Source organism: Vibrio rhodolitus (assembly GCF_003350325.1).
Taxonomy (GTDB): Bacteria; Pseudomonadota; Gammaproteobacteria; order Enterobacterales; family Vibrionaceae; genus Vibrio; species Vibrio rhodolitus.
On record NZ_QLYZ01000011.1, the window covers coordinates 1 to 57,671 of the forward strand.

Consider the following 57,671-nt stretch of genomic DNA (forward strand, 5'->3'; position numbering starts at 1 on the left):
CGTTGGCAGAGAGGGTGAACGGCATTTTGAAAATGGAATATCTCTTGCGAAAGCCTAAAGATGTAGCTCAAGCAAGAAAAATGGTCGCTGAGTCAGTAGAAATCTATAATCAGATGAGGCCTCATACAGCGCTAAAATACAAAACGCCCGATGAAGTACACCGAGCGTTTTAACTAAAAAGTGTCAACCCATATCAGGACGGGTCACTAAAAACTATTGGGTTAGCTCCAAACGAATCAAGACCTCTTCGGTAACATCGACGTATTCGCTATAACCTACGATGGTACAAATCTCTTTCTCTAGGTTTCTTGCTTGGTGCATGCTGATATTGCTTAGCTCTTCGAGATCTTTGCGCAGCAGCGCGGTGATCGGGTCAAAGATCGGGCTTGAACAGATGCGTATCGCGTGAAACTCCCCCATGTTCTGACACTTCTTAATAAAATCGATGCGCTCTTTTAATGACTCAAAATCGGAGCAAAGTTTTATTTCCAACGTTTGTAAACGCGTACCAAATTTAATCGCAGAGATATACAGCTCTTGAGCTTGAGTGCCAGCGCCATCAATTCGCTTCATCGGTGCGGCGAGTAGGGTTGTGGTACGCCCTTTGTAAACCGTATCGAGTGAAAACCGGTTATTGTGCCCAAGTTTGGCAAATAGACCTAGGTAACTTGGTAGCGGGTATTTCACCCCGATCACTTTAGGTTTGAGACTGTTGCCTTTTTTCTCGACGAATAGTGGTGTGCTGACCATTTTATCGAGCAAAATATTATGGAGGTTTTCTAACATCTCATGGCTTGGTAAGGTCTCTTGCTTGGCGATCAGTTTGCTTTGGTTGTGCTCGATTAACTTACCAAAAAACGCCATGGTTTTGAGTGTTTTGACATTGTCGTCAATCACGAGTTGAACGCGCTTACCCCCTGGGCTGATACGGATGACTTTATACGGTACCTTATCCAAGGGCAGAGATTTATCATATAGCTGAAGTTCACTGAAGTTCACGCTGCAAAGGTCGCCAGCTTTCAGTTCGATAGGCGAGCTAAGCGCGATATACAGCCCATGCTTAGAAATATCGAGAGTGACGCCAGAGGCTTGTTGTCCTTCTGCGGTTAAAAACAGTGGCGAGCGAAACTGGTAGCGCGGTTCTTTACGGCGGTTTTGCGCATCAAAGTAAAGGCTGATTGGAACGTGTGAGCAGTTGCGTTTATGGCGAAAACGATTGAGCTCTGATGATTTCAACCTTGGTTTTTCTGTTAGTAGGTAATCTTTGGCTGAGCGAACATCGGAAATCTCTTGCAGCATAGCAAAGTGGGTTAAGCCTTCAGTTAGCGCCATCGATTCTTGTGGTAAATCGTGAAACAGCTCGCGCTCTTCTCCAGATAGTTCAAATACCGATACGCGAAAAACCTTCCAGCTCTCTTTGCGCGCCCCAACATGCCAGAATAATTGACGTAGATCCCGATTGGCTTCAGGGATCATCATTGAGAAAAACAATTCTTTGTCGGCGTGAAGATGCTTGAATGAGTAAAGAACGCTATTACTGCCACGTACACCGGGCTTGGTAAATTGCTCCATTCGCTCTGGGCTAAAGAGATTGGACAGCGTTAATTGATTGCGTTCGTCATTCCAGTATTGCCATATAGACTGGTTGTTCTCGGTCATTAGAACCAGTTTGAGTTCATTACCGCTGAAAAATATCGGTAAGCAGCAGGTGTGCTTAAGGTAGTTATGCTCGTATCCTCGCGAACGCGCGCGGATCACTTTGTCTTGGTTGTCATGACGAGCGCGCTGGGCATCATTGTGCAGGCAGTGCGCCATAATGTTGTCGATCAGAGGCACGTCATCGACTTTGATTACTCGCAGAAAACTGACCGCATCGTTTTCAAATGATTCATCGATACCAACGATGCGATAGCTGACAAGCTGCTCTATACCTGGGATCTTGTGGTTTCTCGCTAGCTCAACAAATTGGATATTGATGATCTCGCCAAGCTTATAATCAAACGCAGAAGGGACTTTGAACTTACCGCCTGAAGGGGAGATATCGACTGTTGTACCGTGGACGACTTGATCTTTAGACAGGTGGATGACAATTTGAGTTGAAAGCTTGAGACGATTCTCTTTACGCTTTAGATCAAACCCCATCACGATAGGTTCGGCATTAAAAGAGAGGGAACTGTTTTTAAGATCAGAGCCTTGTGGTTTGCCTTTTTGGTTCATTACCTTAAAGCTGTTGCGGGTGTTATTGAGCGCTTCAAACACGCCTTCGGTGTACCCATCAAACTTACGGACATATTTGTGATAAATATTGAACGCCACATCATCCAGCCAGTGGGTAATACCATCCAACTCGTACTCGCGACAATCGCCTTTGACCCGACCACGTAAATCGATTGAACGATAGCATGGCGTCATTAGGCGCTTGAGCTCCATTTTTACCAAGATTTTTACCGACGGCTGATCGCCATCCGTTATCTTGGATAGTAGGAGTTCAAAGTCTTCCGTCTTATAGACCGGAATGAGCTTTTCTACGATTGAGAGTATTTCACTTTGCTGCATGCTTTTTATTGTATCTGTCCCTGTACTCAGGCTATCGGCCTTGATTAATCGATCTTTAGTGATATGTTACGGCGAATCAAGCCAATAACGATGCTTATCACTATTCAGCGTCACAAAATTCAATTGAGGTCACATGGCAAAAGCAAAACGCGCATATGTTTGTAATGATTGCGGCGCTGATTTTCCACGCTGGCAGGGGCAATGTAGCGCCTGCGGGGCATGGAACACTATCAGTGAAGTTCGCCTAGCTGCATCACCCGCAGCGGCGCGCAATGAGCGCTTAACCGGTTATGCGGGAAGCAGCACTGAAAGCCAAGTTCAAACGCTTGCCGAAATTGACCTGCAAGAAGTGCCGCGTTTTACCAGTGGTTTCAAAGAGCTCGATCGCGTGCTCGGCGGCGGTGTGGTGCCTGGAGCCGCAATCCTTATTGGTGGTAGTCCGGGTGCGGGTAAGTCGACCCTATTGCTACAAACTATGTGCTTTCTCTCATCGCAAATGCCGACTCTGTACGTCACTGGTGAAGAGTCGCTACAGCAAGTGGCGATGCGTGCATCTCGTTTAGGGCTGCCGAAAGACAATCTGAAAATGTTGTCAGAGACCAACGTAGATCGCATTTGCCAAATTGCTGAAAAAGAGCAGCCAAAGATCATGGTGATTGACTCGATTCAAGTAATGCACGTGTCTGATGTGCAATCTTCGCCGGGAAGTGTGGCGCAAGTTCGTGAATCGGCAACCGCGCTGACCCGTTATGCTAAGCAGAATAACGTGGCAGTCTTTATTGTTGGTCACGTAACTAAAGATGGCACTTTGGCGGGTCCAAAGGTGCTTGAGCACATTATTGACTGTTCTGTGCTACTCGATGGTGGCACGGATAGCCGTTTTAGAACCCTACGTAGTCATAAAAACCGTTTTGGCGCAGTCAATGAGCTGGGCGTATTTGCTATGACCGGACAAGGCTTGCGTGAGGTGAGTAACCCATCAGCGATTTTCCTTTCGCGTGGTGATGAAGAAACATCAGGCAGCTCAGTTATGGTGGTGTGGGAAGGTACGCGTCCACTGTTAGTTGAGATTCAAGCGCTGGTGGATTATTCACAATTGGCTAATCCACGCCGTGTCGCAGTGGGTTTAGAACAAAACCGTTTGTCATTGCTACTAGCGGTATTGCACAAGCACGGCGGTCTGCAGATGTCAGATCAAGATGTGTTTGTGAATGTGGTGGGCGGCGTGAAGGTCACCGAAACCAGTGCTGATTTGGCGTTAGTGATGGCGCTGCTCTCTAGCTTTAGAGATCGTCCTCTACCTAAAGATGTGGTGGTGTTTGGCGAAGTTGGCTTGGCGGGTGAGATTCGTCCGGTGCCAAGTGGGCAAGAGCGATTAAATGAAGCCTTTAAGCATGGCTTTAAGAAAGCCATCGTGCCTGCTGCCAATATGCCCAAAGGTGGCATTGAAGGAATGCAAATCCACGGCGTGAAAAAACTATCAGAGGCGCTAGATGCGTTTGATGAGCTGTAACTTGCTTCTAAGTTGGGCGTTCACAAAGGATGAATAGTGAAAAACTGGGATTTTCCTCCGCAAAATACTACACTTGGCTATTATTTTGGGGTAGATTCGCCCGCTAAATATTTTTTATACATAGCCGCACGCAAGGGTATCAGTCTTGACAGAATGTGATATACTCTGCGCGCACTTTATACCTTATTAACAGAGTAAGACAATGACTGATTTATCAAAATACAGAAACATTGGTATTTTTGCTCACGTAGACGCGGGTAAAACTACCTCTACAGAGCGTATCCTTAAGCTAACTGGTAAAATCCACAAGATCGGTGACACTCACGACGGTTCAACTACTACTGACTTCATGGAGCAGGAAGCTGAACGTGGTATCACAATCCAGTCTGCAGCTACTACTTGTTTCTGGAACGATCACCGCCTAAACATCATCGATACTCCTGGACACGTTGACTTCACAATCGAAGTTTACCGTTCTCTAAAAGTACTTGACGGTGGTATCGGTGTATTCTGTGGTTCAGGTGGTGTTGAGCCTCAGTCTGAAACTAACTGGCGTTACGCGGACGAGTCTCACGTATCTCGTCTAATCTTCGTTAACAAACTAGACCGTATGGGTGCTGACTTCTTCAAAGTTGTTGACCAAGTACAAAACGTTCTAGGTGCTACTCCACTAGTTATGACTCTACCAATCGGTATCGAAGATGACTTCTGTGGTGTTGTTGACGTACTAAGCCAAAAAGCTTACGTATGGGATGACTCAGGTCTTCCAGAGAACTACGAAGTTCAAGATATCCCAGCTGATCTAGTAGACCAAGCTGCTGAATACCGTGAAATGCTAATCGAAACTGCTGTTGAGCAAGACGATGAGCTAATGATGGCTTACATGGAAGGTGAAGAGCCTTCTCTAGAAGACATTAAGCGTTGTATCCGTAAAGGTACACGTGACCTAGCATTCTTCCCAACTTACTGTGGTTCAGCGTACAAGAACAAAGGTATCCAACTTATTCTTGACGCAGTAGTTGATTACCTACCTTCTCCAACAGAAGTAGATCCTCAACCACTAACTAACCCAGAAACTGGTGAGCCAACTGGCGAAGTTGCAACTGTATCTGCAGATGAGCCACTAAAAGCGCTTGCGTTCAAGATCATGGACGACCGCTTTGGTGCACTAACGTTCATCCGTATCTACGCTGGTAAGATGAAGAAGGGTGACACTATCCTTAACTCAGCTACTGGTAAAACTGAGCGTATCGGCCGTATGGTTGAGATGCACGCGAACGAGCGTAACGAGATCGATTCAGCACAAGCTGGTGACATCATCGCAGTTGTTGGTATGAAGAACGTGAAGACTGGTCACACTCTATGTGATCCTAAGCACGAAGTTACTCTTGAGCCAATGATCTTCCCAGAACCAGTAATCTCTATCGCTGTTAAGCCTAAAGATAAAAACGGTTCTGAGAAAATGGGTATCGCTATCGGTAAGATGGTTTCTGAAGACCCATCATTCCAAGTTGAAACTGACGAAGATTCAGGCGAAACCATCCTTAAAGGTATGGGCGAACTTCACCTAGACATCAAAGTTGACATCCTGAAGCGTACTTACGGCGTTGAGCTAGAAGTAGGTGCTCCACAGGTAGCTTACCGTGAAACTATCACTCAAGCAGTTGAAGATAGCTACACGCATAAGAAACAGTCTGGTGGTTCAGGTCAGTTCGGTAAGATCGACTACCGCATCCGTCCAGGGGAACAAGGTTCAGGCTTCAAGTTCACTTCAACAGTTGTTGGTGGTAACGTTCCTAAAGAATTCTGGCCTGCAGTTGAGAAAGGTTTTGCTAGCATGATGGACCACGGTGTTCTAGCTGGCTTCCCAACTCTAGACGTAGAAGTTGAACTATTCGACGGTGGCTTCCACGCAGTTGACTCTTCAGCTATCGCTTACGAAATCGCTGCTAAAGGCGCATTCCGTCAGTCTATGCCTAAAGCTGGCGCGCAACTTCTTGAGCCAATCATGAAAGTTGACGTGTTCACTCCAGAAGACCACGTTGGTGACGTAATCGGTGACCTTAACCGTCGTCGCGGTATGATCAAAGATCAACAAGCTGGTACTACTGGCGTACGTATCAAGGGTGATGTACCTCTATCAGAAATGTTTGGTTACATCGGTACTCTACGTACTATGACTTCTGGCCGTGGTCAGTTCTCTATGGAATTCTCTCACTACAACCCATGTCCAAACAACGTGGCGGAGCAAGTGATTGCAGAAGTTAAAGAGCGTAACGCTAAGAAGTAATTCTTAAGTTAATAGCTTGAATAGAAAGCCTCGCTGATGCGAGGCTTTTTTTTGTCCATTTTTCCATTGAACCTGTTAGTCAGGTTTGCGCATCAAGCTTGTTCAGGTAATGGCACCTGACTGGTGTTTTCCGCGACTTCTTTTTTCAGCCATTGGGTAAAGGTTTGTACGCGCTCTCGCCGCGCTGATTCTGTTGCCGTGCAGAGATGAAAACGAATACCGGGTGATAGTGGCAGATCAAACGGTTTGACTAATAAGCCGCGTTCAATAAAGTCTGCCGTAATGCAGTCGCTAGCAAGACACGCGCCGTGTCCTGCAATGACCGCGCTCATCGCCATATCAAAAGTGCCAACTTCCATCCATTGCACCGCTTGTTTATCGATGGTGACCCCAGCCTGTTTAAACCAGTTGTTCCACTGAATGCTGCAACTGTCAAAATGAATCAGCCAGCAATCAAGCATCTGGCTTGGCTCCGTGAATTGTTCCGCTTTGGCAAGTTCAGGTGAACAATATGGATAGATCGCTTCTTCCAGCAGCACTTCCTGTTCAATGCCATCGGTTTTTTCAAATTGCTCCCCCTGCCAAATCGCTACATCGATTTCACCATGCTGAATATCAAGTGATTCACAGGTCGTAATAATACGAATCGGGATCCCAGGGTGATCGAGCGAAAACTTCCACAATCGAGGTAATAACCAACGCGAGGCAAAAGAGGGCGGCGCACTGACTTTTAATAGCCCTTCCAGCGGTTCATTTTGGATTTTATTCAGCGCGAGAATAATGTGCTCAAAACCGAGTGAGACATGACTGAGTAAGGTCTCACCTTTGGCGGTTAGTGCCATATTTCGCCCTCGGCGCACAAACAGTTTACAGCCTAGATCGTGTTCTAAGCGGCGTATGGTTTGGCTGACTGCTGCTTGGCTGACGCATAACTCATCGGCAGCTTTACTGTAGCTTTGAAAGCGAGCTGCGGCTTCAAAGTAGCGCAGGGCAGATAAATGGCGTAATCGTTTATCCATAAGCTCTTGTTATATCTCGTGTAAGAAATGGTGGTTGGTCAAAATATCATCAGATTTACATAATAGTCAGCACAGAAAGGAAGCAATAGGAGAGGCGAGATGTTACTTGCGTTACATTGGAATTTTCAGATTGAGTTTAAATTATTCAAAATGGACAAGAAGTTCTGCTTTGGTCGCACGTTATCGACGCAAAAGGTGGAATCTGTTGCTGATTTACCACCGCACTTGCAAAAGGACTTAGGTATAACGGACTGCTACCAAGCGAAACCCAGTTACCAGCGATACCTGTAGGCAGAGATAAGCTTAAGTTATGCTGCTGGTTAAAGGATAAATCGGCAGCAAGAAAAAGGGCGCGTAATGCGCCCTTAAGATAACAAAGAAAGTTATTATTCTTCCCAAACCACCAATTTCCCTTTTGGCCAATTGGCGCCAACATCATGGTATTTCTTCTCTAACACGTGACGCTTTATTTTGAGTGTTGGCGTAAGAATGCCATTTTCAATGCTCCATGGGTCTTTGATCATTAGTACCCCTTTGATCTGCTCATGGGATTCAAGCTCTTGATTCATGCGCTTAACGACGCGCTCACTGGTACGTTCATAACGCTCGCGATCAAAGTTTGGAAAGTCATGGGGCACGACTAGAAGAACTGGTGCTGGTAAACCAGAGCCTATCAAACACATCATTTCGACGCGGCTGTATTCAAACAGTTTCTTCTCAATCGGTACCGGCGCAACGAACTTACCTTTGGCGGTTTTAAAGGTGTCTTTCTTACGCCCTTGAATGGTGAGGTAGCCTTCTGAGTCTAAGAAGCCGATGTCACCTGTGTGCAACCAGCCCTCATCATCAAAGGTTTCTTGTGTTGCTTCATCATTTTTGTAGTAGCCAGAGAATAAGCCCTTACCGCGCACCATGATCTCTTCATCGGCAGCGATTTTAAGTTCAATCCCTGGTCCGGCATTACCCACGCTGCCAATCTTATCGGCGCGGAATGGGTAGTTAAGTGTGCTGTAAGCAAATGACTCTGTCATGCCCCAAGCTTCGGTAATATTGAGCCCAACACTGTGATACCACTCAAGTAGAGCTGGAGAGACAGGCGCTGAACCACAACCCAATACGCGAGCTTGATCCAGACCCAGACCATCCGCTAGCTTCTTCTTAATTAATGAATTCACGAATGGGATCTTGAGTAAGAAATTAAGCTTTTTCTGTGGCAGTTTATCTTGGATACGCTGCTGGAAGAGCGTCCACAGGCGCGGTACCGAAATAAATAGAGTCGGGCGCTGCATTTTGACATCTTCGATAAAGGTATCGAGAGATTCAGGAAACGCAGTTTGTACGCCACCCATAATTGATGAACCAAAGATATAGACGCGTTCAGTGATATGGGCAAGCGGAAGATAAGAGAACAAACGATCTTGTTCTTCAATACCAATATGATTAATCAGTTGCTGGGCTGACCAAGAGAATGCGCCGTAGGTGAGCATTGCGCCTTTAGGTAAACCTGATGTCCCTGAGGTATAGACAATCGACATCAGCTTGTCATCGTAATGAATAGGACGCTCTTCGCTTGGGGAGGCATCCTTTATTAACTGCTCGAACTGATGTTGGCAGTTATTTGGTGCACTATCATAAGCAAGACTGATGGTGATGATATCATCCAATTTATCGATGATTTGCTCGGTCGCAGTCGCATCATCCAACTTACCGCCAATTAACACCTTGCTGCCACTGTGAGTGACACAGTGTTCAATCGTCTCGGCACCAGCTGTCGGGAAGACCGGAACGCTGACATAGTCACCCAGCATCATGGCGATATCACAAATAAACCACTCTGCGCAGTTTTTCGAGATAAGGGCGACCTTGTCCCCCGGTTGGACACCCAAACCGCGCAACGCCGTGACTAGACGTAGCGCTTTATCGGCAACTTCCGCATAGGTGTACTCAACGAATTGGCGATTAATGATCTGCTTAAGGTAGATTTCGTTAGGGCGCTCAGCTGCCCATTTTAAAATCATCTCATTTGGTGGTGGTAAGGTGCATCCTTTTATTTTCAACTCATGCGGCTGATTCATTGGTTAACTCCCTGTTATTAGTGACACTCCTTGTGTTTGATACTCACCATATAGTAGAGAGCGAACCGTATGTGCAACGTTATCAAACGCAAAAGAGAAATTATTTTGTTAACACAATGTTAACTTTAGCATGTTGCCATACTCCTTGGGAAGGTTATCGCTCGCAAGATTGGTTTAATTCGTTTGACGAAATGAGAGTGGACTAACGCCAGTTTCTCGTTTGAAGACTTTACAGAAGTATGAGGCATCGTTGAACCCACATCGCGTGGCAATGTTCGATACACTTTGCTGCTTGTTTTGCTTCAGAAGCTGTTTTGCGCGATCCAATCTGGCGCTAAGAACAAAAGTGCGAAAGTGGGTACCAAAAGTACGGTAAAACAGACGGGAAAAGTGTGAGGTTGAGTAGCCAAGTATGGCAGCTAGTTGATCTTCGCGTAATGATTTATCGAGGTTTTGTTTAATGATTTCCGGAATGTGTTCCAGCTCTATGGTGTTGTTTGAGGTGTAAGAAACGGATGCTTGAGAGGAATAGCATAAACGTAAGGTCATAATTAAGTGCTCAAAAATTTTTTCCCGTTCAGAGCTGAGGAAGAACGCAGCATTGCTATTTATTTCTGTTACCGTTGGCTTCTCTTTTCCATGTAACACAATGATTTTCTTACGTAGGTGGTGGCAAATTGAAATTGCTTGCTGCATAAGCCTGTCATTGTCTGCCTGCCAACAGAAGATAAATAAGTGATGTTTTGGCGAGGCGAGTTTAGCAAGATCGTCGTGATCGGAGCTGATCTGAAACTGCTGATCGAGTTTGCCATAGAGATGCGGTTGCAAATCTAACAGGCTGCCACCTAAATTGCATATTCGATTCTTTGTTTGCTTCATACACGCAATTTTTCATTATAAGTATTAGGTAATTGTAGAACTATTCATGCATTTTTCTAGTTCTAAGGTATGAATATAATTGGCTGTTATAAGTAGTAATATAAAAAATATATATAATTTTTTTGTGGTGTTTAATTGCTGTTGAATTTGTAAGTTTATGTTTTATAAATGTAAAGGTGCTAAAGCCATACTTTTTAATATGATAATACAGTTGCTATGCATATTGATAAAACACTTCTTAGTACCTAGTTTTACTATGAAATTGATGCAATGGATCAATTTAAAAAGCGATATTAAAGGAGAGAGTGATGTTTTTGACTAAATACATTCAAATTCGTGAAGACCTACGAAATTTTTGCCACAAAGAGGATGGTGTTACCGCGATTGAATACGCTCTGGTAGCTGTGGCAATTGCAGGTATTGTAGCCGTGGTATTTTCAGGTGATACAGGTTCATTGCAAAAAGCGCTAAGTGACGCAATGACCAAAATATCAACACAAATAAACGGATAGCACTTAATAGAAGTAGGTATAAGTACTTGAATGATATTAATAATATTAGTGCTTTTTATATTAAGTTTTTTGGTCTGTTTTTATGACTGGAATTTTAGAAGAATACCTAACGTCATAATAATATTAATATTTCTATTAGCAGTGATTAAATTATTAGTGAGTGGTGATTTCTCAAATTTCTTTTGGTTGGCAATTTTAGTTCCGATACTTTTTCTGGTATGGAAAGTTGGAATTTGGGGAGCAGGAGACAGTAAACTTCTGCTCGCCTTCTTCCCAATGATCAACGCCCAATACTATGTAGCGACGTTGTGTTTTATTGGGTTGCTTGGTTTTATTACCACGCTCGTTTTCTTGGTTTATAAAACCGTAAATAAAAAGATTAAATTTAATACTGTGCCTTACGGTATTCCGATTGCGTTGAGCTGCTTTTTAACCTCAATCGCCTCTTTTTGAGGAGGTAAGATGAACTTAAGAATTCTTATTCCCGTTGCGCTGATCTCTATCGGTATTGGTGTGTACGGTCTGTCTGAACAGATTTTCCAAAAAAACAATGTACCTGAAGCGGCATCTCAAGTGGTTAATCAAGAGAGTCGGGTGTCAGTCTACAAGGTGATAAAACCGATAGGGCAAGGTGTACTGATAACCAAAACTCACCTAGCGGTTGAAAGGTTGCCTGAGAATGAAGCGCTTCAGCTTGGAATTGACCCAGAGCAACCGCTTAGCTTGAGCGCAGGAAGCGTCGCTAACCAAGCATTGGAGGCGGGCGACATCATTAGTCCAGCGATGATCCTCACCCCAAATGAAGCTGGCTATATTGATGCCGTTATTGAGCCCAATCGAGTGCCTTACGCTATTTTGGTGAATGAAACGGATATTATCGGTGGACTCATCACTCATGGCAGTATCGTTGATGTTGTCGCGCTTTCTTCTGAAGAACAAAACCTCGCCAATGAAGAAACGGTAACAGACTATCAAACGGTTTCAGTCTCGCCAATTTTGATGGCGGTAAAGGTACTTAAAGTAAGCCAGGAAACGACTCAAGAGAGTCGTAGTGAGTCGCAGAGCAATCATGTGACGTTGATTTTGCAACTGACTCAAAAGCAGGTCGCGAAACTAGCGATTGCGAAAAACATTACCCAACTTGAAGTACATAAATCTTTAGGGGAGCAAGAGGCTTCAGCTCTACAAGCGAACTCTGGCGATGTTTTACCTGACTACCGTGCAATAGTGGAATTTAGAGCGGACAAGGTAACGGTTAAATAACAACAAAAATAGATGGAGGAGACATGGTAAAAGGATATCAAATATTGTTATGCCTTCTATTGGTCCCCATTAGTTTGGTCACGAATGCGGCAAGAATTGAAAACTTGTCCGAAGGTGATGCTCGTGCGATTCAAACTGAAGTGGAGATTGGCTCGGTTTTTATTTCGGATCCTGAAGTAGCAGATTATCAGGTGATTGAGAAAAATAAAGTCGTGTTCTTTGGTCGTTCGATTGGCAATGCTTCTTTTATGGTTTTTGACAAAGAAGGTAAGACGCTTGTGTCACGCAAGTTAGTCGTAAACAAAAGCCTAGTCCATATCCAGCAACAGATTCAGCTCAAGTATCCAGATAGTGATGTTTCAATCTACAACTTAGGTGATCAGGCAGTGCTCAGTGGTACGGTTTCTTCTGATGAAATCCGAGAGCAGATTTACCGACTGGCGGGCGAGTTACTGGGTAAGGATGCGGAAATCACTAACGTGAACTGGGATTTGGGTGAGCAGGTCTATGAAATGCAGTTTATGCGCCGTTATCGATTCCAAGGCTTGGTCAACAATATCGACGTAGTCAGCACCAAACAAGTTAATGTCAAACTGACTATTGCAGAAGTGACACATAGCTTTCTAGAGGAGTTTGGGATTCAAATTGGTACTACTGCTCCGGGGGTATTTATCGATCAGTTAACCAGTTTCAGTGCCAGTGACATTATATCGGTTATTACTGCCATCGGTGACGACAATGTAGGGCAGATTTTAGCTGAGCCGAATTTGTCTGTGATTTCTGGTGAAACTGCCAGTTTTCTTGCGGGGGGTGAAATTCCGGTGGTCACCGTGATTGATGGCTCTACCGACGTTGAGTATCGAGAGTACGGGGTAAGACTGGAGTTGATGGCAAAAGTACTCAGTGACCAACGGATCAAGCTGTCTATGCTGCCGGAAGTGAGTGCGTTAGACAATCAATATGAGAATGACAATTACGATTTACCAGCGCTGAAAACTCGCCGCGCTCGCACTACAGTCGAGCTTGGCGATGGTCAGAGCTTTATTCTCGGCGGCTTACTGAGCACCGAAGACCGGGAGACTTTGCGTCGCATTCCCTATATTGGTGATATTCCTGTCTTAGGCGCTTTATTTCGAAATACCGCCACAGAGAGAACTAAAACCGAGTTGGTCATTGTTGCCACGGTAAACCTGGTGCAACCGATCCATCCTTCACAAGTGCAAATTCCTACCATGCACAAAACCTCTAATCTTGAGCGCTTTTTTAATGTTGGTCAGGGGTATCCCAAAGCGGCAGAAACCTCAGTTAATGAGGTGTTGGCGACAGGAGGGTTCAAACAATGAAGAGCACAACAAGCAAAACCTTAATTGTGGCAGCTTTGGCGTGGCTTACCGTTGGATGTGCCGAAACCATCAAAGAGCGTGAAGGGGCGACGTTGCAGATGGTGCCAGTGACGCATACCTACCACCTCACCATAAAGCAAAATAAGCATCAGCAAGCATGGCAACAATTGAATCAATACGTTGAGCAAAATTGGCAAGCGATTGCCAATCAACCAGTGCAGGTCACTTGGATGTCAACATCAGGGAAGCGAATGGCAGACAAATTGACTAAGGAGTTAAAAAAGCGCGGCATTAGCTCAGAAATGGTGAGAGTAGAGAAAGGAGAGCAACAGCAACACTTTGATTTGTCAGTTGCGACAACCAGCTACAAAGTTGTCTCTGAAGTTTGTGATTACATGCAAATCGGTCAATTTGGGGCGTATCGAGAAGGGTGCTATCCAGAGAACCTTCGTTGGCAAAGCATGGTACATCCAGAAAAAATGTTGTTGTCGGGCAATGAAAAATAGGGGGCGGGATTATGTTTGATTTAGTCGATATTCTGAAAAATCGTGATGGCGACCCGTCTCAAGAGGCTCGTAACATTGAGTCGGTTGCCTTTTTTCAATCGGAAAAGTGTAAAGCCTTAGTGGCAGAAGCTTATCGCTTTGAAGGTCTTGAACAACCAGCCTTTTTCCCTTTAGCTGATGATAGCATTGCCGAACACACGCGTTCAGAGACCGTGGAAGTGATCATCTTAGAGCTCAATACCAGTAAAAATGTCGTCAAAGATGCGGAGAAGTTGAGTCATCAGCTACCCAATAGTGCTTCAGTGGTTGTGATTGGTAGTGAAGATTGCATCTCTACCATTCGTAAACTGAAGTCTATGGGGATCTATTATCTGTTTTGGCCAATCAATAAAAACGAGCTGATTGAGTTTGTCATGAGTGTGCATGACAACCGACAAGGCAACCGTGGCTTGAGTAAAAAGCGCCGGGCGAAACAGGTCACTTTTGTTGGCTGCAAAGGCGGTGTGGGCACAACCATGCTGTGTGCCGAGACCAGTTACATTTTGTCTGGCAAACGCAACTCTACCTGCGTGGTCGTGGATAACTGCTATCAAGGTGGTAACCTCGATATTATGATGGGGATAGAGAAGTTTCAGAAACGCGAAATCCGATCAGGTTCTCTCACCGCCAATCTGGATTTTACCTCCTCTCAAAGCCTGCTTAGCAAGCAGGGAAAAAACTTGTCCGTACTCGCGCTGACTTCAGAAGATATTACCAGTGCTGACCTTAAAGATTATACCCAGAACGTCACCGCGTTTATTTCCGAAGATGCTAACTTTGTCTTAGAAGATCTGTCCGCAACAGCGGAGCTGGTCTTTTCTAGTAAGGATCTGGTTAATATTTCTGATTGCGTCATCTTGGTTGTTTCACCGACGATTTCATCGTTAAGAGAAGCGGCGCGATTGCATCGGGAAATCAAACTGGAAGCCGAGACAAAAGGAAGCCCACTTCGGGTGATTGTTGTATTGAATTACTCGATTCCGGAAAGCTGCGCAACGGTGAGCAAAGCAGAAGTGGAAGAGTTTCTTCAGCGCCCGATAGATGTGGTGATGCCGTTTGTGAAAAAGCTCGATGCCAAAATTCTAGATAAGCAACGAATCGGCGATTTGCGGGGCAAAGCGAGTAAGTCCCTGCACAATCTCGCTGCACTTATTTTTGGCGAAGAAGCGACTAATGGCTCAGTGTTCCCATTTAAGTGGGGGTCGTAGGCTATGCATGGTGCAAAGGAAATTTATCGCGATTTGCGGGGCAAGATCTTTGATGCAATTGATCCTGAAGTGATTAACCGCCTCAATGCACAGCAGTTATCTGAGCAGTTGTCACAAGCTCTCTCTATGCTTATCGACAAAGAGCAATTACCCGTCCCAGCGGTATTACGCAATGATTTTGTGCGCAATCTTGTTGATGAGTTACAAGGCTTGGGACCACTACAAGCGTTGATGGATGATGAGGACGTGACCGATATTATGATTAATGGTCATGAAAACGTCTTCATCGAAAAACACGGCTTGGTAGAACCGAGTTCGGTCAGTTTTGTCGATGCCGCACAACTGTTGGATATCGCCAAACGAATCGCGGGCAGAGTAGGTCGCCGAGTTGATGAATCCCAGCCTATGTGTGATGCCCGCTTGGCGGATGGTAGCCGAGTCAATATTGTCATTCCACCCATCGCTATTGATGGCACCTCGATTTCGATTCGGAAATTCAAAAAACAAGCCATCGACTTAAGCCAATTGGTTGAGTTTGGTGCTATGAGCACGGAAATGGCGCAGTTGATGATGATTGCCTCTCGCTGTCGATTGAATGTGCTTATTTCTGGTGGTACGGGCTCTGGTAAAACCACGATGCTAAATGCACTTTCACAATTTATCTCCGAGAAAGAACGCATTGTGACCATTGAGGATGCCGCGGAGCTGCGTTTACAGCAACCCCATGTCGTACGTCTTGAAACTCGAACCGCAGGGATTGAGCATACTGGTGCGGTGCATCAAAGAGACTTGGTGATCAATGCGCTGCGTATGCGTCCTGATCGAATTATTGTTGGTGAGTGTCGCGGCGGTGAGGCATTTGAAATGCTGCAGGCGATGAATACCGGGCATGATGGTTCGATGTCGACTTTGCATGCCAATTCTCCGCGCGATGCTTTAGCTAGGGTAGAAGCCATGGTGATGATGGCAACCAACAATTTGCCGCTTGAAGCGATCAGAAGAACGATTGTCAGTGCGGTTGACATCATTATCCAAATTAGCCGTTTGCATGATGGTAGCCGCAAGGTGATGAGCATCACTGAGGTGGTGGGACTAGAAGGCGATAGTGTGGTTTTAGAGGAGATTTTCCGCTTCCAACCCGAGATATCGGAAGAGAATATTCGCCACGTTCGCGGCAATTTCGTAACGGCAGGATTGATGAAACGCTCTGTGCTGGTGGAGAAAGCTCGCTTCTTTGGCTTAGAGTCTCAGCTCGACTCTCTGTTTAGAATGGGGAGTGTGCAATGACGTATTTGGTACTTATTGGCTTGGGAGTTATCGCGATTCTCTTAGCGATTATGTCACCAAAGAAAAAACATACCTATTTAGAAGAGTTTAATCGCACCGTCTTGGTAAGCAATATGGCGAGTGAAACCGGACAAGCGGTGGATTTAAAGTCGCTATCTGATCGGACTTGGCAACAAGTGATTGGTGAAAAGTGGAGCAACTTACATAAACAAATCGGGCGCTTCTCTTACATCAAAATGGCATTGTTTGTCGTGGTGGTGTTCTTTGTTGCGGTTGAGATTAATCAGCGATTTTTCCGTGGCAATGTCTATCTCGTCGCCGCAATTCTGGAAATATGTGCGTTGTTCGTCGCGTATAACTGGCTACAAAAACGCGAAAAAGAGATGTTTGAAGAGTCGTTTCCAGACGCGCTTAATATGCTTTCTAGCGCCGTCTCCTCGGGTGAGAGCATCATGCATGCGATCATGTACGTTGGTAAGTCGCTCGATGGTGACGTAGGCAGCGAGTTCAAGTTGATGGGAGAACGCTTACAGCTGGGTGAGAGTGCAGACGAAGTCTTACGTAAATCATGCCGCCGTTTTCCATATCCCTCTTTTCACTTTTTCGTGATCACCTTACGCGCCAACATGCACCGTGGGGGGCAATTAAAAGATGTGATCAATCGCCTTAATCGTTTGATGTTTGATGCAAGGGCAATTGAGAAGAAGAAATACGCCCTCACTTCTGAAGCGCGGATGTCAGCCAAAATTGTTGCCGCGATTCCCTTTGTTTTCTTATTGATTATGCAGACACTAAGTCCTGCAAATTACGAATTTGTCATGTTTAATGAGCAAGGACGTCCCGTGCTTTACTACCTCTTAACTAGTGAAGCGCTCGGTATTTTCATTATCTGGATGTTAATGAGAGGGGTACGCTGATGGAAGCATTGGGTGTGGCGATTCAATCAAGCAGTATTATTGTCCCCGTTCTGATGATGCTGGTGTTTTTTGGTGTGTTTGCCCTGTTCTATAGCATCTACTTAAAGGCTGCGAGACAGAATCAACTGAGTCGTTTTGGTCTGCAATATAGCAAAAAGCAGCAAGCGCAGAGCCTAGTCGAAAAATTTAATCTAGCGATGGGCAAGGTGCTTTCTCTTTCTGAAACCGATATTCACGAAAAGATGGTCGCAGCGGGCATTTATGATGTTAAGTATGTGAAGTGGTTATTTCCGATCAAATATGGCGCGCTGTTGCTTGGTGGGCTTTTACTCGCTTTTTACGCTTACCAAGTGCAGCTATCGTTCAACAAACTGATGTTTTATTCCTGTATTTGGCTTGTGCTGTGCTTGCTCGCTCCCGATTGGTATTTGACTTGGCGACGTAAAAGTTTACAGCGCAAGTTATCTGATCGCCTGCCTTACTTACTTGATCTTATGGGTGTATGTGTACAGACCGGTATGACGATTGAAGCTTCAATGGGCTATCTCGCGAAAGAGATGGTGGGGTTTGATAAAGATATTGCCTATATGCTCAATAAAACCAATGAGAGAGCTAAGTTAGTCGGCTTAGAGCGCTCGTTAGAAGAGCTCTACGCTCGCGTTCCCACCCCAGAAATACGCAGCTTTGTGATGACACTGACACAGAGTCTGCAATACGGCTCTTCAATTTATACCGTATTAACCACCTTGGCGGTTGATATTCGCAATATTCAAATGCTTGGGCTTGAAGAGAAGATAGGTAAGTTGTCGGCGAAAATGTCGATTCCATTGATTCTATTGATCATGTTGCCGATTGTGATTCTGATTACTGCTCCGGGCATTATGCGTTTGATGGCGAGTTAATAAAGAGGGATGAAAATGATTAAGAAATGGATGTTTTGCACACTATTGCTGGCATTTTTGCAAGGCTGTATGAGTTCCTCAAAATCGATCGAGCAGCAAGCCAGCAATGCGAGTTTCAATGCTAAGGAAACCGTCATCAAAGAGACTGGCGATAACGACAAGTTGATTAGTTTTTATAAAGAGTCGTTAAAGCAAGGGGAAGATGAGCGAGTGCGCGTCAAATTGGTTGAAGCCTATATGCAAGCCGATGACTTGGATTCTGCATCTTTTCATTACGGTAGCTTATCAAATAATTCCCAATTTTCGCCACAAGGCTTGTACTTAAAAGCCCGTATTGAGTTTGCTAAAGGAAATGCAGACCAAGCGATTTCAGCGGGGCTAGAAGCGTTAGAAGCTAGATCACCATACCCAGAGGTTGAGAACTTGCTTGGTATGGCTTACGCATCAAAACACGACATCAATAATGCGTGGCGGTATTTTTATTTAGCTCGTAAGCACTTTTTCGACGATGTGACGATCAAAAATAACCTCGCGGTGATTGATCTTATGTTGCAAGACTATCAACTCGCTATTTCTCGCTTAGAGCCAATTTACCTCTCTGGCAATCATGATGCCACCATCGTAGCAAACCTTGCACTAGCGTACGCCAAAACCGAACAATTTGATGCATTTAAAGGGTTATATCGCACTCGCTATTCGCCTAGAGAAATAGAAGATCTCTACATTGGTTTGCGTCTTGTGTCGGTAGCGAAGCCCGATGCTCTTCTCGCCTCAAACAGAGAAAACGAACTGAATAAGGCGATGAGTTCGCCATAGGAGGGAGTATGCACAAGAAAAAGCACAAGGGGGTTGTCACTATCGAGTTCGCTCTCGGCTTTTTTGCTTTCTGGTTGATGATTGCCGCTTGGGCTGAGTTGAGCTTTATGTCTTATGTCTCTGCGGTCAACGATTTAGCGATATCTGAAGCCTCACGAGCGGCGAAGAAAGATACCCAAAACTATATTGATTCATTTTATGCCCAGTTAGAGGACAGTAATAGTGTGTGGAGTGGGTTAGTCGATAAGAGCAAATTCCGAGCTTCAGTACGCTATGTTGCTGATATGGATGCGCTTGAATTGATTGATGCTGCGTGCTTACCCGCCGAGGGAGAGCAAACTGCTGAGTGCGGTGTGGCTGATGATTCAGCCATTGCGATTTACTACATCAGCTATGACTTTAACAGTATCTTTGGTTATTTCATTGACGAGGAAACCATCTTCGGACGTGAGGTGATAGTGGTGCAAGAATATGAAAGAGATCAATTCAATATCTAAACAAGCTGGGACCTTCACGATTGAGTTTGCTTTGGTTGGTTTGTTGCTTGGCACCATGTTTCTTTTTACGGCAGATGTGGTGGTGAAGCTCTCGATGAAAGGAAAATTAGATCGTATGTCCTATTCGGCGACCAGTTTACTCAAAGAGCGTACACAGCTTTACAGTGAAGATTACTTAACCACGGCGGCTGATGCTGATGCAATATTTAACGTGATTCAGGGCTCAATAGAGCGAACGACCGCTTCTTATCAAGCATCACGCTTTGGAATGGTTATAGAAGAACAAACTTACGCAGCAGATTCATCACCAAATGCGTTAAAAACGATTCGTCGTGGTGATCAGCAGTGCCAACTCGATCAGACGCTAGGTCAATTACGAAATAGCCTTGCTGTTGTTACCTCATGGGGACGTCAAGCAACGCTATATCGAGTCACTTTATGTTATGCGACCGACAATATGGTGGAACATGTTTTAGATTCAGGTTTTAGCATGGTGTCATCAAGCTCGGTTGTGATAGGCAGGTAAGTTATGAAATCCTCTCTCTCTAAACAAAGTGGTCACGCAGCAATACTATTTACCTTGATGGTGCCTGGTGTTTTCGGTCTGTTTACGCTCGCAACGGATGGGGCAAAAATGTTGCAGGAAAAAGCGCGCCTGCATGATGGCTTGGAAGCTGCGAGCCTTGCGGTTGCCGCGCGTAATGATGACAACGTAGACGATGGTTCTGGGCATGGCAGCGCTGTTAATCAGGCAATTGCGAAGGCGTATATATCGCAATATATGACCGACATGAATAGCGTGGATAACTTGAGTATCCAAAAGCTCAGTTGTGAGCAGATCCCAGATTGCGTCGCAGGGCTTTCGCAAGGTGAGCCGCGATTTTTTGAATATCGAGTTAATGCAACCACGGCACATGATGGTTTGTTTGCTGGCGATTTAGGGGCGTACGATGGCAACTACCAAATATCTGGTCAGTCAAATGCACGTAAGTTCCAAAATAGTGCGGTGGATGTTGTGTTTGTTTCCGACTTTTCGGGATCGATGGACAACAGTTGGTCCGGTGGTTCTAAGAAAAAGTACCTCGACTTAATTGATGTGATTAAGTCAGTAACGGATGAGCTGCAGAAGTTTAATGATCTTGTTAATGCTGATGATAATAGTGTCGCATTTGTTGGTTTTAATAACTTTGTTCGTTTAGTCAATGGCGATGGCAAAGGGAAAACCTGTTTTGTCAGTCAGTACGAATATAATAAGAAAGGTAATTTGGGTTATCAGAAAACCGTCAACCGTGTTTTTAGTGAAAAAACGGGTTGTGAGACAAGTGGAACCTACAGCGCCAATTTTGAAGATATTCTACCCACCACCAATTTTTCCTCTTTCAATACCAAGATTGCCAAATTTACGCCCAATGGCTACACCTCATCATCTCAAGGTTTGATTCGCGGAGCCCAACTTGCCAATAAAGGTACCAACCCTCGTCGTTTAATTATTGTGCTTTCAGATGGGGTCGATGCGGGGTCTACGAGCGGGAAAACCAACAAGAGTATTGCGGAAACACTTTATGGTAACGGCTATCAAATGTGCGACAAAATACGCGAGCATCTAGATGGTTTAACGGCAAGCAATGGCGATCCGGTCACTTCACGTATTTCTGTGATTGGTTTCGATTACGATGTCAGTAGCAACAAAGGACTACAAACTTGTGCAGGCTCTGACAACGTCTTTAAAGCGCAGAACAAAAATGAAATTTTGAACAAAATCCTTGAACTGATCAGTGAAGAAATAGGGCATTTAAAATAAATAAGGAGAAAGTCATATGCGTGGATCTCAACTTACTGTGGCACTTGCATTGCTGAGTGGGGCTTTCTCATCGGCTTGGGCAAGTGACAGTCAAGAAATCATTCGCTATTGCGCTAAACCAGATCTGAACTACCAGCAAGACATTGTATTTGGGACAGCGACCGAGGTAGATATGCTGCAAGGTCCTTTTCTACTTTTGCAGCGAGACAGTAGTTATCAATTAACCGAACAGATGATTACTCAAGAGTTACTAAAAGCGGGGATCGATCCTGACTGTGCTGAGTACCTAATGTCAAAAAGTAATACCGTTAACTACCAAGCAGGCGAATTGGTTGCAAGAGTCTACTTTGCGTTTGATAAATCGAGCTTAACCAAAGAATCACAGTATGTGTTAGATACCATGGTGGAAAAGCTTGGGACGCAAGGGCATCGATTGTTGTTGGAAGGGCATACCGATCATGTTGGTAGTCAGAGTTATAACTTCGCTCTGGGATTGCGAAGAGCGGACAGTGTTAATGATTACTTAGTTGCTAAACAGATGCCAGCAGACTCGCTAACAACGGTATCCAAAGGCGAGATGGTACCAATTCAAACTAACGCAACCGCGCAAGGTCGTAAAGCCAATCGACGAGTGGATATCGTGGCTGATAAATAAATGTTGCAGTGAAACTCAAAAACCGCGTTTTCGCGGTTTTTGAGTTTGAGGCTTAGCCCAGCATGCCCATGGCAAGACCTGCGAGGATAAAGGTGACCACCATCCAGATGATTGGCAGTTTCAGTTGCTTCATCAAATAGAAACCAACTAACACCAAAGCAACATCCAGTGGATTAAACACCGCGCTGGTAAACACTGGCTGGTAAAGGGCAGAAACCAGTAAGCCAACTACCGCAGCGTTAACGCCACTTACCGCGCCGGCGACTTGAGGTTTTTGAGCCAATGATTGCCAGTTTTTCAGTACGCCAAGTAGCAATAAAAAGCCCGGAAGAAATACCGCAATTGTTGCCACTAATGCCCCTGTAATCGGCGAGTTTGGTTGCAGTTCATAACCAATGTAGGTGGCAAATGTGAACATTGGTCCCGGCACAGCTTGTGCGGCGGCGTAACCAGTTAAGAAAGCATCTTGGCTAAGTTGATCACCAACGATGTTTTGCAGCAGTGGCAGTACCACGTGACCACCACCAAATACTAAGCTACCAGCTTGGAAAAAGTCGTTAAATAGCCCAAGAGTTGGTGCCAAGTGAGCAATCAAAGGCATGCCAAACAGGATCACCGCAAACAGCGCGAGGGGCAAAATGCTTGGTGTAAAGGGCTTCGGCTCTGCTGGCGTTTCCCCTTTAAGGTATTTAGCTCCAATTAAGGCAGCAATCATCAAGACCACCATTTGTGTAGCAATACTTGGCATGGTCAGCAGTGCGATCGCGGTGATCAAACACAAGCTGACGGAAAGGGTATTTTTGCAGAAGTTTTTGTACATGCCCCATGTGGCGTCAGCAACAACGACAACAGCTAGCAATTTGAGTCCATGGACAATGCTTTGAAACGCCGTTGTTTCTGTTAACTGGCTAGAAACCACCGCCAGTAGCACCATGATCAACACCGAGGGTAAGGTGAAACCAATAAAGGCAGCACATGCGCCCGCTAATCCACCGCGCTTATACCCTAGAGCAAAGCCAACTTGACTCGAGCCTGGACCAGGCAGAAATTGGCTTAAAGCAACAATTTGCGCGTATTCACTATCATCTAGCCACTTAAGTTTCTCAACAAAGGTTTGGCGGAAATAGCCAATGTGGGCAGCAGGTCCACCAAAGCTTATCCAACCAAGCCAGAAAAAGGTTTTAAAAATTGAGAGCATCTGAGAGGTATCCTTCTAATTTCATTACTGCTCGTTACTGCACCTAGAGTAAAAAAAATAGTAAGATGACTCAAATTGATAGTTTTAATTCTATATATGAATGAAATGGGATTTGCATGGCAAACAGTGAAGATCTGCAATGGCGTAACATCGATTTAAATTTGTTAGTGACGTTTTCTTATTTGTACCGCTACCGTAGTGTCAGCATTGCGGCAGACAAAAGCTTTGTTAGTCAGTCTGCCATGAGTCACAGTTTAGGGCGTCTGCGCCAGTTATTCGATGATCCATTGTTTGTGCGCAAAGGGCACAAAATGGAGCCAACTGAACATGCCCACCACATTGCGCCGACGGTAAGTCAGCTGCTTGATTCGATCACCCATAATTTGCTGACTAAGGCTCATTTCTCGCCGAGTAACTACACTGGCGTATGCCGTATTGGGTTGACCGATTATGCCGAGTTTATTTTTGCTCCGGCGATCTATGACCAAATTCGTCAGCAAGCGCCCAGCGCGCAAATCAGTTTTATTAATGTTAACCGCAGTAATTATGTTCAACTGACTGAGCAAGATAAGCTGGATGTGGTGATTGGCAGTATGCCAGTGCTTGATGATGAGTTTGAAAGCCAATATCTCTATACCGAAAAACATGTCTGCTTAGCGGATGCCAAAGCTTTAGGGCTCGCTGATAAGCTAACTCTGGAAGTTTTTGCAGGTATCGAACAGGCGTTAGTCAGCCCTGATGGCAGTTTAGCCACTCAGGTAGATAAGAAGCTAGCCGAGCACGGTTTATCTCGCCATGTCACTGTCGCTTCGCGCAACTTTCTCACGGTAAGGAGCTTGCTTAAGCAGCGCCGCTTAATTGCAATTGTTCCGGAAAAAATGGCGCAAGCACAAGGCTTTGATGACAGCTTAACCACGTTTACACCGCCTGTTGCCGTGGCGGATTTTGATATTGCGATGTTGTGGCACTCTAGCCGAGCCAGTGAAGAGAAAAATATTTGGTTACGCAGCTTGGTTGAGCAGGTTATTGTTGGCGAGAAAGATTGAATAAGCGCTACCAAGGTGATGGTAGCGCTGCATAGAATTTGATTTAGCGCTTGGCTTTAAAAGAGCGCACTACTTTCAATGAAGAAAAGGCGATGATGCAGTAGGCGAGCAGCTCGGTGCCTTCTTCGGCAATATTTTTCACATCACGTACGTAATGCTCTTGCATAACTCCTTTCCAGAAGTCACCCATGCCAAATAGGCGCGAATAAACGAGCAATAGAATCACGCCAAGGATCAGCATGTTCATGTACGAGCTGTTAAGCACGACCGCAATTTGATCTAAAGTTTGTTTGCCATTACGCCAAGCGTAGCTGATCGCCGCTAGGGTGACAGCAACGGCTGGATATACCCAGAAACCATGCAGGATGTAATCAAATAGCGCATCGTTTTCGCGGATTAACATCACTAAGAAGAAGCTGCCAAACAGAGCCGCCGCATGTTTTAGCTTTGGTTGCAGTTTGATTAAGTAGAAAAAGGAGACGCTTGAGATCAGCAACATGATTTGCTCAAGGCTTTCAGTTAGCGACAGTTCGCCAAGCTTATTACCGAGAATCACATAGTCAACTCGCATCGCTACGTTAACCAGAAGGCAGATAGCGATGCCGATCAGCGCCATTAAACTGCGCTTGAGAATGATTTCAGAGGTTGAGCGGTGGAGTGAAAACTCATGTCCTAGTGTTTTTTCTTCGGTATAGGTAGTCGTTTTCATAGCAGCATTCGATAAGTGGAACAAGATTGGGCAGTTTATTGCTTACTAAACTATCAATTGTCAGAATCGTGTCATGAATCGAACGCTGTGCAATTAACAAATTGTGCCTAGTTTACTATCCATCTGAATTCCCACCGCTTTATTGTAAGCCGAGCTCTTAAGTCAGTTGATAGCGTGTCCAAACTTTACTGCGCCAGCGTCTTGCCATGATGATGCCGCGGAACCATTCATCCATAGCGATCGCCATCCAAGCGCCAAATACCCCGTAGCCCCAATGAACACCGAGTAAATAGCTGAACACCACACCTAATCCCCACATGCTGATAATGCCCATTTTGACCGGGAACTTAATATCGCCCGCTGCTTTAAGCGCTGAGATAAAGATAAGGTTAAAGACGCGACCTGCTTCAAGCAAAATAGAGCCAGCGATTAAACTTGCGGTTAGGGAAGCGATTTCGGCTTGGTCGGTAAACAGCGGAATAATCGTGTCGCTGAGCATAAACGTTGTGATAGTGACGATGTTGGTAACAATAAAGCCGACCACAAAGTATTTCTGTACACGAACTAAGATAGCGTCAATTAAACCGCGACCAATAAAGTAACCGGCTTGAATTTGGCTACCTTGACCCACCGCCAGCGCAAACGCAAACGAGATACGAGCAATATTCTGCGCATAGGTAAACGCCGCCAGAGAGGCTGTCCCCATTTGCACCACAAAATAGATGATGGTGAGCTGGGCGAGGTTATAAGAGAGCATTTCGCCCGCGTTCATCATGCCAATGCGGACAATGCGTTGATAGATCACTTTAGGGATTTGACGCCACTGGGCAAAAGGCAGTTCAATGCCACTGCGGCGCAGTTTAACGCACAGCATTAGCGTGCTCAGTACTTGGCTGCTTACCGTCGCAATGGCCACCCCTTGTACGCCGTACACCGGCAAGCCAAAAGGTTGATACAGGGCAATATAGTTACCCATGATATTGATAATACCGGCAATCAGGTTAATGACCATTGGTGAACGAGAAAAACCATGGCTACGCAAAATGGTGGTCAGTACGATTCCCATGGTGACGTTAAATGTCATTGAGCCGCTGATCAGCAGATATTCTTGAGCGTAGTTTTGTACTTGCAGTTCTAGGCCATAATAAGGCAGCAAGTAATACGCGGCAGTTACGGCAAATACACTTAAACCAATCCCGACAATGGCAGACATGACCATGCTGGCAATCGCCACTTGCGCGGCATCTTGGTGACGTTCAGAGCCATTGTACTGCGCAATTAAGATCCCTGTGCCGCTGCTCACCATCGAAGAAATAATGATCAAAAAGAACGAGATTTGGGTGATCACCCCTACTGCTGACACAGCTTTATCCGAATAGGCACTAAGCATAAATACATCGCTGGTATTTAGCGCTGTACGCAACATAATTTCGATAAATAAAGGCCAAGTAAGCGCGAGAATACTCATGCGCTTATCAATTGCATTAGGTAGTGACGACATCGGAAGTGCTCAGCAGAAAAGGACAATAACCCCAAAAAAGGTGGGCTATTATATCGATGAAATTTTGAGCGTATAGAGTTTTTCTTATTTAATGATAAAACGACCGCCTAGAAGGTCGGCGGTCGTGTTTGAATCAGGCTTGGTAAGCGTTAAGAAGCAAATCGATTTGCTTGCGTTTTTCTTCACACACTCCGGCAAGATTACCGTATTTTGGTGCCGCGCGGTCGTTTTCTCGTGGATGATGCCAGCCAATGGTGTGCTCGATAAACTGCTGGGCAAAATGTTCCGATACCTCTAGGCAGCCAGCCAGCACTGTATCGACATAGGTTTGCACAATAGGGCTAAGTGAGCAGGGGGGTAGCGCTTGCTCGGTAACATAGATCCAGATCTGCGCGCTCTCAGATAACGCTTCCTCACAGCCAATATCAGCAAGGTTGATGCTAATACGTTGATAGCCGCGCTCACGGCGATCAAATTCGATAAGCTGCGCATCATCGACTTGCAGTAAGACGCCGTTCACCAATCCTTTGCCTTTGGTGACCACCAATGGTGCCAATACATAGCTGTCATCAACCTTGCCCCAGTAGCGACAAAAGCCATGCACCACGGCTGGGATCGCGGTCGAAGTTTGCCCAGTTAGTTTTCTTGAAGCGGAGTTCATTAGGCTGCCGTAACCGAAAATATATTGCGTCATGCTGCTACCATGATAAGAGACTGAAATGTCATCTTAGCTAGTTTCTACCACCGACCAAAGAGCAATCTGTTTAGACTTAGTGTTATGGGTTATAAGTCTATTTGAATTTTATGAGTCACTTTGACTTATTATCAATGAGGTTATAATGACATGGTTTGCTTGTAAGTTGTTGAAAATAAGCTGTATTTTTTCTGGTATGGATGATGCATTAACAGGGTGGCTATTATTTTAGGAGTTCTCTTGTGCTCAACATTACCGATAAGCGGGTTGAAGAAAAAATACCTGCAGCGTTACGACTTGGTTTTCGTCCATTTTTCTTTCTCGTTGCTTTGTATGCACTGATCGCTATCCCTGTGTGGGTATGGATGTTTCATTCTGGACAGCCTCAAGCGTTGCAAGTGCCAGCACTTTGGTGGCATGTGCATGAGATGCTATTTGGTTTTTCGATGGCAATTGTCGTCGGCTTCGTGTTGACCGCAGTGCAAAACTGGACTGGAATCAACGGTACGAAAAGTTATCGCCTTTTAGCCATTGTGGTGCTCTGGTTGACACCTCGCTTGCTGCTTTGGACGTCAGCACCACTTTGGCTAATCTCAATCATTGATGCGTTATTTTTAGCTTTTGCCGCGTTTGAAGTTGCTTGGCGTGTGCTGAGGGCAAAAGGGTATCGCAACCTCTTTTTTGTTCCGTTGTTTGTTTTAGCGATTGTGGCTAACTTTGCCAGTTATGCGTGTGTCAAAGGTATGCCGCCATTTGCTGCCTCAGCGGTTTGGCAAGCGATGCTGTGGTGGTTTACGTTACTGCTCTCAGTAATGGGTGGTCGAGTTATCCCGTTTTTCACTGCCAGAAGATTTAACTTTGTTAAACCTCAGCCTCAGCTTTGGCTTGAGTGGCTGGCGAATTTACCGCTAGTTGCGTTGTTTGTGCTGAGCTTTTTCCCACTAGTTATGGCTCAGTTGGGGGCGTATTTGATGGTATTGGCTGGTGGCGCGCAGTTGATAAGAGTGTTGCGCTGGCAGCCTTGGAAGACACTGAGCGAACCATTGGTTTGGTCACTGCACGCCGCTTACCTATGTATCCCGTTGAGTCTGTTAGCGCGTGGCTTATGGCAAGATGTGTTTGCCGCCCACAATATGATCCACCTCTTTGCGATTGGTGGCTTAAGCGGGCTGATTCTTGCCATGATCGCGCGAGTGACTATGGGGCATACCGGCAGGGCGATTTATCAAGGTCCCAATATGGCGTTGGCTTTTCTCAGTTTATTAGCGGCAGCACTGGTCAGGAGCTTTGGGGTTGCCATGTTCCCTGCGCATATGTTGGTGATGATTGATATCAGTGGCGCGTTGTGGGCGCTCGCTTTTGCGCTGTTTATTGCCAAGTTTGGTTATATGCTATTAACTCCGCGAGTAGACGGTCACCTAGGTTAATAACCTAATAAAAAAGGCTGCAATTGCAGCCTTTTCAATTTTTTATCACAACGCAAACCAAGAGCCTCGCGTTAAAATCTGACTTTTTTGGCAATAACTCAGTATATTAGAAATCGTTCCAATATAATAAGAACGTAGGTTTTAATGCATACTGGAAGAATGTTAAGCCGAGAATCAATAAGATTACACCTACAACACTCGCCAAGAAATCAAGTTCTAATTTTTTCAATAATAACGCTGGTGAAAACCAAACTACTGCTATTGCTGTTATTACGAACATAACACCACGACCAATAGTTAAAATTATTTCTAGTAACTTCATGATTAACTTAAGAATGTGAAAAAATAAATTAAACCATACATAGCATTTGGTATTTTCAAAAGTCACTTTTTTAAAATTTTTTTGATATAAATTCAAAAACTTAAAAATTAATTTTGCGAGAGATATATTGTTAATAAATAAGGCTGCAATAGCAGCCTTTTCAATACCGTAAAAATAGCACCCCATAAACCAAACTTCTTGGATCGATGACCAAGCCTTTCTAATCCGATTTATAGCTTGCCTAGGTTAAAGTCTTTTTGGAAGTAGAGGACTTTTTGTAGGTAGCGGCGCGCTTCACCTTTCGGGTGTTTGGTAGTCAAGGTGTCATACACCTGTTTTGGGGTTGAGTTATTCAGTTTAACCATTGCGCGTTTACGGTCGCTACTATCAAAGGCGGATAACACGCCGCCAGTGCCGCCGTTGTATGCTGAAATCATACTAAAGTGCATCGAGGTCGGGTCTTTTACTTCACGTAGGTAGCGGTTTTTCAGGATGTAGAAATACGCCGCGCCCGTATCAATATTGTTCGCCGGATCAAATAGGTATTCTTTAGTCGGAATGCCCGGTTTGTTTTTGACGAGGTTAAATACATCTGCGCCCGCAGTCTTTGGGATAACCTGCATCAAACCATATGCTCCTGCATGGCTGACAGCATAAGGGTTAAAGCTACTTTCGGTTTTAATAATTGAGTAGATAAGATCTTCAGATAGACCGTAGCGGCGAGCGGCATCACGGATTAAGCCCGCATATTGATACTCGCGTTGCTCAAGGTGATCACTCACCATGTTGATCACCACGTAGTGGGCTTGTCCACGTTTAATCGATTTGGTTTGCAGAGCGTTACTGATCAGGTAATCCGCATATCGGTTTGCACGCCATTCCCATTCAATTGGCTTCCCTTCATGGTCCAACACTTGCCCAAGTAAGAATGGTTTGCCACGTAAGATCGCCTCTTTATCACTGAACAGTTCGGCATGGGCGGGATCGGCTGGCATCAGCAGTGTTTGCACAATCGCTTTTTGCAGTTTTTGCTCTGGTTGATACTGAGAAATAGTTGAGACGTAGATCTTCCCTGCCTCAAAATCGATATGGGCGCGGGTGCTATAGCCATCTAAGTATTTCACATAGCGATGTTTACCGGCTTCAACAAACTCATCTTCTCCCCAGCGCTCTTTTGCCAGTTTGGCAACGTAAGCCATCAACTGATTGATGTTTTCTTGGCTGTAAGAAGGTGGCGTTGTGGTAACGGGCGGAATGCTTTCACACACACAGGGCTCAGAAGGTGCTGGACTGAGTGAACAACCACTCAGCAAAGCGAGTGATAAATAGACAATTTTCTTCATTTTAATTATTTGAATTCAGGCGCTTAAATAGCATTGCTGGACGACGCGTATTTTAGCTGAGATGAAATCAAAACAGGTACTAATTAATCCTAAAAATGCTGCGGTCAAGTGATAGAACTATTACTAATCATCGGCGGGCGAGATTTAGCCGCGCAAGTCCGACGGCTAAAGAGAGGAGTATTGGGATTATTTAAGCGTGACGTGGTGGTACTCAACGCCGTGGTCAGCAAAAATGTTGGCCAGTTTTGCTGGTGGCTCTGCATCGCAATAAATCGCGTCGATGAGGTCAGGTTTACATAAGACTACCGAAGCATTGCTGGTGTATTTAGAGTGGTCAATGGCAATGATTAACTTGCGGCTTTGTCCGATCATCGTACGAGCAATGGCAACATCATCGATATTGTACTCAAGTGCAATACCGTCTTCTGTAATCGCACCAACACTGGTCACGGTGTAATCGACATGAAATTGGTTAATGTCTTCAACAACGGTAGAGCCAATAATACCGCCATTGTTTTTACGAATTTTTCCGCTTGGCACCAGCACATCAATATTGTCTGACTCACACAAAATATTAGCGACTCGAATACTACTGGTGATCACCGTCAGCTCTTTCTTTTTCAATAAAGCTTGAGCAACTTGTTCAGTGGTGGTGCCCACCGTTAGGAAAATGGTCGAGCCATCAGGAATATCACGCGCAATCGCTTGAGCCACCGCCTCTTTCTCAGGCATGTATTTACTTTGGCGTGTGGTGAAGTCGGTGTTAACGAGTGAGGTGGGGTTATCGATATATGCCACGCCACTTTTTACGTTAATCAGTTGGTTTTGTTTTAAGGTCGCGAAATCACGACGAATGGTCTGTACCGACACATCAAACTCAATCGCCAGCTCGTCTTGGCTGCATGGCGCTTCTTGAATTTTCGCTAAAATTTGATTGAGTCGTGGGCTGTTGTTGAAATGTTTATCACTCATAATCAATCTTTCTAGTTATAGGGTTACGCAGTGCGTAACCCATGCTTAAGCCTAGCGTGCATTTTTTATAAACGTTTGCACATCTTGATGGTTCGGTATTCCTGCTCGCCCACCGGGTTGGGTGCACTTCAAGGCAGCCACTGCCGCAGCGTAGGCGACTTTGTCGGCGTTAGGCAACTGGTTCGCGACAGCAACGGCAAAAGCGCCATGGAAGACATCGCCAGCCCCTGTGGTATCGACAACATTTACTGCAAAAGCAGGATAGTGTTTGAACTCTCCATCTTCCAACCAAACGCAGCCTTTTGCGCCTAATGTCACATAGACCTGCCCGCGACAGATTTGTGCCGCTTTCTTCAAGCCTTCAAGGTGGTCTTGCTCTCCCGTGAGCTTTTGTAGCCCAGGTTGAGAGAACACGGCGTGATCGGCAAGCTCGACCAGTTCAGAGATATCTTGGTTGGTGATATCGGCATCGAGAACGGTCGGAATATTGAGCGCGGAGGCTTGTTGAAACGCATTTAACGCCCCTTCATGCCAACGAACATCAGCCAATACGACTTGATATTGACTAAAGTCCACCTGTTCTAGCCAGCTCGCATCGGACGATAAATCAGGGCTAGGGTGGTTGATGATGATTCGCTCACCATGAGAGTCTACCAATACTGCCGATTGTGTTGAACGACTATTTGTAAATATTTTTACATTATTCGTGCTCACTTTGTCACTATTTAGTTCATTGACTAAAGCCGCGCCCACATCATCATCACCTAAGCGTCCAATGAAATCACACTCCAAACCCAATCGAGTGACCGCGACTGCTGCGGTAGCTGCTGGACCACCACCAACTTCGTGGTAGTGATTGGCAATGTACTTCCCACCACCGTTAGGTAGTTCAACGATATTGTAGATTCGGTCCTGCACTGAAATGCCGACGCACGCAATTTTACCCATAGTTCTCTCCTTAAGATTGACCAAATTATTGTAGAAAAAATGAATTATTTAAAAGCAGATCGTTGTCACTAAAATTACAAAAATGTTCATATATGATCATTTCAAGTTTAAAAAATTACATCGAGGTAGTGATGGCAAAGATAGGTTTTATCGGTTTAGGTCAGATGGGGTTCCCAATGGCAGCTTGTCTGATTAAGCATAATCACCAGTTATGCGTTTTCGATATCGATTCAGAAGCTGTAAATAAAATGACAAGTTTGGGTGCATGCGCCGCATCAAGCGCAGAAGAAGCGGCGCGAGGAAGCGACTTTGTGATCACCATGCTGCCAAATGGCGAATTGGTCGAGAAAGTTATTTTTTCAGCGCAAGGCGTGATTGATGGATTGGATGACCACGCGCTTCTGATTGATATGTCGACCATTCACCCGTTGGAGTCAGAGCGAATTCGTTTAGCGCTTGAAGCGCGCGGTAAGCAGTTTATGGATGCACCTGTGGGACGCACCTCAGAGCACGCGGTCAATGGTGAGCTTTTGATTCTTGCTGGCGGTAGCGATGAGCAGATTGATCGCGCAAGCGAAGTTTTGCTCTGCATGGGCAATGAAATCATCCGTGCGGGTGGCCCTGGCAAAGGTATTGCCATCAAGTTAGTGAATAACTTTATGTCGGCAGCCTTAAATGCACTCTCTGGAGAGGCGGTGGTGTTGGCGGAAAAACTAGGGTTGGAATACGCCACGGTTGAGAAAGTGTTTTCAGGCACCCCAGCAGGCAAAGGGCACTTTACCACCACTTGGCCAAATAAATTGCTCAAAGGCGATTTGTCACCAGTCTTTATGCTGGCTTTGGCGCAAAAAGACCTTGGTATCGTGATGGATTTGGCTGGCAAGTTAAACGTTCCGATGCCAATGGGGGCGGCAGCAACCACTTTATATACCCAAGCTAAGGCGCACGGGCGTGGACAGCAAGACTGGACGGCGATCGTTGAAGAGATCCGCGCCAGCGCGCAACCAAATTGAATAGTTACAGAGAAAATTAAGGAAACGTAATGCCATATATTTCAGGTAAACAGATGATTGCTCACGCCGTTGCGAACAAATATGCGGTTGGGGCATTCAGCGCGCACAACTTAGAAAGCGTGCAAGCCATTTTGGATGCAGCCAATGAAACGCAATCACCGGTGATGATTCAAATTGGTCAGCGAGTGATTAATACCCATGGTATTGAAGTGGTAAAAGCGGTATTTGATGCGGCAATCCTTCGTTATGACATCCCAGTATGTATTCATCTTGACCATTGCCATAACTACGATCAAATCGCTCAAGCGATCCGTTGTGGGTTTGATTCGGTGATGTTTGATGGCTCACAACTGTCAATTGAAGACAATATCCACATCACTCGTCAAACCGTGCAGCTTGGTAAAGCGCTAAATATTGGGGTTGAAGGTGAAATTGGCAAAATTGGCGGTACAGAAGACGACTTAAGTGTGGATGAAAAAGATGCGTTGATCACCACGGTTGAAGAGGCGAAGCATTTTGTTGACCAAACAGGTGTTGATTACCTTGCCGTATCATGTGGTACCGCCCATGGCGTTTATACCCAAGAGCCAAAATTAGCGCTGGAGCGTTTAGCGGAAATTACGCAAGTAACGGCAACACCATTAGTTTTGCATGGTGGTTCAGGTGTACCAGATCAGCAGGTTCGACACGCGATAGAAGCTGGCATTGCCAAAGTCAATGTCGATACAGAGCTTCGCCAAGCGTTTGTAGCAGGTATTAAAGAGTACTTTGAGCACCATCCAACCGATAACACCCTCGCTTTTATTATGGATGCCGGCAAGGTCGCGATGAAGCAAGTGGTGGTCGAGAAAATTAACCTGTTTGGTAGTGCTCACCAAGCAGCATCATTACTACAAGAATATCAAGCATAAGGATTTTCCAATGACAGTATTGAAACAAGTTAAGTTTGACAAGATTAACTCGGTGATCACTGAAATGTTACCGCTTGAGGTACGTGAGCTTCAGCCGCATGAAGTGCGTGTGGCAACCAAGTTCATGGGCGTATGTGGCTCTGAAATTCATGTATTGCACGATGGTCACCCATTTGCAAAACCGCCGATGGTGCCAGGTCACGAAGTTTGTGTCGAAGTGCTAGAAGTCGGTTCAGCGGTGACAGGTATTCAAGTTGGCGATCCTGCTGTGCTTGACCCGATTATGGCGTGCATGGAGTGTCCTGCGTGTAAGCGCGAGCAATACAATTTATGTGAGCCACCACAGGTAGCTGGGTTTAGAGCGCCAGGTTTTGGCAAATCAGAATTAGTGGTGCCAGCCCACAACGTACACGTAGCGTCAAAAAGTATTCCTATGGAGCAATTAGCTTTGGCAGAAGTTATTGCATGTGGAACACATTGTGTTGACCGAGTACCTCAAGAAAACCGTGGAAAAGTTTTAATTATTGGCGCTGGCACGATTGGATTATCTGTGATCCAAGCTGCTTTCATCAAGAACTTTAAAGAGATCCACGTTATCGAGCCTGATCCAGGTAAACGTAAATTGGCAGAAAAGTATGGCGCTTATGCCACTTATGCGATTGGAGAATTGCCTGAAGATGAACGTTTTGATGCGGTGATCGACGTCGTCTCTACGCAAGCGACGCTCGCGCAGTCACTTGTCCAAGTGCGCGCAGGTGGAACGGTTGTGATTATGGGTGTACCAAGCAAGCCGGTCGAGCTGAACTTAGGTCCGGTGCAGCGTTTTGAGCGCGATATTCGCAGCTCTGGCATGTACGTATCGAAAGACTGGGATGTGGCTGTGGAGTGGCTGAAACAAGGGCTATTTAAAACTGAAGATATGATCACCGATGTGTTCGCCGTTGAAGATGCTGACAAAGCTTATCAACGCGCTCAAGAAGCGGATTCGATCAAGGTATTAATCAAGTTCTAATCGATAGGCTAGGGGCGCAAGCCCCTAGGTTTAACATGGAGTTTTGTTATGTCTACAGCAGCAGTTCACATCAGTTCATCTCAAGATGTCGTGGATGCCATCAATGATAAAGGGGCTCGCAAGTCGAACCTATTTGTAATTTTTGTCGCTCTGGGTGGTATTTTAATCGATGCTTATCAGGCGACGATGGTGGGGTTTGGTAACAGCTACATCGCGCAACAATTTGGTATTTCACCGGGCTTTGCCGCTTTGGTGAATGCTTCGGTTTTAGTTTCTGCTTTGATTGCAGGTCTATACGCACAAACCATCGCTAACCGTTTTGGTCAGCAAAAAACCTTTTTGATCGGTATGGGTCTTTGCACCATAGGTGCGGTCGCCGTAGCGTTTGCACCGAACATTTGGGTTGTACTTGTCTGTCGTATTTTGATGGGCGTCGGACTCGGTATCGACTTCCCGCTGGCTACCACGGCAGTTAGTGAGCTCAATGGTGCTAAAAACAAGAAAACTGGTGGCTCGGTTAACTTGTGGCAGATGGGCTGGTATGTCTCAACGACCGTGGTTTATCTGGTTTTGATCTCACTAAATACCGCGGCGATCGATGAGCCAATGCTATGGCGCTACGGCATCTTTATCGGCGCAATCTTTGCCGTGCTGGTAATGATTTTGCGTTACACCATTATCGGTGAGTCAGCGACATGGGCAGCACGTACCGGACGCTTTGAATTGGCAGGGAAATTACTTCGCGATCAATACAATATTAATGCGGTGATTGACCCAAATGCTACCGCTCATGCGTCAAAAACAAAGTCAGTGAAAGGCGCTTACAGCATTCTTCTTTCACCGAAGTATCGTGGTCGCACCATCCTTGGGTGCGTGGTGGCAACAATGCAAGCGTGGCAGTACAACGCAGTAGGCGTATACCTACCATTGACCTTAGCGGGTATTTTATCTGGTGGTCTTTCTCATGCGCTCGGTGGCTCGGCATTGGTTAACGTCTTGTGTGGTGTTACTGGTGGTGGTTTAGGTTCGCTGTTTGTCGCTCGCTTTGGCGCGCGCTTCCAAGCAGGGTGGGGCTTTACCTTAGTAACGCTGGCACTACTTTGCCTTGGTTTACTGTCTGATGCTAGCCCTTGGGTTTCGCTCTTCTTACTTGGCTTAATCATTTTCTGTCACTCAGCAGGTCCTGGCGGGCTTGGGATGACTATCGCAACCATGTCTTTCCCACCAAGCATTCGTACCGCTGCAATTGGCTTTGCTCGTGCCATCATGCGTGCTGGTGCAATCGCTGGTTTGGTTTTGTGGCCAATGGCTTGGGGAGCATGGCAAACCGATGCGTTCTTTGTCCTTGCCGCCGTTCCATTTATTGGTGCCATCACTTGCTTGCTTATCCGCTGGGATTACGAAAAAGGCAATGTTGATGCGGAAGATAAAGAAGTCTTAGAGCTTTTAAATAAAAACTAATAATAAGGCTGGGGTGCACGCCTCAGCCACTTTTTCCATGCAATGGAGACATTGTTATGCATAACAATAATGTGAAAAAAGCGGGTCCGGTTAGTGAATCAGAACTGCGTCGGATAGTAACCGGAAGCTTTGCAGGTGCTTTGTTAGAGTGGTACGACTTTTTTATCTTCGGTACTGCGGCGAGCATTATTTTTGGTCCAATTTTCTTTCCATCAGATGAGCCGATTTTTGGCATTATGGCGTCATTTGCGACCTTTGGTGTTGGCTTCTTAGCACGCCCTCTTGGTGGTGTAGTCTTTGGGCATTATGGTGACAAAGTCGGACGTAAAGTAACCTTGATGTGGACTCTATCGATTGTTGGTGCCTCGACATTTTTGATTGGTTTGATCCCGTCTTATGACTCCATCGGGATTTGGGCACCAGTCCTATTGGTGGTGTTACGTTTGATTCAAGGCTTTGGTCTTGGTGGCGAATATGGTGGTGCGGCGCTGATTTCGATTGAGGCAGCCCCTGAGCATCGCCGCGGTTTTATTGGTTCACTACCGCAGGTCGCAGCCTCTGCGGGCATCATGTTAGCGACCGGTGTGTTCTGGGTTCTTCATCAGGTCTTTACCGAGCAGCAAATGCTGGATTGGGGATGGAGAATTCCTTTCCTTTTGTCTGCGGTGATGGCGCTTGTCGGCATGTATATCCGCGCTCACTCGGTTGAAACGCTGCATCTATGTGAAGATGAAGAGCACCCAGATGATGCCAAACCTGTGGTGGCTCTGTTTAAACATCACCGCCGTAATATCTTCTTAGCTTTTGGTGCTCGTCTAGCGGAAACCGTCTCTTCTAATACCGTTAACGCGTTTGCGATTTCTTATGTCGCGATTCAGTTAGCGATGGGGCAAGAACTGCCGTTACAGGCAATGATCATCGCTTCCGGTGTCGGCATCTGTATTTGCCCTATTGTCGGTTGGCTTTCAGATCGCTACGGTCAACGCACTATGTATAAGCTCGGCGCAGGTTTTCTCGTCTTCGCCATGGTGCCGTATTTCTACTTGCTGCAAAGCGGCGATGCTGTGCTTATCACGCTCGCCATGATCATGGCGTACAACTTAGGACCAACAATGATGTTTGCGGTCCAACCAACCATGTTTACCTCAATGTTCCGCGCACGAGTTCGCTATTCAGGGTTATCAGTCGCTTACCAATTTTCGGCGATTTTAGGTGGTATGACTCCGCTGATTTGTACGTGGCTATTAAATCAAAACGATGGTGCACCTTGGTTTGTTGCAGCTTTCGTTATCGTTATTTCCGCTATTTCTTTCATTTGTGTGTCGCTTATCGATAAGCAAGCCACGCAACCTGCTGAGCCAATTTATTCGAAATGACAGGAGTCATGATGACTGAACATTTTATTGCACTACAAAAAGATTTTGCGACCGAGTGGCCAGGACCAACTGGACCTGAAGTTGTGTTGTCCAACGACAGCTTACAATTGGTGATCTATCCGCACGATGGATGTCGAATTCGCTCGCTAAAAGCGTTTGATATTGAAGTGTTACGTGAGTGGGATGACAACAAGCGTGCGTTTCAGTATGGCTGTTTTCCTATGGTTCCTTGGGTGGGTAGGGTAGAAAATGGTGAGTTTTCTCACCAAGGTTTAAGCTATAACCTACCGCAAAACAAAGCACCTCACGCAATGCACGGCATCGCATGTATGCATCACTGGCACGTGTTGCACGCTAGTAAAACTAAGGCGCTATTTCAGCTTACGCTGGATAAACCTTGGCCATTTAAAGGTGCCGTTCTGCAAGAAATACAGCTGATTGATCATCAAGTGCTGATGAAACTAAGCATCATCGCACAAGAAGAATCTTTCCCTGCTTCTGCTGGTTGGCATCCTTGGTTTAAGAAACAGCTTGGTGATAATAGCGTGCAGCAGCTTCTAGTTAACTTCAATGCTGATTGGTTGGAAGAACCAGGTAATAATGAAGTGCCGACGGGCAATCGTATTGAACCGAAACTAGGGCCTTGGGATGACACGTTTGGTTTTAACTCGGGAGTAAGCGTTTCATTGCATTGGGGAGATACACTGCAACTTGATATCGAGAGTAGTGGCGATTATCTGACCGTGTTTGATAAGCAGCCGGATGCAACCTGTGTTAACACTATGACTGATAGACCTAATGGCATTAATAGCCCGCGGGTAACGATAGTTACGCCAGAGCAACCACTAGAAATTGAAACACTGCTTAGCTTTAGCTAAAAGAATCGCTAAAAAAGGCGACTAAAAAAGCCTCTTTGGATTTCCAGAGAGGCTTTTGTCTATTTTACCAATCTAAAAATGATTAGTTGTTTTTGTGCAGATCTGCGTTTAGTTCAACCGCGCTCTTGTTTGCCAGACATTCGATTTGACCAGTTACTGAGTTACGACGGAACAGAAGATCAGAAACGCCAGCAAGATCGCGTGCTTTCACTACTTCTACTTCTTTGCCTTCTGAATCCAGCATACGTACTTTAGAACCCGCAGTTACGTATAGACCTGATTCGATAGTACAACGGTCACCCATAGGGAAGCCAAGACCTGCGTTTGCACCTAGTAGTGAGTTTTCACCGATAGAAACGACCACTTTACCGCCGCCAGATAGTGTACCCATGATAGATGCGCCACCGCCGATGTCAGAGCCGTTACCAACTACGACGCCTGCAGAGATACGACCTTCAACCATGCTCACGCCAGTAGTACCCGCGTTGAAGTTGATAAAGCCTTCGTGCATTACCGTTGTGCCTTCACCAACGTGTGCGCCAAGACGTACGCGAGAAGTGTCAGCGATACGCACGCCAGTCGGTACCACGTAGTCCACCATTTTAGGGAACTTGTCGACGCAATCTACGCTTAGGGCACGACCCGCTAGGCGCGCTTCGATTTGACGCTCAGCCAGTTCTGGTAGATCGATAGGACCTTCGTTTGTCCATGCGATGTTGTGCAGTAGACCGAAGATACCGTCTAGTACTGTGCCGTGTGGCTTCACTAGGCGGTTAGAGATTAGTTGCAGTTTTAGGAAGCCTTCTGCAACTGATTGCGGCTGCTCGTCAGTAGCAAGAATAACCAATACTAGTGGTTGTGCTGATTCTGCTGCTTTCGCTGCGAAAGACGCGTTTGCAGCATCGCCATTTGCTTCAAATGCTGCCGCTAGTTCTGCGCTTTGTGCCGCAGAGATCTCGATAGCTTGGTTGCCTTGTTCGTAACCTGCTACTGCTGCTAGTGCGTTAACAAGCTCTTCGCTAGGGTTAAGCACTGGGCTTGGGAAAAACGCTTCGATGATTTTGCCGTCGCGGTTTTTAGTTGCTGTACCAAAGGCTAGAGAAAAGAAAGCCATAGTTGATCTCCATGTGTTGAGTCTTTTTGGTTCTCGCCGCTGCTTGGCAAGAACTTGGAATTTGTTGTCAGTCATCATAATGAGACTGGTGAGCAGTTTAAAGAGGGGAAATGGAGAAAGTCCGTAGATGGATACCTTTTGTCTTTCTGTCGATATGTTTGTCTGATGAGAAATGTGTCGCTAAAGCCTGTGCTGACTGGTTTTTGTGCTAAATCAGCACAAAGCGAGTAGGGCGTATAGCGGTAATAAAATAAGGGGAGGACCGAAGTCACTCCCCCTACACTGGGTTTGGTTAAAGCACACTCTTGACTACTACGTGACTTAAAGGTTTAGTTCACCTACCGCAACAGCTAAAGCCACCGTTGCGCCCACCATAGGATTGTTACCCATGCCGATAAAGCCCATCATAGCGACGTGTGCGGGTACTGAAGAGCTACCTGCGAACTGCGCGTCAGCGTGCATGCGACCCATGGTATCAGTCATGCCGTAAGAAGCTGGACCTGCTGCGACATTATCTGGGTGCAAAGTTCGACCTGTACCACCACCTGATGCGACAGAGAAATAAGGCATGCCTTCGCGGTTGCGTTCTGCTTTATATATACCGGCAACAGGGTGCTGGAAGCGTGTTGGGTTGGTTGAGTTACCAGTGATGCTCACATCCACTTGCTCTTTATGCATAATAGCCACGCCTTCACGCACATCGTCAGCACCGTAGCAAAGGATCTCACCCCGTGGACCTTGGGAGAAACGGCGACGCTCCAATTCAACAAGCTCACCCGTTTGGTAGTTGTATTGAGTGCGCACATAAGTAAAACCGTTGATACGTGAGATGAGATAAGCCGCGTCTTTACCCAAGCCATTTAGGATAACTTTCAACGGATTTTTACGTGATTTATTCACGTTCAATGCGATTTTGATTGCACCTTCTGCGGCTGCAAATGACTCGTGACCGGCAAGAAAAGCAAAGCAGCCACTTTCTTCATTTAGCAGACGCGCCGCCAATGCGCCGTGACCGATACCCACTTGGCGTTGCTCTGCCACGCTGCCCGCTTTGGTGCAAGCTTGTAGACCTTCACCAATGATATTGGCGGCGGCTTCCGCTGTTTTTGCTCCGCGAAAAATCGCCAATGCTGTGCCTAGTGTGTAGGCATCGGCAGCGCTTTCAAACGCGATAGGTTGCGTGTCCATCACCAAGGCTTTTGGGTCGATACCGCGATCCATACAGTATTGGTAAGCCTCTTCCAGCGAAGAAAGTTGCATTTCGTCTAATGTGCGACGTACCGATTCAGTCATTGTTGTGTTCATGATCTCTATCCTCTGCTGGCAATTATTGTTGGCGTGGGTTGATGGTTGTTACGGCTTCGTCAAAACGACCGTAAGTCCCTGTTGCTTTATCTGCGGCTTCAGCAGCAGGTACGCCTTCATTGATGGCTTTCATCATCTTGCCGAGGTTGAGATATTGGTAACCAATCACTTCTTTGTTGTCATCTAGCGCGAGTTTGGTTACGTAGCCTTCAGCCAGTTCCATGTAACGCACGCCTTTGGCTTTGGTTGCGTAGCTAGTACCTACTTGGCTGCGCTGAGTTTGACCAAGATCTTCCAGTGCGGCACCTATTTCCAAGCCACCTTCAGAGAAGGCAGATTGAGTACGACCGTAAACAAATTGCAGGAAGATTTCGCGCATCGCGACGTTGATAGCATCGCACACTAAATCGGTATTGAGTGCTTCAAGGATGGTTTTTCCGGTGAGGATTTCTGCAGCCATGGCGGCAGATTGAGTCATGCCAGAGCAGCCAATGGTTTCGATTAACGCCTCTTCAATGATGCCGTTTTTGACGTTAAGGGTGAGCTTTGCCGCGCCTTGTTGCGGAGCGCAAGCGCCAACGCCGTGGCTAAGACCAGAAATGGCGATAACGTCTTTAGGATTAATCATCGAGCCTTCAACAGGGATCGGTGCCGAAGCATGCAGATCGCCACGTTGAATTGGGCACATTGATTGGATTTCGTGTGAGTATTGCATAATGTTTTCCCAGTGTACGACATCCAGCAAATTGACCTGACTCGCGGCGATGTACGCCTCGTTGAGTGGACAACTATTGCGGATATCTTTTATTTTTTGAGAAAACAGGAGCGGGGTTGGAGAAGAGTTGAATTGCTCACTACAGAACTCTCGCTTTTACAACATAGGCAAAAGCATTCCAACAGGGCTGACCTGTTTTCGTTTCTGTAGGAGTCATCAGCATTAAAAGCGGTTTGAATCGTTTGATTCCGGTGGTACCCCATCACCGTGTGATTATCATAGCGCTGGAAAAGTGTGATCAGCAACCGCCTTTTTAGACCAAGTTGCACTATAAAAATTACTCAATATATCGATAGCAATATATGACGGGTGATAAAAACAAAAAAGCCCAATGCGATGCATTGGGCTTTCTATTAAAGACTTTACTATTACTGATTGGCGCTGCGCTTTTTGCGCTTATGCTTTATTTTTGTCCAACCGATTACCCGTTGAGCGGGGGTAATAGTGAGCTAGTATCTAGCTCGTGCCTGCTAATTACTTAGCTAGGTCAGATGAGTGCTCAGATAGGAACGCTGCAACACCTTTTGGCGATGCGTCCATACCTGCTTTACCTTCTTCCCACTGTGCTGGGCACACTTCACCGTGTTTTTGGTGGAAGTTTAGTGCGTCAACCATGCGTAGCATTTCGTCGATGTTACGACCTAGTGGTAGATCGTTCACTACTTGGTGACGTACTAGACCGTCTTCGTCGATTAGGAATGAACCACGGAACGCAACGCCAGCTTCTGGGTGCTCAACGTCGTAAGCTTTACAAATCTCGTGCTTAACGTCAGCAACTAGAGGGTATTTAACTTGACCGATACCGCCGTTCTCAACAGCAGTGTTACGCCATGCGTTGTGTGAGAATTGAGAGTCGATAGATACACCGATTACTTCTACGCCTTTCGCTTTGAAATCTTCAAAACGGTTGTCGAATGCGATCAGCTCTGATGGGCAAACGAAAGTGAAGTCTAGTGGGTAGAAGAAAACAACCGCTTTCTTACCTTTAGTGAATTCTGCAAAGTTGAAGTTATCAACGATTTCGCCGTTACCTAGAACAGCTGCTGCAGTAAAGTCAGGGGCTTGACGACCAACTAGTACCATTTTTTTGCTCCTAAATATTTGGTAAGTTCCAAACCTTTCAATCATTTTTCGGTTTGGTCCGTGTTTGTTCGGGACAAACTATAGTACAGATTGTAGTATTGAAAAAAGCGAATTAAATAGATTAAGTTAATCGAAAAAAGCGATAAAATCGGAATCTGCTATTTCGATCACTGCCCGTGTAGGAGTTAACGATAAAACTATGAATAAATGGCCTAGTCTCAAGCAACTGCACTACTTGGTTACCCTACATGAAACCCGTCATTTTAGTGATGCCGCAGAAAAGTGCTTCGTTAGCCAATCTACTTTAAGCAAAGGGATTCAAAACTTAGAAGAGCTGATTGGCTGCCCTCTATATGAGAAGAAAGACAAAAAGAGTCCACTGGTTTTTACCCATGCCGGTGAATTAGTTGTGCAGCAAGGGCGTGACTTGCTAGCCAAAGGACAAGATTTGGTCGAGCTAGGGCGTTTATGCCAAGGCGGCGATATGGAAGGACAGTTGAAAGTGGGCTGCATTCCAACCATCGCGCCTTTTTTACTCTGCGATTTGGTACAAGAAGTCAACAAGCGTTTCCCGAGTCTGAATATGCTGCTGCGTGAAGACACCACGACCAATCTACTGACCGCGCTTCGTCATGGTGAGTTGGACGTATTGATTCTTGCGTTACCTGTAGATATAGAGGGGATGGAGAGTAAAATTGTGGGCAGCGATCCGTTTCGGATGATCATTAGCCGCCAGCAAGCTGACGCGATTAAAGTGCCGATCCACTACGATGATTTGCCTGATGAGTTCGTTTTCTTGCTTGAAAAAGAGCACTGTCTCACCGAGCATGCGGTGTCGGCGTGTCAGTTAACTGAGAAAGAGAAGATCAATCCGTTTTCTGCGACCAGTTTGCATACTTTGGTCCAAATGGTGGCAAATGGACTCGGTACTACCTTTATACCGCAAATGGCGATTGATCATGGTTTGATTGATAACCAAAATCTGATGGTGGTCGATCCACCGGGTCAGCAAGCTCATCGTCATATTGGTCTGGTATGGCGTCCAAGTTCTTCACGAGTGAAAACATTTAATCAGTTGGCAGATGTCGTGTCTGAGCTGCTTTAGCTCTGAAGTTGATACTAATTTAGCTCGCAAGGGTTAATTGTCTTACTGCTAAAGTGAGGTCAATGCGCTTATTAGCTATAAGTATTAGCCATTACATCTGCAATTACCCATTAAAACGCACTGCTATCGGTGCGTTTTTTAGTTTTTAATTCCGATGGTGCAGTTTAACTTGTAAAATTTTACAGAAATTAATTTTTGAAGCTTTCATGAAATAGTGAAATTTCACATTGTTAATTTTACAGTTGGCGTTTTTTTGTCTGTTTTAATTATGATTAAAAAATAAGCTTAAGACCATGTAATAAAAGGGTAAAAAAGGCTGGTCTGACATTAAAACACTTGTTTGAATTAATTTGACATAAGATTTTTCACTGAAATTAAATTACGTAAGTGCTTACGTTTTTGTGCGCTTGATGCATGCTTTTCCCCCCACCGAATAAAACTTCAAACTTCACTTGCCCTCTTTTTCTATCAATCGCCGTGATGTAAGTTATTTAAAGGCTCGGTAAGACCTATGTCTAGATTGAAATCTCGCTTGGTTTGATTGAATCTAGAGCCTAAGAGCACAATTAAAGTCATCTGATAAAGTCGGAAATAAAAAGATAATTGTCGTTCATAACTTACAAATGTAATTACGACAACAGATTTAAAGGAAGAAATCATGCTTGCTCAAACACCTGATAAAACAACATCGACTAAGGAAGCCCAAGAAACCTTATCCCGTTTAAAGATCACGGGTGAGCTATTACCGGAGCACCAAGCGATTCTGCCAACAGAAGCGCAAACTTTTCTCGCACTCCTTTGTGAGCGTTTTGCTCCACGTGTCGAAGGGTTATTGGTCGCTCGTGAGCACAAGCAAGCAAGTATCGACGCAGGCGAACTTCCGGACTTTTTGCCAGAAACGCAAGATATCCGTGAAGGCAGCTGGAAGATCCTCGGTATTCCGCAAGATTTGCAAGATCGCCGTGTTGAGATAACCGGACCGACTGACCGCAAAATGGTGATTAACGCGCTGAACGCTAATGTAAAAGTGTTTATGGCCGATTTTGAAGACTCAATGTCACCGGCGTGGGGCAAGGTACTGGATGGACAAATCAACTTGCGTGATGCAGTGCGTGGCACTATCAGCTATACCAACCCGGGTAACGGTAAGCATTATGAGCTTGCGCAAGACCCTGCGGTATTGATTTGCCGTGTACGTGGGCTGCATCTACAAGAAAAGCATGTCACGTTTAATCAGCAGATCATCCCTGGTGCCTTGTTTGATTTTGCGCTCTACTTTTATAACAACTATCAAGCGCTACTTAAAAAAGGCAGCGGTCCGTATTTCTACCTGCCAAAACTGCAGTCTCATCATGAGGCTAAATGGTGGAGTGAAGTGTTCCACTTTACTGAAGACTACTTCGGTCTTAATACTGGCACGATCAAAGCAACGGTATTGATTGAGACGCTACCAGCAGTGTTTGAGATGGATGAAATTCTGTTCTCGCTCAAAGAGCACATCGTTGGTCTTAACTGTGGTCGCTGGGATTACATCTTTAGCTATATCAAAACATTGAAAAATCACCCCGATCGCGTGCTACCGGATCGCCAGGTGGTGACAATGGATAAGCCGTTCCTGAACGCGTACTCAAGACTGTTGGTTCGTACTTGTCATAAGCGTGGCGCGTTTGCGATGGGTGGTATGGCGGCGTTTATTCCAGCCAAAGATCCAGCAGAGAACCAACAAGTGCTCGACAAAATTCATAACGATAAATCACTAGAAGCTAACAACGGGCATGATGGCACATGGGTCGCTCATCCAGGTCTTGCGGATACCGCCATGGAGGTGTTTAGCAAGGTCTTGGGTGAACGCACCAATCAACTAGATGTGAGCAGAGCAGACGATGCACCTATCACGGCGAGCGAACTATTAGCTCCTTGCGATGGTGCAAGAACAGAGCAGGGGATGCGTCACAATATCCGAGTGGCACTTCAGTACATCGAAGCGTGGATCTCAGGCAATGGTTGCGTGCCAATTTACGGCTTAATGGAAGATGCCGCGACCGCGGAAATCTCTCGCGCCTCTATCTGGCAATGGATTCAACACGGTAAAGATCTCGACAACGGACAGGTGGTGACCAAAACGCTATTTGAACAGTACTTAAATGAAGAGATCGAAGTCGTGAAGCAAGAAGTGGGCGAAGCACGCTATCAAGCGGGTCGTTTTGAAGAAGCGGCGAAGTTGATGGCACAACTGACCACAAGCGATGAATTAACCAACTTCTTAACCATTCCAGGTTACGACTACCTAGATTAGTTAGGAAAGCAAAAGACTTAATCAATACCAACATCCAATAACGTGAAGGAATACTGGCAGATCAGGACCTACTGCCAGCAAAGATAAAAGCGCAGCGCGCAATAATATGAGGGATAGACCAATGACATTAACTCGACGCCAACAAATTGAAGCTCTAGAGAAAGACTGGGCAACCAATCCACGCTGGAAAAATGTAAAACGCCCATACACGGCTGAAGAAGTTGTAGAGCTACGCGGCTCAATGGTACCAGCGAATACCATCGCTCAACGTGGTGCCGACAAACTATGGTCACTGGTTAACGGCAGCGCGAAAAAAGGTTACGTAAACTGTCTTGGTGCACTGACAGGTGGTCAAGCAGTTCAGCAAGCGAAAGCGGGTATCGAAGCTATCTACCTATCAGGCTGGCAGGTTGCAGCAGACAACAATACCGCATCAACCATGTACCCAGACCAATCGCTATACCCAGTAGACTCAGTTCCGTCTGTGGTTAAGCGCATCAACAACTCTTTCCGTCGTGCGGACCAAATTCAATGGGCAAATGGCAAGTCACCAGAAGAAGGCGGTATCGACTACTTCCTACCTATCGTTGCCGATGCAGAAGCAGGCTTTGGTGGCGTCCTAAACGCTTACGAGCTAATGAAGTCGATGATTGATGCTGGTGCGGCAGGTGTACACTTTGAAGACCAACTAGCATCAGTGAAAAAGTGTGGTCACATGGGTGGTAAGGTACTGGTTCCAACTCAAGAAGCGGTTCAAAAACTGGTTGCAGCTCGTCTAGCTGCTGACGTATCAGGCACGACAACGCTAGTTATTGCTCGTACTGATGCCAACGCTGCTGACCTACTGACGTCAGACTGCGACGCTTACGATAAAGACTTTATTGAAGGCGAGCGTACCCAAGAAGGTTTCTACCGTGTACGTGCAGGTATCGACCAAGCGATTTCTCGTGGTCTAGCTTACGCACCATACGCAGATCTAATCTGGTGTGAAACGGCGACGCCATGTCTGGAAGAAGCGCGTAAGTTTGCAGAAGCGATCCACGCTGAGTACCCAGACCAACTACTGGCGTACAACTGCTCACCTTCTTTCAACTGGGAGAAGAACCTAGACGCAGAAACGATCGCGAAATTCCAGCAAGAGCTGGCGAATATGGGCTACAAGTACCAGTTCATCACGCTAGCGGGTATCCACAACATGTGGTTCAACATGTTTGAATTGGCACATGCTTACGCGCAAGGCGAAGGTATGCGTCACTACGTTGAGAAAGTTCAACGTCCAGAATTCGAGGCAGCTGAGAAAGGTTATACTTTCGTTGCTCACCAACAAGAGGTGGGTACCGGTTACTTCGATAAGATGACGAACACCATCCAAGGTGGTAATTCATCTGTAACGGCTCTAACTGGTTCTACTGAAGAAGACCAGTTCTAGTCAAAGTAGTTGTAGTTAAGTGATTGCTCGAGTCGGACGTACGCAGTCACTTAACCCTACAACTCTGGTAATTCTGTTCCTAATTACACCCCTAGGATACAAACTTTTTAGGCATAAATTTTGATGTTCTTTGAGCGGCTCGGGCCGCTCTTTTTTTGCCTAATCTTCCATCTCTTCTGGTTCCACTTCTTCTTGCAGTTCCAACAAATTAATCGCAATCGCGACAAAGTCACTGTTGGTCATAATACCGACCAAGCGTCCTTTATCGACAATAGGTAAACAGCCAACCTTGTGTTTTTGCATATAGATTGCGGTCTCTTTTAACCCCGCTTTAGGGCTGACGATCATCACGTTAGTACGCATCACCTCATACAAGGGAGTACTTAAGGTAAATGATGCTTCTTCCGTTTCTTTTTGTAAGCTGGAGTCTTGAGCTGCGAGGACATCTCGTTGGGTAATGATGCCTAGCAAGTGACGATTACTATCGACAATCGGGATGTGCCGAATGCCTAACGCTTCCATGGTATGTTTGGCGTCGGAAAGGAGATGAGAGCGTAACAAGGTGTGCGGGTTACGAGTCATCATGTCTTCGACTTTAATCATGGTAACCTCCTTAGTTTTTTGCGCAGATTGTTACCGCGTGAATGCAGGTAAAGAGTTTGTTGTCTCTACTGTTTACTATAGGAGTAAATCGGCGATGGTTTTGGGAGCTGAGCCGATTTTCTTGGTAAAATATCCAGATAAAAAGTAAGTAAATATCTTTCGGCGCAAGAGGGGGCATGATGGTTAATATTGGCGGGCGTGATGATCAAATCGCCCACCAATAAGGTGGGCGATTAAGCGGTGATGATTAAAGTTTAAAGAAGCTCAGCAACTGCTTTTGCTCATTGGCAAGCCCAGAGAGTTTTTCACTGGCTTGTTCACTTTCCTCGACACTTGCGACGTTGTTATTGACGATGTCAAAGGTGTGCGTGATGTTGTGTGATACTTCTTGCGTCACACTCGATTGCTCTTCTGATGCCGTGGCGACTTGGGTGTTCATATCAGAGATTTGCTCAACTGAACCCGCGATTTGGGCAAAGGATTCAGCCAGCTCAAGACTGATGGTACGTGAACTATCAACCAATTCCATATTGGTCGCCATACCGTTGTTGGCATGCTCTGCCTGAGTTTGCAGGCGAGAGATGATCTCTTGGATATTCACCGTTGATTGCTGAGTTTGCGCAGCTAAAGAGCGCACTTCATCAGCGACGACAGCAAAGCCTCGACCTTGTTCACCAGCGCGAGCGGCTTCAATCGCGGCATTGAGTGCCAGCAGGTTGGTTTGAGCCGAAATATCGCTGATCACTTCCACGACACTGCCAATCTCAATTGAATACTCGCGTAGTTGATTGACGATATCAGTGCTTTCGGCAATAGAGATTTCTATCTGCTTGGAGACTTCATCTGACGAGTGCAGCGCCGCTTGTCCTTTGCTGACATTTTGTGATGCGCCACTAGCTGCCTGCTCAGCGGTTGAGGCATTAGCGCTCACTTCTTCGGCGGTACTCGATAGTTCAGTGATTGCGGTTGCCATCTGTTCAATATGGCTGAGTTCGTTTTGCGCGTTATCATGCGTCTGCTTCATTGCAGCGACCAATTGCACCGAAGCGGCAGCGACATTTTCTGAAATATTATGTGAGCGCTCGATAATGCGGCGCAGCTCGTCACGCATGGCAATGATGTTGGCGTAAATACCGGTTTCTTTGCCCGTTGAAGCTGGAGTAAGTGAAAGATCACCATCAGCAACATGCTGAACAATCGCTTGAATGTCTTTTGGCTCTCCACCAACAGTATTGCGGATACTGGTGAAAATTTTGTAGGCGACGGTAACGGCGATAATGGTTGCCAGTACTGATAGCCAGAAAATAATGTATTGCGCACTTTCTAGCTTGTCGACCATGTAAGGGCCCACTTTGTCTTGCTCTTGTTTGATCGCCAGTTTAATGCGCTCAATGGTCGCGGCTGATTCAGCACCAATCACGTTGAGTTGATTATTGATGATACCGTTGCGCTGATTGATGGTGGTGATGATGTTATCGAATGTTGTGGTGTATTGCTTAAACGCCGCTTGAGATTGTTTTAGCAAATCACGCTGTTTCGCGCTGTTCAAATAAGGCTCAAGCAACTGCTTGCGCTGCAAAATAACGTTAAATTCTTTCTGGGCATTCTCAGCATCTACGGCTTGGTTATTGATAAGAAACTTCACTGCATGTAAGCGAGCCAATAAGACACTTTCTTGCAGCTCGCCAGCATACATTGCGATATCGGCATAGCCTGCATCGTGGGCATCTTTCATTAGCGCAGAAAGCGCGGTGCGCATTTTAAGTCCGTTAGGGTCGAGCTGATTAAAAACCAAATCATTGCGCTGAGCGATAAGGGTTACCACTTGCTCAAACTGCTGCTGGTAAAGAGCCACCTGCTGCTTGATGGCATTAAGCTCATCTTTTTGTGACTGCTCGATATCCAGTTGGAGTGTGGTATCCAAAAGTTCGTTAGTAGAGGTGATGCGCGTGTTGAACTGTTCTAAATTTTGTTCGGTCGGTGTCTTGATATATTTCACCACTGCTAAGCGGGACTCAAGCAAGTTTGCTTGAACTCGACCGATATTGACGCTGGCAACAGCCAAACTACGATAATTATTAAACCCCTGATTTGTATCACTAAAACGAACTAGTGATAATGCGCTAACAATAAGCAACAATCCTATAATGCTGCCAAATCCATATGTAAGCTGCTGTTTGAGTGTCATATTCCACCTACTGCTATAGTTATTTGCTGTATTTCTTAAACTTCACTGTATATTTTTGCTCCATATTACGCCGTTTTAATTACAAAACTTAGATTTCATTCACTCTCTGTTAAATCTTTGCTGCTTGTTCAAGAATCATTACAATATCTATCCTTGCTATTGCGCTTTGTCGACATATACTAGTCGGCTGCGAAAAGCTTCGTGACACCTTTTGTTAACTCGATTTAAGACCCAAGACATGCAAGTATCTGATTTCCATTTCGACCTTCCTGATGAATTGATCGCACGTTACCCCCAGCCGGAACGTACTGCGAGTCGCTTACTCCAACTTGACGGTAATAGCGGTGCGCTGGTGGATGGTACATTTACCGATGTCTTGAACCATATCGAGGCGGGCGATCTTGTGGTATTCAACAATACCCGTGTGATCCCAGCGCGTATGTTTGGTCGCAAAGAGTCGGGCGGTAAGCTAGAAGTGTTAGTTGAGCGCATGCTAGATGAGAAGAGTATTCTTGCCCATGTTCGCTGCTCAAAATCGCCAAAGCCAGGGTCAACCATTTTGCTGGGTGAAAACGATGAGTTTTCAGCACAGATGGTGGCACGTCACGATGCGCTATTCGAATTGAAATTTAATGCTGAGCAAACCGTTCTAGAGATTCTAGAGCAGATTGGTCACATGCCACTGCCGCCATATATCGATCGTCCTGATGAAGATGCAGATAAAGAGCGCTACCAGACGGTTTACAACCAAAAACCGGGTGCGGTTGCCGCTCCAACGGCGGGCCTGCACTTTGATGAAGTGTTGCTAGAAAAAATTAAAGCCAAGGGTGCTGAACTGGCGTACGTGACGCTGCATGTGGGTGCGGGTACTTTCCAACCAGTGAAAGTAGACAATATCCATGATCACCACATGCACGCTGAATACGTTGAAGTAACACAAGACGTAGTTGATGCGATTAACGCGACCAAAGCACGCGGTGGTCGAGTGATTGCAGTGGGCACAACGTCAGTGCGTTCTCTAGAAAGTGCAGCGCAAGACGCAGTGAAAAAAGGCACTGAGCTCGTGCCATTTTTCGGTGATACCGAAATTTTCATTTTCCCTGGTTACGAGTACCAGTTGGTGGATTGCTTGATCACTAACTTCCACCTACCAGAATCAACGCTCATCATGCTAGTGAGTGCGTTTGCTGGCTATGAGAACACTATGAATGCGTATAAGCATGCGGTAGAGAATAATTACCGCTTCTTCTCATACGGTGATTCTATGTTTATTAAGAAAAAGACAGTTTAGCGCTGTCTTATGCTTGAATAGCAGTTTTAAGAGTTTACGAGTGCTAGCAGTAGGCTAGGGGTGAAAAGGCAACTTTTCATATCTCGCAAGGAATATGCGACCGCTCCTTTATGGGCTTAAACGCCCGAGATCAAAGTCAGACTGTTTCTCTGACATTGGAGGCTTCGTGAAGTTAAAATTTGATTTAAAAAAGACCAACGGCAATGCACGTCGTGGTCAGCTAACGTTTGAACGCGGCACAGTTCAAACTCCAGCTTTCATGCCTGTCGGTACTTACGGTACGGTTAAAGGTATGACGCCGGAAGAAGTGAAAGAGACTGGTGCAGAAATCCTGCTAGGTAACACTTTCCACCTATGGCTACGTCCTGGTCAAGAAGTAATGAAAATGCACGGTGACCTGCATGATTTCATGAACTGGCAAGGTCCTATCCTGACTGACTCAGGCGGCTTCCAAGTATTCAGCCTTGGTGATATCCGTAAAATCACTGAAGAGGGTGTGCATTTCCGTAACCCAGTAAACGGTGACAAGATTTTCATGGACGCAGAAAAGTCGATGGAAATCCAAAAAGACCTAGGTTCTGACATCGTGATGATCTTTGACGAGTGTACGCCATACCCAGCGACGCACGATGAAGCGAAGAAATCGATGGAAATGTCACTACGTTGGGCACAGCGCTCACGTGATCATTTCGACAAGTTAGAAAACCCGAACAACCTATTTGGTATCGTTCAAGGTGGTGTATACGAAGACTTGCGTGATGTATCAGTTAAAGGTCTGACTGAAATCGGCTTTGACGGTTACGCAGTCGGTGGCCTAGCAGTAGGCGAACCGAAAGAAGATATGCACCGCGTGCTTGAGCACACTTGTCCACAACTGCCAACTGACAAACCTCGTTACCTAATGGGTGTTGGCAAACCGGAAGATTTAGTAGAAGGTGTACGTCGCGGTATCGACATGTTCGACTGTGTAATGCCAACGCGTAACGCACGTAACGGTCACCTATTTGTGACTGGTGGTGTGATCAAGATCCGTAATGCGACACATAAAACCGATACAACACCATTAGATCCGCACTGTGACTGTTACACTTGTAAGAACTACTCTAAGTCGTACTTACATCACTTAGATCGTTGTAACGAAATCCTAGGTGCGCGTCTGAATACTATCCATAACTTGCGTTACTACCAACGCTTGATGGAAAGCATTCGCAGTGCGATTGATGAAGATCGCTTCGATCAGTTCGTTGAAGAGTTCTATGCACGTCGTAACCGCGAAGTGCCGCCACTAGGCAAACAGTAATCAAATTTAAGCCTTAGGTTTTGCCTAAGGCTTTTATTAATGGCTGGTCTGTAAAGTCACAACCAGCCTAACAAATGAGCAAAAGCTCGATATTTTTGAGAGTGCGATCTCTAATAGCGATCAGCACGCTTGAATATAACTAGCCAAAGCCCAATTTGTTGGATAATCAAAAATATAATAGAGGATATTTTCATGTTTATTTCTCAGGCTCACGCAGCAGCAGAAGCACCAGCAGGTGGCGGTTTCGAAATGATTATCATGCTAGCGATGTTCGCGGTGATCTTCTACTTCATGATCTACCGTCCACAAGCTAAGCGCGTTAAGGAACACAAAAACCTAATGGCTTCGATGGGCAAAGGTGATGAAGTACTAACTAACGGTGGTCTAGTGGGTAAAATCACTAAAATCGCTGAAGACAACGATTACATCACTATCGAGCTAAACGCGAACAACGAAGTAGTTATCAAGAAAGACTTCGTATCAGCAGTGCTACCAAAGGGTACACTGAAATCTCTATAAGACAGCTAAAGGATCCTCGCTGTGCTAAACCGTTATCCGTTATGGAAGTACTTGATGGTGATGTTTACCATCGCTATCGCTGCATTGTATGCACTTCCAAATCTCTACGGTGAAGATCCGGCAATTCAAGTTACAGGGGCGCGCGGCGCCTCTGTAGATATGGCTACGCTGGATTCTGTCACTCAAGCTCTTGATAAACAGAGCCTCTCATTTAAATCCATTGCTCTAGAGAATGGATCGATTCTTGTTCGTTTCAACGACACCGATACTCAAATCAGTGCTCGTGATGTGATCAGTGAAGCCCTCGATAAAGATACCATTGTGGCGCTTAACCTTGCACCGGCAACACCAACTTGGCTTGAAGCAATTGGTGCTTCTCCAATGAAGCTAGGTCTTGACCTACGTGGTGGTGTTCACTTCTTGATGGAAGTGGATATGGACGCGGCAATGGAAAAACTGGTTGGTCAGCAAGAGGAAGCTTTCCGTAGTGAACTACGTGAAGATAAGATCCGCTATCGTGCAATTCGCCCATCAGGTAAAGACGCTGTAGAAGTGCTGCTTCGTAATGAAGAGCAACTGGCACAAGCGAAAGCCCTGCTGGAGAAGAACCATCCAGATATGGTGTTCACGGATTCAGATACAAATGGTCGTTTCTCTTTGATCGCTTCGTTCACTGAGCAACGTCTAACCGAAATCCGTAACTACGCCGTTGAACAGAACATTACCATTCTTCGTAACCGTGTAAACGAACTTGGTGTTGCTGAACCATTGGTTCAACGCCAAGGTGCTAGCCGTATTGTGGTTGAGCTACCGGGTGTGCAAGACACTGCGCGTGCGAAAGAGATCCTTGGTGCAACTGCAACGCTAGAGTTCCGTGAAGTGGACTCAAAAGCAGATCTTGCAGCGGCAGCTAATGGTCGTGCACCAGCAGGTTCTGAAATCAAGTTCGATACTGACGGTCGTCCCGTTGTTCTGAAAAAACGTGTCATCTTAAGCGGTGCAAGCATTACTGATGCAAGCTCAAGCGTGGATGAGTACGGTCGCCCACAAGTTAACATCACGCTAGATAGCGAGGGTGGTAACAAGATGTCGGCGTTCTCAAAGAAAAATATCGGTCAGCTAATGGCAACGGTATTTGCTGAATACAAAGACAGCGGTCGTAAGACAGCTGACGGCAAAGTTATCCTGTCTAAGCATGAAGAAGTAATTAACCAAGCGACGATTCAATCGGCACTTGGTCGTAACTTCCGTATCACTGGTATTGATTCAGCAGCTGAAGCGCACAACCTAGCGCTACTGCTTCGTGCTGGTGCTCTAATTGCGCCAATCTCGATTGTTGAAGAACGTACGATTGGTCCATCTATGGGTCAACAAAACATCGATATGGGTATCCAAGCGTGTATTTGGGGTATGTTGGCAGTAATGCTGTTTACCGTACTTTACTACCGCAAGTTTGGTCTGATTGCTAACCTAGCTCTAATGTCTAACTTGGTGCTGATTATCGGTATTATGTCGATGATTCCGGGGGCGACAATGACGCTACCAGGTATTGCCGGTATTGTATTGACGGTCGGTATGGCGGTCGATGCCAACGTACTGATTTTTGAGCGTATTCGCGAAGAATTGCGTGAAGGTCGTTCACCGCAACAAGCGATTCACCAAGGTTATGCCAACGCGTTTAGTACCATCGCCGATGCCAACATCACCACGCTTATTACCGCAATCATTCTGTTTGCTGTAGGTACGGGTGCAGTTAAAGGCTTCGCGGTAACGCTATCGATTGGTATTTTGACTTCGATGTTCACTGCAATTGTAGGTACCCGTTGTGTGGTTAACCTGCTGTACGGTGGCAAGCGCATCGATAAACTGTCGATCTAAGGCTAGGAATTAATATGTTTCAGATTCTAAAAGCAGAAAGCACGATCGACTTTTTACGTTGGTCAAAGTTCGCCTTTATTTTCTCATTGCTCATGATCGGTGCTTCTATCTTTACTCTTTCAACCAAATGGTTGAACTGGGGTCTAGATTTTACGGGCGGTACTTTGATTGAAGTTGGTTTCGAACAGCCAGCTCAGTTAGATGAAATCCGAACATCACTGGAAGCGAAAGGCTTTGGTGATGCGATTGTGCAAAACTTTGGTAGCGCGCGTGATGTAATGGTGCGCCTAAGTCCACGTGAAGATGTTTCAGGTGAGACGCTAGGTAACCAGATCATTTCGGCAATCAAAGAAGGGACAGGCAAAGAAGTTGAGATGCGCCGCATCGAGTTCGTTGGTCCTAACGTGGGTGACGAGTTGACAGAAGCGGGTGGTCTAGCGATTTTGGTGTCGCTGATCTGTATCTTGATCTACGTATCGGTACGATTTGAATGGCGTCTTGCAGCAGGTGCGGTACTCGCACTGGCGCACGATATCATCATTACGTTGGGTGTATTCTCAATTATGCAGATTGAGGTTGACCTGACTATCGTAGCAGCCTTGCTGACGGTAGTGGGCTACTCGCTCAACGATACCATCGTAGTATTTGACCGGATCCGTGAGAACTTCCGCCGTATGCGTAAAGGCGGTCCTGCAGAAGTGATTAACAGTGCGATTACTCAAACCTTGAGTCGTACCTTGATTACCTCGGGCACCACGCTATTTGTAGTTATTGCACTGTTTGTCCAAGGCGGTGCGATGATTCACGGCTTTGCGACGGCGCTGTTACTGGGTATCACCGTTGGTACATACTCTTCTATCTACGTGGCTTCGGCACTAGCATGGAAACTGGGTATTACTAAAGAGCACTTAATGCCACCTCAAGTTGAAAAAGAGGGTGCAGAGTTCGACGAGATGCCTTAACGCATAAAAAGAGTTAAAAGCCGCTGTCATCAGCGGCTTTTTTTGTTTGCTTTGCGAGCCTCGCTCAATGTTGAGCATGTGCTTTATAAAGCAAACAAGTATGATAGTTGCACCATAACCATAATTAGGAAGCAAAAGATGCCACATTTTCGTTTTAGAGCAGTTGAACCACAAACGGTACAAACGCTATCTAAACCTCTGATTGATGAACTACAAGAGATCATGGGCTCTCCTCGTGAAGACTTCACTTTTGAGTATGTCTACACTACCTTTTACCATGAGGGTGAAGTAAGCCCTGCATACCCATTTGTTGAAGTGCTTTGGTTTGACCGTGGTCAAGAGAAGCAAGATGCTGTTGCTAAGATTGTTACCAATCAAGTGCGTGGCATTATGGGACAAGATGTAAATGTTGCGGTTATTTTTACTGCCCTTAACCCAAGCGCTTACTACGACAACGCTGAACATTACTAAGAGGTGAGAAGATGAAATCGACCTGCGTAGCTCTGTTGCTTTGGCTAGTGTCGTTTTTCTCTTTTGCATCACCTTGGGAGTCCTTTGCAAAGCCAAATCGACTCAGTCCAGAAGCCATTGGTAGCTATGCCAATGGCTGTTTATTAGGGGCGAAAGCCCTGCCTCTCAACGGTAATGGCTATCAGGTACTACGTAGCCAAAACAAACGTTACTACGGTCATCCCAACACGATTGCTTTTATTGAGCGTCTTTCTATTCAAGCTCGTAAAGAGTTACGAACCCACCTGCTGATTGGTGATTTGTCTTTGCCACAAGGCGGTCGTTTTTCTTCTGGTCACTCAAGCCATCAAACCGGGCTAGATGCGGATATCTGGCTGCGTCTGGCTGATACCAAACTCTCTGCGGCTGCATTATCGCTTCCTAAACCGAAAAGCTTGGTGGATATGTCGGCATACAAACTCAG

At 45.7% G+C, this 57,671-nt stretch carries 53 protein-coding genes and 1 riboswitch (1 of these 54 running past the window's edge); of the genes, 35 read left to right on the forward strand and 18 right to left on the reverse strand.

The annotated features are described in order from the left end of the window. Window positions 1–173: integrase core domain-containing protein (locus DPF93_RS11585; protein WP_164675357.1), on the forward strand; the 173-nt coding region annotated here is incomplete at its 5' end. Window positions 174–213: 40 nt separating this feature from the next. Here the strand turns inward: DPF93_RS11585 and DPF93_RS11590 are convergent. Next, on the reverse strand, window positions 214–2,556 hold the full coding sequence (locus DPF93_RS11590; RefSeq protein WP_114766327.1) for a PilZ domain-containing protein: 2,343 nt from the start codon (window positions 2,554–2,556) through the stop codon (window positions 214–216). 133 nt (window positions 2,557–2,689) lie between these two features. On the opposite strand from DPF93_RS11590, the gene radA reads away from it, so the two are divergent. Together radA and fusA are read left to right on the forward strand one after the other, a co-directional pair. Beyond that, a complete protein-coding gene (gene radA / locus DPF93_RS11595; protein WP_114766328.1) occupies window positions 2,690–4,069 on the forward strand; it encodes a DNA repair protein RadA in 1,380 nt (459 codons plus the stop codon). 202 nt (window positions 4,070–4,271) lie between these two features. Continuing rightward, window positions 4,272–6,359, forward strand: a complete 2,088-nt coding sequence (gene fusA / locus DPF93_RS11600; protein ID WP_114766329.1) for an elongation factor G — start codon at window positions 4,272–4,274, stop codon at window positions 6,357–6,359. Between the two features lie 92 nt (window positions 6,360–6,451). Here the strand turns inward: fusA and DPF93_RS11605 are convergent, their stop codons facing one another. From DPF93_RS11605 to DPF93_RS11620, 3 genes are all read right to left on the reverse strand, one after another. Beyond that, a complete protein-coding gene (locus DPF93_RS11605; protein ID WP_114766330.1) occupies window positions 6,452–7,378 on the reverse strand; it encodes a LysR substrate-binding domain-containing protein in 927 nt (308 codons plus the stop codon). Window positions 7,379–7,764: 386 nt separating this feature from the next. Continuing rightward, window positions 7,765–9,453, reverse strand: a complete 1,689-nt coding sequence (locus DPF93_RS11615) for an AMP-binding protein (RefSeq protein WP_114766332.1) — start codon at window positions 9,451–9,453, stop codon at window positions 7,765–7,767. Between the two features lie 174 nt (window positions 9,454–9,627). Beyond that, the gene (locus DPF93_RS11620) at window positions 9,628–10,332 is read right to left on the reverse strand and encodes a helix-turn-helix transcriptional regulator (protein ID WP_114766333.1); all 705 of its coding nucleotides are present in this window, start codon (window positions 10,330–10,332) and stop codon (window positions 9,628–9,630) included. Between the two features lie 308 nt (window positions 10,333–10,640). On the opposite strand from DPF93_RS11620, the gene DPF93_RS11625 reads away from it, so the two are divergent. From DPF93_RS11625 to DPF93_RS11690, 14 genes are read left to right on the forward strand one after another with little or no spacing between them, the layout of a single operon-like run. Then, window positions 10,641–10,844 carry a Flp family type IVb pilin gene (locus DPF93_RS11625; RefSeq protein ID WP_114766334.1) on the forward strand — a complete coding sequence of 68 codons (204 nt, stop codon included), beginning with the start codon at window positions 10,641–10,643 and terminating at the stop codon, window positions 10,842–10,844. Window positions 10,845–10,874: 30 nt separating this feature from the next. Continuing rightward, a complete protein-coding gene (locus tag DPF93_RS21550; RefSeq protein ID WP_114766335.1) occupies window positions 10,875–11,297 on the forward strand; it encodes a prepilin peptidase in 423 nt (140 codons plus the stop codon). A 9-nt stretch (window positions 11,298–11,306) separates the two neighbouring features. Continuing rightward, entirely contained in the window at window positions 11,307–12,107 is an 801-nt protein-coding gene (gene cpaB, locus DPF93_RS11635) for a Flp pilus assembly protein CpaB (protein ID WP_114766336.1), read from the forward strand. A 23-nt stretch (window positions 12,108–12,130) separates the two neighbouring features. Then, window positions 12,131–13,450 (forward strand): type II and III secretion system protein family protein, encoded by a 1,320-nt coding sequence (locus DPF93_RS11640; RefSeq protein WP_114766337.1) that lies wholly within the window; start codon window positions 12,131–12,133, stop codon window positions 13,448–13,450. Further along, a complete protein-coding gene (locus tag DPF93_RS11645; RefSeq protein WP_114766338.1) occupies window positions 13,447–13,956 on the forward strand; it encodes a hypothetical protein in 510 nt (169 codons plus the stop codon). The genes DPF93_RS11640 and DPF93_RS11645 overlap by 4 nt, the downstream gene beginning before the upstream one ends. A gap of 11 nt (window positions 13,957–13,967) precedes the next feature. After that, window positions 13,968–15,203, forward strand: a complete 1,236-nt coding sequence (locus DPF93_RS11650; RefSeq protein ID WP_114766339.1) for a CpaE/TadZ family protein — start codon at window positions 13,968–13,970, stop codon at window positions 15,201–15,203. A 3-nt stretch (window positions 15,204–15,206) separates the two neighbouring features. Further along, window positions 15,207–16,490 (forward strand): TadA family conjugal transfer-associated ATPase, encoded by a 1,284-nt coding sequence (locus DPF93_RS11655; RefSeq protein WP_114766340.1) that lies wholly within the window; start codon window positions 15,207–15,209, stop codon window positions 16,488–16,490. Next, window positions 16,487–17,407, forward strand: a complete 921-nt coding sequence (locus DPF93_RS11660; RefSeq protein ID WP_114766341.1) for a type II secretion system F family protein — start codon at window positions 16,487–16,489, stop codon at window positions 17,405–17,407. The genes DPF93_RS11655 and DPF93_RS11660 overlap by 4 nt, the downstream gene beginning before the upstream one ends. A gap of 53 nt (window positions 17,408–17,460) precedes the next feature. After that, window positions 17,461–18,309: a type II secretion system F family protein gene (locus DPF93_RS11665; protein ID WP_164675360.1), complete on the forward strand. Its 849-nt coding sequence runs from the start codon at window positions 17,461–17,463 to the stop codon at window positions 18,307–18,309. Window positions 18,310–18,324: 15 nt separating this feature from the next. Then, complete coding sequence (locus DPF93_RS11670; protein WP_114766343.1) at window positions 18,325–19,125, forward strand: tetratricopeptide repeat protein; 801 nt, start codon at window positions 18,325–18,327, stop codon at window positions 19,123–19,125. An 8-nt stretch (window positions 19,126–19,133) separates the two neighbouring features. Next, entirely contained in the window at window positions 19,134–19,622 is a 489-nt protein-coding gene (locus tag DPF93_RS11675; protein ID WP_114766344.1) for a TadE/TadG family type IV pilus assembly protein, read from the forward strand. Continuing rightward, complete coding sequence (gene tadF, locus DPF93_RS11680; RefSeq protein ID WP_114766345.1) at window positions 19,597–20,148, forward strand: tight adherence pilus pseudopilin TadF; 552 nt, start codon at window positions 19,597–19,599, stop codon at window positions 20,146–20,148. The genes DPF93_RS11675 and tadF overlap by 26 nt, the downstream gene beginning before the upstream one ends. Before the next feature lie 3 nt (window positions 20,149–20,151). After that, the gene (locus DPF93_RS11685; protein WP_114766346.1) at window positions 20,152–21,423 is read left to right on the forward strand and encodes a TadE/TadG family type IV pilus assembly protein; all 1,272 of its coding nucleotides are present in this window, start codon (window positions 20,152–20,154) and stop codon (window positions 21,421–21,423) included. 16 nt (window positions 21,424–21,439) lie between these two features. Further along, window positions 21,440–22,078 (forward strand): OmpA family protein, encoded by a 639-nt coding sequence (locus DPF93_RS11690; protein WP_114766347.1) that lies wholly within the window; start codon window positions 21,440–21,442, stop codon window positions 22,076–22,078. Between the two features lie 52 nt (window positions 22,079–22,130). Here the strand turns inward: DPF93_RS11690 and chrA are convergent, their stop codons facing one another. Next, on the reverse strand, window positions 22,131–23,276 hold the full coding sequence (chrA, locus tag DPF93_RS11695; RefSeq protein WP_114766348.1) for a chromate efflux transporter: 1,146 nt from the start codon (window positions 23,274–23,276) through the stop codon (window positions 22,131–22,133). A 116-nt stretch (window positions 23,277–23,392) separates the two neighbouring features. On the opposite strand from chrA, the gene DPF93_RS11700 reads away from it, so the two are divergent. Further along, window positions 23,393–24,322 carry a LysR family transcriptional regulator gene (locus DPF93_RS11700; protein ID WP_114766349.1) on the forward strand — a complete coding sequence of 310 codons (930 nt, stop codon included), beginning with the start codon at window positions 23,393–23,395 and terminating at the stop codon, window positions 24,320–24,322. 43 nt (window positions 24,323–24,365) lie between these two features. On the opposite strand, the gene DPF93_RS11705 is transcribed toward DPF93_RS11700, so the two are convergent. The 3 genes from DPF93_RS11705 to DPF93_RS11715 all read right to left on the reverse strand — a co-directional run bounded on the left by DPF93_RS11705 (window position 24,366) and on the right by DPF93_RS11715 (window position 27,226). Further along, window positions 24,366–25,031: a hypothetical protein gene (locus DPF93_RS11705; RefSeq protein WP_114766350.1), complete on the reverse strand. Its 666-nt coding sequence runs from the start codon at window positions 25,029–25,031 to the stop codon at window positions 24,366–24,368. A 157-nt stretch (window positions 25,032–25,188) separates the two neighbouring features. Next, a complete protein-coding gene (locus tag DPF93_RS11710; protein ID WP_114766351.1) occupies window positions 25,189–26,532 on the reverse strand; it encodes an MATE family efflux transporter in 1,344 nt (447 codons plus the stop codon). Between the two features lie 133 nt (window positions 26,533–26,665). Continuing rightward, window positions 26,666–27,226 carry a gamma-glutamylcyclotransferase family protein gene (locus DPF93_RS11715; protein WP_114766352.1) on the reverse strand — a complete coding sequence of 187 codons (561 nt, stop codon included), beginning with the start codon at window positions 27,224–27,226 and terminating at the stop codon, window positions 26,666–26,668. Window positions 27,227–27,468: 242 nt separating this feature from the next. Here DPF93_RS11715 and DPF93_RS11720 point away from each other — a divergent pair, with 242 nt between their 5' ends. Continuing rightward, the gene (locus DPF93_RS11720) at window positions 27,469–28,653 is read left to right on the forward strand and encodes an NnrS family protein (protein ID WP_114766353.1); all 1,185 of its coding nucleotides are present in this window, start codon (window positions 27,469–27,471) and stop codon (window positions 28,651–28,653) included. A 106-nt stretch (window positions 28,654–28,759) separates the two neighbouring features. On the opposite strand, the gene DPF93_RS11725 is transcribed toward DPF93_RS11720, so the two are convergent. The 4 genes from DPF93_RS11725 to DPF93_RS11740 form a co-directional block, all read right to left on the reverse strand. Then, complete coding sequence (locus tag DPF93_RS11725; RefSeq protein ID WP_114766354.1) at window positions 28,760–29,161, reverse strand: hypothetical protein; 402 nt, start codon at window positions 29,159–29,161, stop codon at window positions 28,760–28,762. A 44-nt stretch (window positions 29,162–29,205) separates the two neighbouring features. Then, on the reverse strand, window positions 29,206–30,318 hold the full coding sequence (mltC, locus tag DPF93_RS11730) for a membrane-bound lytic murein transglycosylase MltC (RefSeq protein ID WP_114766355.1): 1,113 nt from the start codon (window positions 30,316–30,318) through the stop codon (window positions 29,206–29,208). A gap of 186 nt (window positions 30,319–30,504) precedes the next feature. After that, window positions 30,505–31,290, reverse strand: coding sequence for a DeoR/GlpR family DNA-binding transcription regulator (locus DPF93_RS11735; protein ID WP_114766356.1), 786 nt, complete (start codon window positions 31,288–31,290; stop codon window positions 30,505–30,507). Between the two features lie 51 nt (window positions 31,291–31,341). After that, entirely contained in the window at window positions 31,342–32,238 is an 897-nt protein-coding gene (locus DPF93_RS11740; RefSeq protein ID WP_114766357.1) for a PfkB family carbohydrate kinase, read from the reverse strand. Window positions 32,239–32,369: 131 nt separating this feature from the next. On the opposite strand from DPF93_RS11740, the gene yihU reads away from it, so the two are divergent. The 6 genes from yihU to DPF93_RS11770 are packed head-to-tail and all read left to right on the forward strand — an operon-like array spanning window position 32,370 to window position 38,889. Further along, entirely contained in the window at window positions 32,370–33,251 is an 882-nt protein-coding gene (yihU, locus tag DPF93_RS11745; protein ID WP_114766430.1) for a sulfolactaldehyde 3-reductase, read from the forward strand. A 29-nt stretch (window positions 33,252–33,280) separates the two neighbouring features. After that, window positions 33,281–34,162, forward strand: a complete 882-nt coding sequence (locus DPF93_RS11750; RefSeq protein WP_114766358.1) for a class II fructose-bisphosphate aldolase — start codon at window positions 33,281–33,283, stop codon at window positions 34,160–34,162. A gap of 10 nt (window positions 34,163–34,172) precedes the next feature. Then, window positions 34,173–35,174 (forward strand): zinc-dependent alcohol dehydrogenase, encoded by a 1,002-nt coding sequence (locus DPF93_RS11755; RefSeq protein ID WP_114766359.1) that lies wholly within the window; start codon window positions 34,173–34,175, stop codon window positions 35,172–35,174. A gap of 48 nt (window positions 35,175–35,222) precedes the next feature. Next, the gene (locus DPF93_RS11760; protein WP_114766360.1) at window positions 35,223–36,635 is read left to right on the forward strand and encodes an MFS transporter; all 1,413 of its coding nucleotides are present in this window, start codon (window positions 35,223–35,225) and stop codon (window positions 36,633–36,635) included. Between the two features lie 56 nt (window positions 36,636–36,691). Further along, complete coding sequence (locus tag DPF93_RS11765; protein ID WP_114766361.1) at window positions 36,692–38,011, forward strand: MFS transporter; 1,320 nt, start codon at window positions 36,692–36,694, stop codon at window positions 38,009–38,011. Window positions 38,012–38,022: 11 nt separating this feature from the next. Beyond that, window positions 38,023–38,889, forward strand: coding sequence for an aldose epimerase family protein (locus DPF93_RS11770; RefSeq protein ID WP_208638787.1), 867 nt, complete (start codon window positions 38,023–38,025; stop codon window positions 38,887–38,889). 82 nt (window positions 38,890–38,971) lie between these two features. Here DPF93_RS11770 and dapD read toward each other — a convergent pair whose 3' ends face one another. From dapD to DPF93_RS11795, 4 genes are all read right to left on the reverse strand, one after another. Continuing rightward, a complete protein-coding gene (gene dapD, locus DPF93_RS11775) occupies window positions 38,972–40,003 on the reverse strand; it encodes a 2,3,4,5-tetrahydropyridine-2,6-dicarboxylate N-succinyltransferase (protein WP_114766363.1) in 1,032 nt (343 codons plus the stop codon). A 321-nt stretch (window positions 40,004–40,324) separates the two neighbouring features. Beyond that, window positions 40,325–41,308 carry a GGGtGRT protein gene (locus DPF93_RS11780; RefSeq protein WP_114766364.1) on the reverse strand — a complete coding sequence of 328 codons (984 nt, stop codon included), beginning with the start codon at window positions 41,306–41,308 and terminating at the stop codon, window positions 40,325–40,327. Window positions 41,309–41,330: 22 nt separating this feature from the next. After that, the gene (locus tag DPF93_RS11785; RefSeq protein WP_114766365.1) at window positions 41,331–42,023 is read right to left on the reverse strand and encodes an iron-sulfur cluster assembly scaffold protein; all 693 of its coding nucleotides are present in this window, start codon (window positions 42,021–42,023) and stop codon (window positions 41,331–41,333) included. 200 nt (window positions 42,024–42,223) lie between these two features. Then, a riboswitch (Fluoride riboswitch) is annotated at window positions 42,224–42,299 on the reverse strand. Window positions 42,300–42,557: 258 nt separating this feature from the next. Further along, window positions 42,558–43,166 carry a peroxiredoxin C gene (locus tag DPF93_RS11795; RefSeq protein WP_114766367.1) on the reverse strand — a complete coding sequence of 203 codons (609 nt, stop codon included), beginning with the start codon at window positions 43,164–43,166 and terminating at the stop codon, window positions 42,558–42,560. A 199-nt stretch (window positions 43,167–43,365) separates the two neighbouring features. Here DPF93_RS11795 and DPF93_RS11800 point away from each other — a divergent pair, with 199 nt between their 5' ends. From DPF93_RS11800 to aceA, 3 genes are all read left to right on the forward strand, one after another. Then, complete coding sequence (locus DPF93_RS11800) at window positions 43,366–44,271, forward strand: hydrogen peroxide-inducible genes activator (RefSeq protein WP_114766368.1); 906 nt, start codon at window positions 43,366–43,368, stop codon at window positions 44,269–44,271. A gap of 658 nt (window positions 44,272–44,929) precedes the next feature. Next, complete coding sequence (gene aceB, locus DPF93_RS11805; RefSeq protein WP_114766369.1) at window positions 44,930–46,567, forward strand: malate synthase A; 1,638 nt, start codon at window positions 44,930–44,932, stop codon at window positions 46,565–46,567. 121 nt (window positions 46,568–46,688) lie between these two features. Continuing rightward, window positions 46,689–47,996: an isocitrate lyase gene (aceA, locus tag DPF93_RS11810; RefSeq protein WP_075650418.1), complete on the forward strand. Its 1,308-nt coding sequence runs from the start codon at window positions 46,689–46,691 to the stop codon at window positions 47,994–47,996. 159 nt (window positions 47,997–48,155) lie between these two features. Here the strand turns inward: aceA and DPF93_RS11815 are convergent, their stop codons facing one another. Further along, on the reverse strand, window positions 48,156–48,599 hold the full coding sequence (locus DPF93_RS11815) for a CBS domain-containing protein (protein ID WP_114766370.1): 444 nt from the start codon (window positions 48,597–48,599) through the stop codon (window positions 48,156–48,158). A gap of 247 nt (window positions 48,600–48,846) precedes the next feature. Continuing rightward, window positions 48,847–50,787 (reverse strand): HAMP domain-containing methyl-accepting chemotaxis protein, encoded by a 1,941-nt coding sequence (locus tag DPF93_RS11820; RefSeq protein WP_114766371.1) that lies wholly within the window; start codon window positions 50,785–50,787, stop codon window positions 48,847–48,849. Window positions 50,788–51,025: 238 nt separating this feature from the next. On the opposite strand from DPF93_RS11820, the gene queA reads away from it, so the two are divergent. From queA to mepA, 7 genes are all read left to right on the forward strand, one after another. After that, complete coding sequence (queA, locus tag DPF93_RS11825) at window positions 51,026–52,078, forward strand: tRNA preQ1(34) S-adenosylmethionine ribosyltransferase-isomerase QueA (protein ID WP_114766372.1); 1,053 nt, start codon at window positions 51,026–51,028, stop codon at window positions 52,076–52,078. A 166-nt stretch (window positions 52,079–52,244) separates the two neighbouring features. After that, complete coding sequence (gene tgt, locus DPF93_RS11830; RefSeq protein WP_114766373.1) at window positions 52,245–53,378, forward strand: tRNA guanosine(34) transglycosylase Tgt; 1,134 nt, start codon at window positions 52,245–52,247, stop codon at window positions 53,376–53,378. 192 nt (window positions 53,379–53,570) lie between these two features. After that, window positions 53,571–53,897: a preprotein translocase subunit YajC gene (yajC, locus tag DPF93_RS11835; protein WP_114766374.1), complete on the forward strand. Its 327-nt coding sequence runs from the start codon at window positions 53,571–53,573 to the stop codon at window positions 53,895–53,897. A 21-nt stretch (window positions 53,898–53,918) separates the two neighbouring features. After that, window positions 53,919–55,775 carry a protein translocase subunit SecD gene (gene secD / locus DPF93_RS11840; RefSeq protein ID WP_114766375.1) on the forward strand — a complete coding sequence of 619 codons (1,857 nt, stop codon included), beginning with the start codon at window positions 53,919–53,921 and terminating at the stop codon, window positions 55,773–55,775. 14 nt (window positions 55,776–55,789) lie between these two features. Further along, window positions 55,790–56,737: a protein translocase subunit SecF gene (gene secF, locus DPF93_RS11845; protein WP_114766376.1), complete on the forward strand. Its 948-nt coding sequence runs from the start codon at window positions 55,790–55,792 to the stop codon at window positions 56,735–56,737. Window positions 56,738–56,875: 138 nt separating this feature from the next. Beyond that, on the forward strand, window positions 56,876–57,208 hold the full coding sequence (locus DPF93_RS11850) for a DUF1904 domain-containing protein (protein ID WP_114766377.1): 333 nt from the start codon (window positions 56,876–56,878) through the stop codon (window positions 57,206–57,208). Window positions 57,209–57,219: 11 nt separating this feature from the next. Further along, window positions 57,220–57,671, forward strand: the 5' portion of a protein-coding gene (mepA, locus tag DPF93_RS11855) for a penicillin-insensitive murein endopeptidase (protein ID WP_114766378.1). Its footprint extends 421 nt past the window's final position; only the first 452 of its 873 coding nucleotides appear in the window; it begins with the start codon at window positions 57,220–57,222; the stop codon falls past the right edge of the window.

Excerpts from the sequence above, each read along its gene's own strand:
- DPF93_RS11690 (WP_114766347.1), top strand. The coding sequence starts at position 21,440 with ATGCGTGGATCTCAACTTACTGTGGCACTTGCATTGCTGAGTGGGGCT.
- DPF93_RS11590 (WP_114766327.1), bottom strand. The coding sequence starts at position 2,556 with ATGCAGCAAAGTGAAATACTCTCAATCGTAGAAAAGCTCATTCCGGTC.
- DPF93_RS11780 (WP_114766364.1), bottom strand. The coding sequence starts at position 41,308 with ATGAACACAACAATGACTGAATCGGTACGTCGCACATTAGACGAAATG.
- DPF93_RS11740 (WP_114766357.1), bottom strand. The coding sequence starts at position 32,238 with ATGGGTAAAATTGCGTGCGTCGGCATTTCAGTGCAGGACCGAATCTAC.
- yihU (WP_114766430.1), top strand. The coding sequence starts at position 32,370 with ATGGCAAAGATAGGTTTTATCGGTTTAGGTCAGATGGGGTTCCCAATG.
- DPF93_RS11650 (WP_114766339.1), top strand. The coding sequence starts at position 13,968 with ATGTTTGATTTAGTCGATATTCTGAAAAATCGTGATGGCGACCCGTCT.
- DPF93_RS11685 (WP_114766346.1), top strand. The coding sequence starts at position 20,152 with ATGAAATCCTCTCTCTCTAAACAAAGTGGTCACGCAGCAATACTATTT.
- DPF93_RS11770 (WP_208638787.1), top strand. The coding sequence starts at position 38,023 with ATGACTGAACATTTTATTGCACTACAAAAAGATTTTGCGACCGAGTGG.
- DPF93_RS11700 (WP_114766349.1), top strand. The coding sequence starts at position 23,393 with ATGGCAAACAGTGAAGATCTGCAATGGCGTAACATCGATTTAAATTTG.
- DPF93_RS11675 (WP_114766344.1), top strand. The coding sequence starts at position 19,134 with ATGCACAAGAAAAAGCACAAGGGGGTTGTCACTATCGAGTTCGCTCTC.
- DPF93_RS11765 (WP_114766361.1), top strand. The coding sequence starts at position 36,692 with ATGCATAACAATAATGTGAAAAAAGCGGGTCCGGTTAGTGAATCAGAA.
- DPF93_RS11820 (WP_114766371.1), bottom strand. The coding sequence starts at position 50,787 with ATGACACTCAAACAGCAGCTTACATATGGATTTGGCAGCATTATAGGA.
- DPF93_RS11715 (WP_114766352.1), bottom strand. The coding sequence starts at position 27,226 with ATGACGCAATATATTTTCGGTTACGGCAGCCTAATGAACTCCGCTTCA.
- fusA (WP_114766329.1), top strand. The coding sequence starts at position 4,272 with ATGACTGATTTATCAAAATACAGAAACATTGGTATTTTTGCTCACGTA.
- DPF93_RS11750 (WP_114766358.1), top strand. The coding sequence starts at position 33,281 with ATGCCATATATTTCAGGTAAACAGATGATTGCTCACGCCGTTGCGAAC.
- mltC (WP_114766355.1), bottom strand. The coding sequence starts at position 30,318 with ATGAAGAAAATTGTCTATTTATCACTCGCTTTGCTGAGTGGTTGTTCA.
- DPF93_RS11735 (WP_114766356.1), bottom strand. The coding sequence starts at position 31,290 with ATGAGTGATAAACATTTCAACAACAGCCCACGACTCAATCAAATTTTA.
- cpaB (WP_114766336.1), top strand. The coding sequence starts at position 11,307 with ATGAACTTAAGAATTCTTATTCCCGTTGCGCTGATCTCTATCGGTATT.
- DPF93_RS11640 (WP_114766337.1), top strand. The coding sequence starts at position 12,131 with ATGGTAAAAGGATATCAAATATTGTTATGCCTTCTATTGGTCCCCATT.
- DPF93_RS21550 (WP_114766335.1), top strand. The coding sequence starts at position 10,875 with ATGATATTAATAATATTAGTGCTTTTTATATTAAGTTTTTTGGTCTGT.
- radA (WP_114766328.1), top strand. The coding sequence starts at position 2,690 with ATGGCAAAAGCAAAACGCGCATATGTTTGTAATGATTGCGGCGCTGAT.
- aceB (WP_114766369.1), top strand. The coding sequence starts at position 44,930 with ATGCTTGCTCAAACACCTGATAAAACAACATCGACTAAGGAAGCCCAA.
- DPF93_RS11645 (WP_114766338.1), top strand. The coding sequence starts at position 13,447 with ATGAAGAGCACAACAAGCAAAACCTTAATTGTGGCAGCTTTGGCGTGG.
- DPF93_RS11815 (WP_114766370.1), bottom strand. The coding sequence starts at position 48,599 with ATGATTAAAGTCGAAGACATGATGACTCGTAACCCGCACACCTTGTTA.
- DPF93_RS11665 (WP_164675360.1), top strand. The coding sequence starts at position 17,461 with ATGATGCTGGTGTTTTTTGGTGTGTTTGCCCTGTTCTATAGCATCTAC.
- tadF (WP_114766345.1), top strand. The coding sequence starts at position 19,597 with ATGAAAGAGATCAATTCAATATCTAAACAAGCTGGGACCTTCACGATT.
- DPF93_RS11710 (WP_114766351.1), bottom strand. The coding sequence starts at position 26,532 with ATGTCGTCACTACCTAATGCAATTGATAAGCGCATGAGTATTCTCGCG.
- DPF93_RS11755 (WP_114766359.1), top strand. The coding sequence starts at position 34,173 with ATGACAGTATTGAAACAAGTTAAGTTTGACAAGATTAACTCGGTGATC.
- aceA (WP_075650418.1), top strand. The coding sequence starts at position 46,689 with ATGACATTAACTCGACGCCAACAAATTGAAGCTCTAGAGAAAGACTGG.
- chrA (WP_114766348.1), bottom strand. The coding sequence starts at position 23,276 with ATGCTCTCAATTTTTAAAACCTTTTTCTGGCTTGGTTGGATAAGCTTT.
- DPF93_RS11725 (WP_114766354.1), bottom strand. The coding sequence starts at position 29,161 with ATGGGGTGCTATTTTTACGGTATTGAAAAGGCTGCTATTGCAGCCTTA.
- yajC (WP_114766374.1), top strand. The coding sequence starts at position 53,571 with ATGTTTATTTCTCAGGCTCACGCAGCAGCAGAAGCACCAGCAGGTGGC.
- DPF93_RS11670 (WP_114766343.1), top strand. The coding sequence starts at position 18,325 with ATGATTAAGAAATGGATGTTTTGCACACTATTGCTGGCATTTTTGCAA.
- DPF93_RS11615 (WP_114766332.1), bottom strand. The coding sequence starts at position 9,453 with ATGAATCAGCCGCATGAGTTGAAAATAAAAGGATGCACCTTACCACCA.
- DPF93_RS11605 (WP_114766330.1), bottom strand. The coding sequence starts at position 7,378 with ATGGATAAACGATTACGCCATTTATCTGCCCTGCGCTACTTTGAAGCC.
- DPF93_RS11785 (WP_114766365.1), bottom strand. The coding sequence starts at position 42,023 with ATGCAATACTCACACGAAATCCAATCAATGTGCCCAATTCAACGTGGC.
- DPF93_RS11850 (WP_114766377.1), top strand. The coding sequence starts at position 56,876 with ATGCCACATTTTCGTTTTAGAGCAGTTGAACCACAAACGGTACAAACG.
- queA (WP_114766372.1), top strand. The coding sequence starts at position 51,026 with ATGCAAGTATCTGATTTCCATTTCGACCTTCCTGATGAATTGATCGCA.
- DPF93_RS11625 (WP_114766334.1), top strand. The coding sequence starts at position 10,641 with ATGTTTTTGACTAAATACATTCAAATTCGTGAAGACCTACGAAATTTT.
- DPF93_RS11660 (WP_114766341.1), top strand. The coding sequence starts at position 16,487 with ATGACGTATTTGGTACTTATTGGCTTGGGAGTTATCGCGATTCTCTTA.
- DPF93_RS11620 (WP_114766333.1), bottom strand. The coding sequence starts at position 10,332 with ATGAAGCAAACAAAGAATCGAATATGCAATTTAGGTGGCAGCCTGTTA.
- dapD (WP_114766363.1), bottom strand. The coding sequence starts at position 40,003 with ATGGCTTTCTTTTCTCTAGCCTTTGGTACAGCAACTAAAAACCGCGAC.
- DPF93_RS11705 (WP_114766350.1), bottom strand. The coding sequence starts at position 25,031 with ATGAAAACGACTACCTATACCGAAGAAAAAACACTAGGACATGAGTTT.
- DPF93_RS11800 (WP_114766368.1), top strand. The coding sequence starts at position 43,366 with ATGAATAAATGGCCTAGTCTCAAGCAACTGCACTACTTGGTTACCCTA.
- secF (WP_114766376.1), top strand. The coding sequence starts at position 55,790 with ATGTTTCAGATTCTAAAAGCAGAAAGCACGATCGACTTTTTACGTTGG.
- DPF93_RS11795 (WP_114766367.1), bottom strand. The coding sequence starts at position 43,166 with ATGGTACTAGTTGGTCGTCAAGCCCCTGACTTTACTGCAGCAGCTGTT.
- DPF93_RS11655 (WP_114766340.1), top strand. The coding sequence starts at position 15,207 with ATGCATGGTGCAAAGGAAATTTATCGCGATTTGCGGGGCAAGATCTTT.
- DPF93_RS11760 (WP_114766360.1), top strand. The coding sequence starts at position 35,223 with ATGTCTACAGCAGCAGTTCACATCAGTTCATCTCAAGATGTCGTGGAT.